Raw genomic sequence first — 44,434 nt, forward strand, 5'->3', positions numbered from 1 at the left:
GCCGAAGCCACCCAGGCCACCGGTGACCAGGTAACTGGCATCGGCTGCCAATTGCACGTTACGCAGCGGTTGTGCGCGGGTGTCGACCGTGCGTTCGATCGGGTTGGCGTAGGTGATAACGACCTTGCCGATCTGCCGCGCCTGCTGCATGTAGCGGTAGGCTTCGACCACCTGGTTGGCGTCGAACTCGCGGAATGGCAGCGGGTGCAGGATGCCTTGGGCAAACAGCGCCATCATTTCGGCGAACAGGCGACGGGTCAGTTGCGGGCGTTCGCTCATCAGCTGGTCGGCGTCGATGCCGAAGTAGCTGATGTTGTTGCGGAACGGGCGCAAGCCGATACGGGTGTTCTGGTAGAAGTCGCGCTTGCCCAGTTCGAGGAAACGGCCAAACGGCTTCAGCACACGCAGGTTGCGGTTGATCGCCTCGCCCGCCAGCGAGTTGAGCACCACATCGACGCCACGCCCGCCGGTTGCGGCCAGTACCTGGTCGGCATAGGCCAGCGAACGCGAGTCGTAGACGTTGTCCACGCCCAGCAGGCGCAGGAAGTCGCGCTTCTCGTCGCTGCCGGCGGTGGCGTGGATCTCGGCACCCAGCCACTTGGCGATCTGGATCGCGGCGATGCCCACGCCGCCAGCCGCGCCGTGGATCAGCACTTTCTCGCCCGGCTCTACGCGTGCCAGGTGGTGCAGCGCGTAGTACACGGTGAAGAAGGTGCTCGGAATGGTCGCTGCCGCTTCGAACGACATCCCCTCTGGGATGCGTGCCACGGCGTTGGCGTTGGTCACCAGGCGGTTGGCGAAGCTGCACGGGCCAAAGCCCACCACGCGGTCGCCCGGGGCGAAGTCGCCAAGCACGTCAGCGCCCTTGCCTTGCACCACACCGGCAAACTCGAAGCCCAGGGTTGGGCCAGAGAAGCCGTTCTCGATCGCCTCATCAGACAGCAGGCCGAGGGCGAACATCACGTCGCGGAAGTTCAGGCCGGTGGCCCGTACGGCGATGTCCAGCTCGTCCGCCGCCGGTTGGCGCGGCTCGCGCAGCTCCCAACGCAGGTTACGAAGCTGGCCAGGCAGGTCGAAGCCCAGGCACACCCACTGCGCTGCGCTGTCGGCGCTGGCGGGCTGGTCTGCCAATACACGCAGGCGCGGCACATAGCGGCGGCCTTCGGCGTCCAGCGCCAACTCGGTTTCGCTGTCGGCGTGCAGCAATGAGGGCAGCACGTGGTCGATCGGTGCCGCGTGGGCCAGGTCCAGCAGGCGAATGCGGCAGTTGACCGATTCGTTGGCCAGGGTGCGGCCAAAGCCCCAGAACGCCGCGTCAGCGATGGCCGCGACGTCGGCGGCGGTGTCGGTGCCGTACAGGTGTTCGGCAGCGCCACGGGTCAGCAGCCAGCATTGCGGCGCCAGCGCCAAGGCCTCGCAGGCCTGCACCAGTGCGGCTGCCTGCAGGCAGCGCTCAGCCTGGTTGTCTAGGCCGGCGGCGCTGTCGAAGCCTGCCAGGTGCAGCACATGCGCTGGCGCCTGGTCCAACGCGCTGAGCTGGGCAGCCAGCGCCTGCGCATCGCCAGGCAGCAGCAGGCTCACGAGCTGGCCTTTGGCACGCAGTTGTGCGGCCAAGCACTCGGCAGCGCCCTGCCCGGCTTCGGCAAGCAACGCCCAGTGTTGCACAGGCACCTCTGCCGAGGCATGCACAGCGCCCGCAGGCTTGTCGGCCAGCAGCACGTAGCTACCGCACGCGCTGCCAGGCAAGGCATCGACGGTGTGCAGCGGGCCAAGGCCGTGGCGTTGCAGTTCATGGCTCCAGAAGGCCGGGGCCTGCTGACGCGAAAGCGCGTGCTGCGGGCCAGCCAGCCACCAGTCAGGCTCGCCACCGAAGACAAAGTCAGCCCAACGCGCCGGGTATTGCCCCAGCAGCGCCAGTTGGCCATGGGGGTTAAGCTGCGCGCTGGCCTGGCGCAAGGCATCGCCCACTGCGCCAAGTGCGGCGAGGTCGGTCGGCACCAGTGCCCAGTCAAAGCGGCCGGCGTCGGCCAGTTGCTCCAGGCTCAGCACGCTCAGCGCAGGGCAATCGTCATGCAGGCGTTGCTGCAGCTCGGGCTCGGCCACAGCGTAGACATAATCGATGCGGTCGAAGTCGAGCCCTGCGTACAGCAGCTCGGCAAACGATGCGCCGCCAAAGCCGATTTCCAGCACACGCAGGCGCTGCCCGGCCGGCAATTGCTCAAGGCGCACGGCCAAGGTTTGGCTGATACCGGTGAGCAGGCGCTGCTGGCCGGCCGCACCGAGCACCAGGCGCGCCAGGCTGCTGCCGCTGGTTTCGCGCGGCAACAGGCTTTCGAGCGTTTGCTCGCCCGTCAGCAAGGTCGGCAGGTGACGGCCAATACGCCCCACCGAATGAATGATCTGGAAGTACTCGGGGTAGCTCTGGAACAGTTCCTGCCAGATGGCCTCCGACGACGGGCGCTCGTCGCTGTCGACCAACTGCCAGCTGCCATCGGCGTTGCGCAGCACATTGCCGTCCTGCTCGGCGTGGCGCAGCAGGGTCGCCAGGTAATCGCCCTGGCCCTGGGACCACAGCGCGACCTGTTCGGCGCTCAGCTGGCCACCGGCCTGCTCAACCAGGTCGAGCACAAAGCTGGCACACAGCACATCCAGCAGCGGTTCGACTTCATTGAGGTAACGCAACTGCGCCGGCTCGTCGGCCAGGCTGTGCAGCGCGTCAGCCACCGGCGTACCGGCCACGGCGTGGCGTTGCACGGCAACGGCATTGCCCGGTGCGGCCAGGCCGACGTGGCCGAGGCGCTTGATATCGCCACTGCGGTCGTACTGCAGGCGCACGGCGCGCATGCGCGCATCCTTGATCGCCAGCACGGCAGCGCCGCTGGCATCGAACAGGGTGAAATCAACCAACAGCGAATGCGCGGTGCGCTTGCGCTGGCGTACCTCAGCCAGCACCGGCACAGCACCTGCCGTGCTGAAGGCGATACGCCCCAGCTTGACGGGGATGAAGGCCAGCCCGTTGTTGCGGCCCGGGCGGCTGGCCAGCAGTTCGGTAATCAGCTGGAAGGCACCGTCCAGCAGCGCCGGGTGCAGGTGCAGCGCGTCCAGTTCGTGCTCGATGGCGGCAGGTACGGCCAGTTGCGCCAGCACCCGCTCTTCTTCGACCCAAGCCGCGGCGACGGTCTGGTAGGCCGGGCCGTAGTTCAAGCCGACCGCACAGGTCAGAGCCAGGTGCTGCTCGCCGCTGAAGTCCGCCGGGCGCTGTGGCAGCGCCGGCGCACGGGTGTCCAGCATGACCCCACGGGCTTCGCCCGGCAGGCGCGCGACCACGTGCTGCACCCAGTCTTCATGCTGCGCCAGGTTGCGCGAAATGATGCGCAGCGTGCCGTCGGCCTCTTCGATGTGCACGCGGACTTTTTTGCTGCCCTCGCTGCTCAGCAGCAGCGGGTTGTGGATTTCGAGCTCTTCGATGTCAACGAACTCACCTGGCTGGTGCAACTGCGCCGCCGCCAGGGCCAACTCGGTGAAACCAGCACCGGGGAACAGCACCGACTCGCCCACTTTGTGGTCGGCCAGGGTCGGAAACAGTTGCGTGTCCAGGCGGTTTTCCCAGGTCAGCGGTTGGTCGACGACGGGGTAACCCAGCAACGGGTGCACGCGCTTGCGGTTCAAGGGGCTGTGCGACTCGGCACTCACCGGCAAGCTGAAGTGATCACGCTGCCAGGCATAGTTCGGCAGGCGTACCTGGCGCCCGGCAACCGGGAAGCGCGTTGCCCACTGCGGCTCGACGCCGGCAATCAGCAGGCGGGCCACGGTGCGTTCCAGCAGCAACGGGCTGTGGTCGTTGCGCTTGAGCGTGCCGACCACCTGGCCAGGCTGCTCGCACTGGTTCAGCACATCGGTGACGTAGCTGCGCAGAATCGCGTGCGGGCCGATCTCGACGAACAGGTTGTGGCCGTTGCGCACCAGCGCGTCCAAGGCGCCCTGGAACAGCACCGGGAAGCGGATGTTCTGCCACCAGTAGTGGTTGCCCAGGCGCTCGCCATCCAGCTCGCCGCCGACCACCGTGGAGTAGAACGGGATCTGCGTGGCGCGCGGGCGGATGTGCGCGAGGTCGTCGATGACGGCCTGTTCAATCGGGTTCATTGCTGGCGAGTGGAAGGCGTAGTCCAGGTCCAGGCGGCGGGCGAACACCTGGCGCTCGGCAAGGGTTTCTTCCAGCAGCGTCAGGGCGTCGACCTCACCTGCCAGGGTGGCGCCACGGGCACTGTTTTCACCGGCAACGACCAGGCGGCCGTCCAGCTTCAGTTCAGTGATCAGCTCGCCAGCGGCTTCACCCGACAGGCCCACGGCGGTCATCTGCCCGGTACCGCGGGTCAGCCCTTGCAGGCGGCTGCGGTGGTAGATCACTTGGGTGGCGTCTTCCAGGCTCAGGGCACCACTGGCCCAGGCCGCGGCCACTTCGCCGACGCTATGGCCGATCACCGCGACAGGGTGGATGCCTTCGGCGGCCAGCACACGGGTCACCGCCACTTGCAAGGCAAACAGCGCCGGCTGGGCGATTTCGGTGCGGGCATAACGGCCTTCGCCGTTGTCACCCAGCAGCTCGGAGCGCAACGAATAGCCCGCCAGTGGCTGGAACAACGCATCCACTTCATCCACCGCAGCAGCAAACAGCGGTTGACCGAGCATCGCCCGGCCCATGCCTTGCCACTGCGAGCCGTTACCGGAGTAGACGAACACCGGCGCCGAGGCGGCTTCCAGTGCCTGGCCGGCTTCGAGCACCGCGCTCAGTTCACTGAGGGTTGGGTCCTGGGCATAGTCGTCCAGGGCCTGGGCGGCTTCGGCGGCATTGTCGCTGACCAGCAGCAGGCGATGGCTGTGCGCGTCCCGGCGGTACATGGCCTGATAGGCCACGTCGTAATAATCCAGCTCTGGGTGGGCGGCCAAGTACGCGGCAAAGCGCTCGGCGGTGGCGCGCAGGCCTTGTTCGGTCTTGCCGCTGAGCAGCAACGGTACGCGTCGCGCCTCGGCAGCTTTAGCCGGCGCAGCCTGCGGCTCGGGGCTCTGCAGGATGACATGCGCGTTGGCGCCGCCAAAGCCGAACGAGTTGACGCCGACCGTCAGTTGGCCTTCAGGCTTGAGCGGCAGCGGCTCGGTGACCACCTGCAGGTTCAGGTCGCCGAACGCGATATTCGGGTTAAGCGCCTTGACCCCGATGGTGGCCGGCACGGTGCGTTCGGTCAGGCAGTTGAGCGCCTTCATCAGGCCCGCCACACCGGACGCGGCTTCCAGGTGGCCAAGGTTGCTTTTGACCGAGCCGATCGGCAACGGGTTGCCATTGCCACGCGCCTGGGCCAGTGCTTCGCCGATGGCACGGGTTTCGATCGGGTCACCGACCGAGGTACCGGTACCATGGGCTTCCAGGTAATCGAGCTGGTCGGGGCTGATGCCCGCCTTGGCGTAGGTCTGCTTGAGCAGCGCGGCCTGGGCTTCGGCGTTGGGCAGGGTCAGGCTGGACTTGCGCCCGTCGGTGTTCACCGCACTGGCCGCGACCACGGCCAAAATCGTATTGCCATCGGCCACGGCCTGGTCGTAGTCCTTGAGCAGGAACAACCCACCGCCTTCCGAACGCGCATAGCCATCGCCATTCTCATCGAACGACTGGCAGCGCCCGGTGCGCGACAACATGGTTGCCTTGGCAAAGATCATGAAGCCGAACGGGTGCATGTGCAGGCTGATGCCGCCGGTCAGCGCCTGGTCGACATCACCGCTGAGGATGGCCTGGCACGCCTGGTGGAAGGCCACCAGCGAAGAGGAACAGGCGGTGTCGATGGCCATGCTCGGCCCACGCAGGTCGTAGAAGAACGACAGGCGGTTGGCGGCAATGCTCATGGTGTTGCCGGTGGCGGTTGCACCATCAATCGACGCCAGGTCTTCGACCAGCCGGTAGGACTGCTCGACACCGGCGATGCCCAGGTACACGCCACAGTTGCTGCCGCGCAGGCTCGACGGCTTGACCCCGGCGTTTTCGAAGGTTTCCCAGCACATTTCCAGCAGCATGCGCTGCTGTGGGTCCATCATCCCCGCTTCACGCGGCGAAATATTGAAGAACCCCGCGTCGAACGCGCTGATGTCGCCCAAAGTGCCCGCGGCGAAGGTGTAGCTGGTCGCAGGGTTGGCCTTGTCCGGGTGCAGAAACTCAGATTTCTCCCACCGAGAAGGGTCGACCTGGGTGACCAGGTCGCGCCCCTCCATCAGGTTTTGCCAAAAGCTGGCATTGGAAGATCCAGGGAAGCGGTACGAACAGCCAACGATTGCAACCTTTCTACGCTTAATCAAAACCTATTCCTTCAAATCTCATCGGGCACCGTCCCATCCGTCGGACAGCCGGCATGCCTGGCCTGGCCATGAATCTGGCAGGTCGTTTTATGACACTGATGATCGTCTGGTTATCTGAAGCTGCTATGCACGCTGGGAACGCAAGACCTTTGGTCTGAAGCAGGCGTGGGGATATTCAGATTTGTGTGAGGGGATGATACGCGGGTTGGGGGGGTGGGGAAAACCCTGGGGTGCTGCGGGTTTCACATAAACGCTGGGCGGTTGTGCTGCCCCGCTCTAATGAGGGCCATTGCGGCCCTCATGGCTGGCACTGCTTATCGTGTAGAACAGGCCGCTGCTATAAGGAGCGGCCTTGTGTCACAGAGGATGCTTACCGATCCAAGCGCCGCTGCTGATAAATCCAGTCGACGATCTCCCCTTCCGGGGCATAGCCGATAACGGTCTCACGCAGCAACTGACGCACGCGAACAAAATCATCTGCAGCTGCTGCGCCCAGCAACTGGCTCAGCGCGTCCTTGAGTTCTTCCCAGGTCAGGAAATCTTCACTGGCACTCATGATCATTGGATGGCGGGTCGCTATCACGTTGTCACCGATCAACAGCTCTTCGTAAAGCTTCTCGCCCGGCCGCAACCCGGTGAACTCGATAGCGATGTCACCCATGGGGTTGCGTTCGGAGCGGACGCTGAAACCGGACAGGTGGATCATCTTCTCGGCCAACTCGACAATCCGCACCGGCTCGCCCATGTCGAGCACGAACACATCCCCGCCCTTGCCCATCGAGCCCGCCTGGATCACCAACTGCGCGGCTTCGGGAATGGTCATGAAGTAGCGGGTGATTTTCGGATGGGTAACGGTCAGCGGGCCGCCGGCCTTGATCTGCTTATGGAACAGCGGGATTACCGAGCCCGATGAGCCCAGCACGTTGCCGAAACGGACCATGGTGAAGCGGGTTTTGTTGACCTGCGAAACATTGCTCCCATCGCCAAACAGTACGGGCGCCAACTCGCGGCTCAGGGCCTGCAGGGTCATCTCGGCAAGGCGCTTGGTACTGCCCATCACGTTGGTCGGGCGTACCGCCTTGTCGGTCGAAATCAGCACAAAGTTGGCGACCCCTGCCTGCAATGCTGCTTGCGCGGTGTGCAAGGTACCAATGACGTTGTTCAGCAGGCCTTCGCTGATATTGTGCTCGACCATCGGTACATGCTTGTAGGCCGCAGCATGGTAAACCGTATCGACCCGCCAGGTTTTCATGATGTCGAGCATCTGCGCCTGGTTACGTACCGAACCCAGGATCGGCAGCAGGCAAACAGACAGCGACTCACGGGCAATGCGCTGTTCCAGTTCAGAAAGAATGCTGTAGAGGTTGAATTCGCTGTGATCGAACAGCAGCAGCGTTTTCGGGGACTGGGAAAGAATTTGCCTGCACAGCTCGGAGCCGATCGAGCCACCGGCACCGGTGACCAACACGGTTTGCTCAGCAATGCAACGCTCAAGCAGGTCGCTTTGCGCGGGCACCGGGTCACGGCCCAACAGGTCGGCAATGTCCACTTCCTGAATATCATCCACCTTGACCTTACCGCTCGCCAAGTCGATGAAGCTGGGCACACTGCGCACATGCAGCGGGAAGTCTTCGAGGAAGTTAAGGATCTCCCGACGGCGGGTGCGGGTCGATGACGGCAGTGCCAGCAGGATTTCCTGGGCGCCGGTATCGTCGATCAACTGCTGCAGTTGCTCTGGGCGATACACTTGCAAACCAGCGATCACACGGTCGGTAATGCTCGGGTCATCGTCGATGAATGCCACCGGCCGCATGGCTTTGTCCATGCGCAGCGCCGTTGCCAATTGGTTACCGGCGGCGCCGGCCCCGTAGATTGCCACCCGTGGCAAGCCATCGTCTCGTTGAGCGAACGGTACGTGCTGGACGGCGGCAGCAAACCAGTCACCCAGGAAGTACTGGCGCATGGCGAGCCGCAGGCCACCGACCATGATCAGGCTCAACCACCAGTAGTTGAAGGTGATGGAACGCGGCACTACGTTCTGATGGTTGCTGGACCAATAGATGATGAAGCCGAGGATCAGCGCAGACAGCGTGACCGCCTTGATGATCGCGATCAGTGCGTCGTTACCAAAATAACGCATCACCGCGCGATACAGCCCGAAGCGAATGAAAAGCGGGATCGACACTACCGGTGCACACAGGAACAGCCACATGTGGTCGACGATCGGATTGGCCAGGTCGTCGATGCCAAGACGAACGACAAAGGCAAGCCACAAGGCGAGCCAGATCATCACTACGTCAGTAGAGAGCTGCAGCAGCCGCTTCTGGCGCCGCGTTAGCTGTAAAAGCCAGCTGCGCATCTTATCGTATCCTTGAACCATAGCTAGTCAGGCCTCTTTCAATCCGGCATTGAACCTTAACGCCAAACACACCAAGGGAATATAGGCCAGCACAAGACCGGCTATACCGTCGAGGTGGGCGGAGCCCACCAACAACGCGATGGGCAACAGCCACCCTATATTGATCAGCAGCACAGCGAGGGTCACGGTACGGTGGCTCCCATAATGCCTTGAAGCATACTGGTAAGCATGGCTGCGATGGGCTTCATGGACTTTGTCACCGCGCAACAGCCGGCGGATCAACGTCCACGTGGCATCAACGATGAATACCCCTAGCAGTATCATCCAGCTCCAGAAAAACGCAGGCGAAATCCACGCTGCCTGGAGCGCGAACAGGCCCAGCATGATCCCCAGGAAGCCACTACCGGCATCCCCCATGAAAATCTTCGCAGGCGGGAAGTTCCAGACCAGAAAGCCCGCCACTGCCATCAGCATCAACCCTGACAGCCACAGTTGCGATACGTGCCCCCCCAGCAAACAAAGCAGGCCTCCCCCCAGGCATGCGGTAACCGCCTGCACACTCGCCAGCCCGTCGATCCCATCCATGAAGTTGTAAAGGTTCAACAACCACACAAGGTAAACGGCCGCCAGCAAGTGGCCTATCACCCCTAAATCAACAACCACGCCGAAAAACTCGAGCGGTGGCGCACCGTTGAGCCAGAAAAGGCCCCAGGCAGCGGCCGCAAAATGCCCGAGCAACCGCCATCCGGCAGGGACGTGCCCGTGGTCATCCAGAAACCCGACAAGGGCGGCAATCAGGCCGGCACCGAACAGGCCCACAGCAACAGCCCAGTCGATCGCATCCACATAGCCCAGCCATGCCAGCGCAATGAGAAAACTGACTACGATCGCCACACCGCCGCCGCGGGGCGTGGGTATCGTGTGCGAACTACGGGCATTGGGCACATCGATCATGCTCGTCGCCAGTGCGTAACGACGCAGTGCTGCAGTCAATACAAGCGACACAATCACAGTCAGGGGTAAAAGTAACCAAAGGCTCATCTAGGTTCCTGCTCACGGTAAGCTTTAACAGTGCGCTTCAACTCTTCGGCAACCGATGATCGAGGCGTCCAGCCCAGCACGCGGCTGTTTTTTTCAATGTCGACTCTCAACGAGCCGCACAGCCGGTCCACAACGGCCCGCTTACCCAGCAGTTCAGCGAAGCCGCGGAGTAACGTGACGGGGAACGGCAGCAGACGAGAGGGTTTCCCAAGTGCCTGCGCAACGTTGCGCAACAACGCGGGGGTAGAAAGATCCTCGCCATCTGAAATCAGGAACACCTGGTTCGCTGCACCCGGATGGTCGATGCAATGGATCAGGAAGTTGGTCAGGTTTTCCAGGCCGACCAAACTCCTGCAGTTATCAACCAAGGCCAACGGAAGCGGCACGCCCCGATCGACCCACTGGATCATCTTCAGGAAGTTGGCCTTTACACCCGGCCCATAAATCAGCGGTGGCCGGACGATGACGACGTCCATCGCCGAGCGTTGAGCCAGCTCCATGAGCCCTTTTTCAGCCTCCCATTTCGACAGGCCGTAGGGGTCGGTTGGGCCGCAGTCGTCTTCGGCAGTGAAGGCTTTTCCGTCCGTACCCTCGCCGTTGACCTTGATCGAGCTGAGATAAATGAAGCGTCGAACGCCTGAGCGAGCGGCCTCACGCGCCAGCTTCAACGTGCCTTCCACGTTGACCTCGCGGAATGCAGCCAGCGGATCTGCGGTAGTTTCGTTCATGACATGAACGCGCGCCGCGCAATGCACGACCGCATTCACCCCAGCCAACGCCGACGACCAGTCGGTCTCACTGTTGATAGCTGGGGTAACAACGGTATTTCCCTGGCTCTTCTGCGCAGAGGCGCTGGAGCGAAACTGCGCGACGACCTCAAAGTCATTGCTTGCCAGCAATCGCGTCACCAGCGCACGCCCAACAAAACCGCTAGCGCCCGTAACGAGGACGCGCTGAGAAGAAGATAACGGCTGACTGCCACTCATGAGCTGAATCCTTCGTACTTTTCAATCAACAAGGCTGAGCACCGTGCTGAATCAAAATCCCTTATAGCCCGCTCCCTGGCGTGCATGGCCATTTCCTTCAGACGCTCAGGCTCAGCCAAAAGCGATCGAATCGCCTCGGCCAAGGCGTCGGCATTCTGCACAGGGACCAGTAACCCTGTCTCACCGTCCACAATGGCATCGGTCAAACCGTAGATGGCGGTGCCTACCGTCGGCACGCCCATCGCCGCCGCCTCTATCACCACGGTGCCAAAACCTTCTCGATAACTCGGCAAGCACAACAGATCGGCGATCGCCATGTATTGCTCAGGCGCAGCTTGCAAGCCCAGCACTTTCACCCGCTCAACACATGCAGGCGTCAAATGCGACTCGACCACGGCGCGGCCGTCCGCTTCATAGGGCCCAACCAGCACCAGATAAAGCTCAGGGTAGTGCGCTTGCAGCTTCAAAAAAGCCTGCATCAATTCACCGACGCCTTTCTCAGGCGTCACCCTGCCAACGAACAGCAAGACTTTAGCGTCCGCTGGAATACCCAACTGTTGACGCATTGCGTCGTTGGCAGACGTCGAAAACCGTGCGGCGTCAAAACGACGAATATCAACGCCGGCGAGTGACCCGGAACCGATCACTGAAATTCTCGAAGCAGCGACAACCCCTTCCCTTACCAGGAAGTCGCGCTGGCTGACGCTGTCGGTGAAGGTATGTGAATTGAGCCTGGCGATGAGCATATCGCAGAGCTTGAGCAGCTTCTTCTTGGCCCCACTCATGGTCACCCAAGGCTGCCCGGTAAAGGTGTGCAGGCGCACCTTGACCCCGGCAATCTTCGCGGCTATTGCCGTAAGCAACCCAGCTTTGGGCGTGGTGGAATGCACGATGTCATAACGCTGTTTGCGGAACAAGACGACCAGCCGAATCAGGCTGACCAAGTCTTTGAAAGGGCTGATTTCACGAGCGATCTCGACCGGAATGAAACGTATGTCCTCACGGGCTTGAAGCGCCCCTACCAGCTCGTCGTTGCTGGCTATCACGTGCACTTGCGCGCCCGCCTCACCCAGGGCTTGCAGTTGCGCACTGAGCTGGGTCACTACAAAAAACGGAACCGTTGAGATTCGCGCCACCCTTAGGCCTTTGATCGACATCGCTTGAGGTTCCAATATGCATGTTCATTATTTTCTATCGCCTGCTGGGCCCTCTGGGCTGGCCACTGGCGCACCGCTATTTTATTTCAACACTTCGCTGATATGCGCTGGGACGCTGTAACGCGGCACAAAATTCAGTTCGTCGCGTATTTTGCCTATCGGGTAAGCGGTTTTATTGACCAAGGCATCAACTCGCCCCTGTGTCAGAGGCAAGCGGGTGACTTTCCCAGCCACCCACACGGCAAGCCTCACCACCCCCTCCGGCACCCTCAAACGCGGCGATGACACCCCCTGGGCAGCGGCCAGGGCGTTGACCACCTCGCTGAACGGGCAATCATTCGACAGGTTGTAGAGTTGCCGTGAGGCACGCGGATCTACTGCGCAGCGCACGAGGGCCGCAGCAACATCGTCGGCATGAATGTACGTGGCAATCGCCTCTTTATAGCCGACGTAAAAAAACAATTTCTTGCGAATCATCGCACCCAGCTGCCGGATCGAAGCGTTCGGCATATCGTCTGCAAAAACGTTGGAGGGCCGAAGAATAGCCCAATCAGCGAAATCGCCCTGCAGCGCAGGGTGAGACATGATCAATTCATCAGCCTGGGTCTTGGTGACTTCATAGGTCCCCTGCGGGTTGGCTGGCGTCTGCTCGGTGACGATACGTTCACGGCCAGCCGCCGGGCCATATGCCCCGACGCTACTCAACTGCACCCAGCGCAAGCGTCCTGTGCGGCTGCGTGCACGGCCCACGGCACTGAGTAAACGCTCGACCGCGTCAACATGCAGCGCAGGCATCAGTTGTTCATTTCTGATCTCGCCCGCGCAGTTGATGACGACATCGCAGCCGCTGAGCACGTCATCCACATTCAACTGCGGGTCAGTCAGGTCCCCGGCGAATACCTCTAGCTGCGTGGCATCAAAAAGCGCTGGCTTGCGGGTCAGAACACGAATCGAGAGCGCCTGCTCCTTAAGAAGACGTACCAACCGCGACCCAATAAAGCCGTTTGCGCCCAACACTAAAATCTTCAATTACGCCCCCCCGTTTTCCACCTGTGCGCCCGCAGCCTAGACACCACCAAGCAAGTCCAAAAAATGATAAGGCAGGAATGGGCTAGGCCCCTGCCCCGACTCTTGCAAATAGTTCCTGTAACTGGCCACTACCGAGATAAGCCCAACCAGCGAAAGCCCCAACTTTATCGCCCAGTCGAAATCAAGCTCGTTGTCGTTATAAATAACCATGACCGCCAATGGCAGTGAAAACGACAGCAAATCAAGGAAGCGCAAACCCGCGTAGCTTACGGTCGCCAAGCCAAACGAAGCCGCCGTCAACAGGACCGCCAGAACCAACAATTTAAACTTGTCCGGTCGCGGCATACGTGAGGCGATTACCGCCAACAGCATCACCGCAATCAGCACGACCTTGCTCAACCCAGAAAACCTCCCGGGCGACGCGACCTGCTGATAAGCGTTCAGCTTCATCAAGAAGTAGTCGTTATTCAAGAGCACGACCAACAACGCACAGACGACGAAAACGGCGAACCCCAGCATGCTGGCCCAGCGTGTCCAGCGCATACGCAGTGCCAACAAAAAACCCAGATTGAAAAGGGACGAGTAATGAAACGCCAAGGCAACTATCGATAACGCTGCGCGTTGTGAATAACGGTACCGACGAATGTACTGAAACACCAACAGAAGTACGGCGCTGGCCAAGCCTAAGCGCAAGGTATTCATGCTGTACTGATAGATAAATGACGGCAGGAAAAACGACAACAGGAAGAAGCGTTCATTTCTATTCGAGTGCAACAGAAAATAGAAAAGCACGCCAAATAACACAAGCGCAAACAGCCTGACCGCCCCTACTGCAGAACCCGTGACCGTCTTGAAAAGCCAGCCGGACACCATGAACAGAGGCTCTACACCTCCGCTGAACGCCGCAGGGTCCACGGACTCCAGCAAGAATTCGTAGGTGTTTGTGTCCGTACCAACCGCACCTCGGAAAATAGCCAATATCGCCACGAAAGCGATCACCACCGCAGCAGGGATACGGCTTCGGTTTCTGACCACCTCCGAAACCATAAGCCCGAGCAGCATGATCCCCCAGCCGACGATGTAAATCATAGAGTCCTTCGAACCGATGAGTTGATGACGCGACGAACAAACTTCCCGAGTGACCATGAAACGGCGAGCAAGCACGCAGGAAGGCCTATGTACCTGCGCTTGAGCAGCGACAGGTGCACCGCCAACTCGCCTCTCTCCATGCGCCAGAGTTGACCACTCAGGCCTGAGTCGCCGTACACGGGCTTGAAGGTGTTGACGAGTGGGTAATCCACGTTAAAGCATGCCCCACCGCCGAAACAGATATCACACCACAACTGGTAATCTTCGCAGTAACGCATGCCCTGCTTGAATCTATACTTCACGTCTTGCCGAATCATGACAGAAGAGGTGGAAAAGCGATTGGACAGCAGCAGCTGACGCCCCGTCACGGGGATGAAACGTACATCGTCAATCGACGGCTCGCTGCGCTGACCTGCCGCAAAGTGCTGGCCAAGCAAGTCGACCTCGGGATGCTGCTCAAGCCACTGGTATTGCAGCTCGGTTTTCTTGATATGCCAGCTGTCATCAGAATCAAGAAACGCCACGTACTTCCCAGTGGCTTCTGCCCAGCCAGCATTCCGCGCATTGCCTGGGCCGCCATTTTTCTTCAGCGCAATGACCTTTACCCAGCCCGGCGGGTACCTCTTCGCTTCGGCGTGCAGCTGTTCAAGCGTGTCATCTGGGCTGCAGTCGTCAACCAGGATAACCTCAGCAGGCCTCAGTGTTTGAGCAAACACAGACTCAACCGCGCGCGCTATCGAACCCTTGCAGCGATAACAAGGGATAACAACACTGACACTGACGACAGCACTGAGCTCGGCCAAACGACTTCTCCAACACACCGACAAATAATAAAGCACCAACAACCGGGCACACGACGTTGATCAGGCTTTCAGCTCTTGCTGTATATAGTCCAGCTTGAGCAAGGTCTCCTTGATCTCTTCGATCGACAACAACACGGTATTGTGTGAGGTGTAGTCATCGAGATGGGAAACTTCTTCCTCGCCATTGGAGGAATATTTTTCGTAGTTGAGATCTCGGTTATCAGCAGGCACCCGATAATAACGGCCCATGTCTTCAGCCTTGGCCATTTCTTCACGCGATATCAGCGACTCGTAGAGCTTCTCGCCATGCCGCGTGCCGATGACCTTGATCTCATTCTTAAGCTTGAACAGTTGTTGCAAGGCGGTCGCCAGGTCACCCACCGTTGAAGCAGGCGCCTTCTGCACAAAAATATCCCCTTGCTGGGAATGCTCGAATGCGTGCAGCACCAAATCGACGGAGTCCTCAAGCGACATGAGGAAACGCGTCATGTTGGGGTCGGTAATAGTAAGCGGCTGGCCACTTTTCAGCTGGTTGACAAACAAGGGAATGACCGAGCCCCTGGACGCCATCACGTTGCCATAGCGGGTAGCACAAATGACAGTTTGTGAACTCGCAGGAATCATACGGGACTTGGCAATGACCAGTTTTTCCGCCAACGCCTTGGAGATACCCATCGCGTTGATCGGGTACACCGCTTTGTCGGTGCTCAATACCACCACGCGCTTGACCTTGCACTCGACTGCCGCGTTGAGCACATTCTCAGTACCCATCACGTTGGTCTTCACCGCCTCCATGGGGAAGAACTCGCAAGACGGCACCTGCTTGAGCGCTGCAGCATGGAAGATGTAATCCACGCCGACCATCGCTTGCAACAGGCTGGAATAATCACGCACATCGCCAATGTAGAACTTGACCTTGTCATTACCCAAGGCAATGCGCATGTCTTCCTGCTTTTTCTCGTCCCGACTGAAGATTCGAATTTCTTTCACATCGGTATCGAGAAACCGCTTAAGCACTGTATTGCCGAACGACCCAGTACCACCCGTAATCATCAATACTTTATTTTTAAACATTTCCAAACCCTGAAATATCTTATTTAAAGTCGCGCATCTTAACGATCAGATCAGCCCAGCTCGGAGGCAGGTAACCTGTCGCCTGACGAAACCGGCTCGAGTCAAGGGAGCGATCAATAGCAACCGCGTCATCCGCCACGATATCGATCGTCTTACCGTATTTCTCAGCGACCAACTTCAACAATGAGTATTTATCAATCGCCTCCGCCGACACATGGTAGAGGCCATTCAGCGCTGCATTGGGCAGCACGTAGTCCGCAATGACCCGCGCCATTTCAACCGTTGGCAGGCCTGAAAATATTGCCTTCTGGTAACCCTTGACACTGCCGGACTGAGAAAGGAACCAGTCCACCAGTGACTTGCTCCCTGACAGCTCGTGACCAATGATCGAGGTTCGCAACGTGATCGCGTTCGCTGAATCATGTACTTCACCGATGTACTTCGACTTGCCGTACAGGTCTTCAGCATCAGAAACATCAGCCTCTACGTACTGCCCCTGGGTGCCGGCATAAACACAATCGGTACTAATATGAACCAGCCGCGCACCAATCAGTTGCGCGAGCTTCTGCAGACGGTGAGGCAGCAGCGCATTGATCGGCAATACCGCGAGCGGGTCATTTGCAGTTGAAAGTTGCTTTATCAGCCCGGTGCAATTGATAACGACATCCGGCCGATACTGCATAAAGAATTCAAGCAGGTCGTCTTGGCTAAGCACATCAAGCCCTACCACCAAACGTTCACGTTCACTGGCAGAAAAATACTTGAGCGACGCGGAACTACGTACCGTGCCCCATACTGTGTAGCGCTGATCAGACACCAAGTACCTGAACACCGCATTACCCAGCATTCCGGAAGCACCCAGCACAACTATCTTCATTATAATTCTCCGTAATCAAGACAGACTATACGCTCATGTCACCTGAGTCCAGCCAACTGCTTGCGAAAGATAAATGCCCCCAATGCAGCCAGCAACGCCGAAGCCAGGCATGCACCCACCACGCCCGCCACCGCGCCAGACAACCATTGGAAACAAAGGAAGAATAAGCCATTCGCCATCACGGCAGTCACCAACGCAGCGTATAGACACGCGCGATAAGCAGGCAGCAACCAAGGAAATCGGCGACACGTAAAATATACCGTACAGCCAAACGAAAAGGCGTTGTAAAGCAGCCAATTGTAAGCACCGCCAACAGCCCCAAAGCTTGCCACCAGCACTGGCAGGCCGAACAAGATAATCGGCACCGCAACCAGGTTCAAGCGGAACGCAAGCGACGTCCACCCCGCAGCCATCTGCAACGAGAAAGGAACGATCAACAAGGACTGCAGTGCTGTGCCCACCAGCAGCCAAGGCACTACCGTGTCGATACCCTCTGCCAAAAACGGCTCGAACATCATGTGCAAGGCAGCGCCGGCATACCAGAATACCGCACTGCACATAATGGTCATGATCAGCGCAAACAGTACCAGTGCAGCTCGAAATACTTTTTCGATACGCGCCAGTTCACCAACACGCAGGTCCCGCGAGAACCGCGGGAACAACACCGTATTAAAAGCCGTCGAAAAAATATAAGGAAAACCTGCAATCGTACTGGCAAGGCTGTAGTACGCATAGTCTTGCAAGCCGAGCGCACCGCTCATGAACAACTTGTCATACTGCACGGTTATCACCGAAGTCAAGGAGATCAGAAAAACCCCTCGACTAAATGCCAAGCCACTAAGAACGTACTTTTTGTGAACCCTACCCGCCCCCAGCAAGTCACGACGATACAGCACATACATCAATGTCGCGACATACATCAGCTGGATGAAAACCTGGAGTGTAAAATAACCCGTCACACCACCGAATGCGGGAACGCTATGAACCAACCCTAATACGCCAAGGGTACGCATCAACGAGTAGACGATATACACTTTGTTCAGCGGGTATTGCAGTTCGTTGCCCACAAATACGCCCTGCAGCAACATCACTGGCAAATTAAGACCAATGAATATTGCCATGCAGTAAAGGGCGTACAGTGCTTGATCCTGGCTGATATCAGTGAGCTTCAGCCAATGGCTCACGAGTGCCGGCGACGCCAGCGATATCGCGGACGCCGCAATCAAGCCCACTGCAGAAAAGACCAACAGGTAGGTATTCACCAGCGCCCTGACAGAGCGCATTGAACGGTCAGCGCTCGCAACGCCTCTGATCCTGGCCAAACGCTGGATGACGTTACTGGTCAGCCCGCCCTCCAGCACCATCAGCACCATCAGCAGTGTAGTAAAAAACCCTACCAGGCCTACCGCTTCTGCGCCGAGCACATAAGCGGCCAGCGGCAATGAAATGACACTTGCCAACGCATAGATGAGCTTTCCGGAAAAACTGGCCAGCAGCAGTGACGAGAGATTAGCTATCTTCATTGCCTCCCACCAATCACTCTGTCACGCTGCGCGTTCTCGTCGATGAAGTGCAGATGCCCGCCCCCGCCAACCTTGCTTCCAGCTTACTGTCCAGGGCCTGCCGTGCGAGGTACACATCTTCTACCACGCCAACCACTTCGCGCCCGTTACTGGCATTAGGCTTCATCACCCTTTTCAGGCGGGAGAAGGTATATTTTGTCAGCACGGATACAAACTCAGAAACCAGCCGGACCATGCCCACCTGGCCATTGCCACCAGCCTGAGCCGCCCGACGCGCTGCAAAAATTTCTTTTGCGTAGTCTCGGTGATAAAAAAGGCACAAGGCATAAAGGCGCGCCAAGTTGAACTGCGACTGCCGCTTCTCGTCTTTCATACCCTCCAGCGTTGCCCAGGCAGCGTGAGCCCAAACAGTTTCAACACTGAAGAACATGGGCAACTCAGCAGGCCACTGCAAGTCCGTGAAGGGCTTCATATGAGGGTCATCTTTCAAGTTGCCCTTGTGCTTGCCCATGGCGCTACGCCCGCTGTTACTTCCACCCCCACCGCCTGGCATGGTGAAGGGGAAATCGAGCAAGCAATAAGTCTTGCCGATCATCGCAAGCGAAACGGACGCTGACATGTCGGGGCTAGTCCCGAAGAAAATCTTTCCACTGCGGCGACGCAGTTCGTCCAGCAAGCTACGCCTTACCAGGCCATGGTAAAGCTTCGGCAGCGCATCGGTACCCTGGCATGCCTCATGAAGTGCTTTGTCTAATTGCTTGCTAGCCTGCAGCGTCTCAGCACCCCGCCCAAACGTTTCCAGGTAAATGCGCCCGGCATGCGCAGCACCGTAAAACTTGGTGCGAAAGTCTGGCCAGTAATAGAAGGCTTTAACCCGCGGCGTCAGCATGTCGACGTTTTCAGCCTTTGCGTATTCGGCCGCCTCGAGAATCCGTTGCGAAACAGTATCATCATCACCAATCAGGCAGACGTACTCGCCCTCTGCCAACTGCATGGCTCGCTCATGGTTCTCGGTCATGGAAAGACGGCTTTTCCAATGGACGTAAACCAATCTCGAGTCCGCCTGATCAGCCGCCCAGGCAGCCAACTGGCAATCATCGTTACTGGTATCGTGCACCACGACCTGAAGCCGCTCGGACTTTATTTCGAGCAAGCTCTTCACACAGGGAATCGCGTACTTCGAACGGTTATGAGTTGGCACTACAATGGAAACTAGATATTGCTCACTCATCCTCAACCACTGCCTTATGTCTTTTGAGTTTTCGGCACTGTTAGCCGACGCTTCACAGGCCAGCAGTGTTCGACAGTTTATTCATTGCCGCACACCACCAGCACCTCTGCTGACCACTAATTCTGGCGCGCTTGCCTGAACCGCCACGCCTCACGAATGAGCGCGATGAATGTGCCGATGAACAAGCCAACCAACACGCCGAGCCCCACAATCAAAGCCTTGCGAGGCTTGACTGGAGCTTCGGGTGGCTCCACTACGCCATCCTGCCGATACACTTCAAACTGATCAGGCGTCAGCGTTACCGAACGATAGAACGACACCTTTTGTTCTCGCTCACGCAAGTTACTCACGAACGGGTCATCAGACACGCGCGCCTGCAAATTCTTGATTTCCGACTCCAGCGCTTTGCTTCCGCGCATGTACATCAGCGAGCCATTCATCCCCGCAGAGACTTCCGCTGACAACCCGGTGGTAATGATCGGCGGTTTTTCAAGACCGATGGAGCGCGCAGTGTGCAACGCCTCCGTCAACTGGATAATCCGGTCCTCACGCTCACGCGAGGCATTGGCTCGCGCGGCATCGATAGCTCGCTGTAGGTTGTCGGCTTCTACCTTGAACTCGGCAGTGACCTTTTTTATCAGTTCACTTTTGGTTCGCTCACCCGCCATCTCCGCATACTTCACAACCCAATCAGCCGCCTGATGGGGATCCTCGGCACGTGCAGAAACAGAAGAACGGCCCTCCTCCTCATTAGCATTGAGCACCTGTAGCTGCCCATAGAATTTGGCGTAAAGACCAGCCGAACCTGCACCAAGGCCCTCACCAAGACTGGGTAGGTAAACTTGCTCGAAAAACGCTTGCCGCAACGAATCTGACTGCAGATTGCGCCGGTAGATCTGGCCAACCTCCCGCTCACGAATGGGAGCGAGCAAATCATCCCCCCCCACCCGTCCGACATTCAACTGACTGATATCACTGCTCAGTGGCGGCTGCAGAAGAACCTTGGCCTCATACACCGGCGTCGCCAGCATTGCGTAGACAACTGCCAGCGCCGCAACCAATACAGTGACCACCAGCACCAGCAAGCGTTGCCGCCAAAGCCCCTCGGTCAAATCGAAAATATCATACTCACGCGCTTCACCGAGGCGCTCACGATCATTGCGCATTTCTTTTAGTTATCCTTGAATCCGACGATCTGCACGATTCCCTGGCAAACCAGGGAAAGCCACTTTCAGCAACCCACCCAAATCGGTGGATCAAGACATAGCTCAGCGGCGATGTGTCACCCAGCCGCCCGCATTCGAGCCTGCCCCACTATGAATCAGAGTACAGCATTCGCTCTAATTCGACCGAGGAAAGCACAATCTATCAGTTTCTTGGCACAGCGGATAACACGCAGATCATCTTGCTGCTTTCAGGGAATACTCACCTCCACTTCATGCTTGGCTCCCGGTGCGCGACTGAGCAGTGCTCGGCTCAAGGCCGCCTTTGCGGCTGGCTCCCCATGCACCAAAACCACTTTGGCTGGCGGCTTGGCGCCGTTCACGGCAAATTCGAGCAGGCCATGCTGATCCGCATGCCCCGAATACCCACTCAACGTCATCACCTTCGCCCGAATCTCATAAGCCTCTCCATCCAGATCAATCTGCACAAACCCTTCCGCCCCCTCACTGGCCTGAATCACTGCCCCCGGCGTGCCCTTGGCTTGATACCCGACGAACAGCACCTCATGCCTCGGATCCCCAAGCATGGCCTTGAGGTAGTTGACGATCCGCCCACCCGAGCACATGCCGTTGCCTGCAATGACAATCGCCGGGCGCCCGGTGCTTTTGAGGTAATTCACCACCTGCTGATGCCTGGCATGGGTATCCACACTGATCAGCTGACCAAAGCCCAGCGGGTCACGCCCCTCAGCCAACCGCGCCCGGGCTTCTTCATTCCAGTATTCATGCAGGTCGCGGTAAACGCTGGTGATGCGTTGAGCCAAGGGTGAATCAAGAATGATGGGTAATTGCGACCAATCAAGAGGACTATCACCCGGCGCTTGACCCGCGCTCAGCAGGGCCTTGCGATGAAGGATGTCTTCGAGCTCGTACAACAATTCCTGGGTACGCCCCAGGCTGAAGGCTGGGATGAGGATCGTGCCGTTATCGGCCAATGCCCGATCGATGACTGCTTCCAGTTTTTCGCGACGGTCGTCGGTACTGGGGTGCAGGCGATCACCATAGGTGCTTTCGAGCACCAGCACGTCAGCGCGCTCTGGCGGCTGCACTGGCCGCAGCAAGGGATTAGTGGAGGGCCCTAGGTCGCCGGAGAACACGTAGCGGGTGTTGGCCTCCCCGCGCTCCACGTCACACTCGACATAGGCTGAACCCAGTAGGTGCCCGGCGCGCTGCAAGCGAATGCGGCAGCCAAGACCAGGACGATCGATGAGAGCATGCCATTGCTCGAAAGGCAGCGGGACGATCAGTTCATCGAGCATCGCGAGATAGCGCTGCACGTGCTGCGGCTCACGGCTGATGCTCAGCCTGTAGGCATCCTCCAGCACCAGTGGAAGCAGCTTGGCAGAGGGTTCGCTGCACAGGATGGGGCCTCGGTACCCCGCCGCCAGCAGCGCGGGGATGCGGCCGACGTGGTCGAGATGCACGTGCGTGACGATCAGCGCCTGAACACTGCTCACCTCGAAGCTCGCACCAAAACCCAGGGACGCGGGTTCCGCGCCAGGCGATGCATCATCACCTTGCTCCAGGCCGCAATCGACCAGCAGGCTGGTAGCGGGGTCAAGGTGAAGCTGGTGGCAAGAGCCAGTTACGCCTCGGGTGGCGCCGTGATGAGAAAGAACGGGGAAATCCATGCTGCTGCACACTCGCCTGGGCCGAAAATGAAGTGTGCTATTACTTCATGACAGCCGATGCGGGCATAGGTGAGACTTTCCTCAATAGAAGTAGGAAACCGCCTCAATTACCGCTTAATGCCGCTTGGCGGGCAGAAGCGCGAATCTTGCGCTTGCTGCGCTGCACGCCGTAGGCGCCGAGCAGTGGGCCGATAGCCAACCCGATGACCAGCGCGGCCAGTACCAGTACCGCAACCGGCACCTCAGGGGCAGACCAACCAAACAGGACCAGCGAGACCGCCTGCTGGTTCTCGAGTACGAAGAACAGCACCACAGCCGCCAACAGCAGCACGAACAACGCCGCCAGGGCGCGCTTGAGGTTACGCATCAGACTGCTCCTTTTTTATCAGGCCTCGGCCTCATCTTCTTCGTTGACCCGGTCACGCAATTCCTTGCCCGGTTTGAAGTGCGGCACGAACTTGCCTTCCAAGCTGACCGACTGGCCAGTCTTGGGGTTACGACCGACGCGGGGTGCGCGATAGTGCAGCGAGAAGCTGCCAAAACCGCGAATCTCGATGCGATCGCCCGTCGCCAGGCACTGCGACATCTGCTCAAGCATGGTCTTGATGGCCAACTCCACATCTTTCGAGGAGAGCAGCCCCTGATGGGTGACAATACGTTCGATCAGCTCCGACTTCGTCATATTTTTCCCTTCGTTATCAAGCAGCTAGATCATTGCTTAACCAGTTTGTAGCACGCTGGGAGGGATTTGAACAGGGCGGTTCTTGACTTAATAAAAAAATTCAAGATTGAAGTGAAAAGAAATTTGTCGCGGATTGGCTGGGATGCGCGTGGTTGAAGGGGTACGTCGTGAGTTTTGGGGTGACGCGTAGATCGAGCGCCGCCCGCGTGGCGCATCGCGAGCAACGCTCGCTCCTACGTTTGTTTCGGGCCGCTCGATTTAGGCACCACCACAAAAATCACAGATAAAAAAAGGGCGACCCGAGGGTCGCCCTTTTTCTTACCGATCCAACAGAACTTAGTTCTGTTTGGCCATTGCTTCGCGCAGCAGCGCAGCCATGGTGGTGTCGGCAGCAGCTTCCGGAGCGTTTTTCAGGCTCTGGATAGCTTCGCGCTCTTCAGCGTCGTCTTTCGATTTGATCGACAGGCTGATAACGCGGGACTTACGGTCAACGCTGATGATCTTGGCTTCGATCTCTTCGCCTTCCTTCAGAACGTTACGCGCGTCTTCAACGCGGTCACGGCTGATTTCGGAAGCTTTCAGAGTGGCTTCGATGTCGTCGGCCAGGGTGACGATGGCGCCTTTGGCGTCAACTTCTTTCACGATGCCCTTGACGATAGCGCCCTTGTCATTGACAGCAACGAAGTTGGAGAACGGATCGTCTTCCAGCTGCTTGATGCCCAGGGAGATGCGCTCGCGCTCTGGGTCGACCGACAGGATGACGGTTTCCAGCTCGTCGCCCTTCTTGAAACGACGTACGGCTTCTTCGCCGGTTTCGTTCCAGGAGATGTCGGACAGGTGAACCAGGCCGTCGATGCCGCCGTCCAGACCAATGAAGATACCGAAGTCGGTGATCGACTTGATGGTACCGGTGATCTTGTCACCCTTGTTGAACTGGCCGGAGAAGTCTTCCCATGGGTTGGACTTGCACTGCTTGATGCCCAGGGAGATACGACGACGCTCTTCGTCGATGTCCAGAACCATGACTTCCACTTCGTCGCCAACCTGAACGACTTTCGACGGGTGGATGTTCTTGTTGGTCCAGTCCATTTCGGAAACGTGTACCAGACCTTCAACGCCTTCTTCCAGCTCAGCGAAGCAGCCGTAGTCGGTCAGGTTGGTAACGCGAGCTTGTACGCGAGTACCTTCTGGGTAGCGGGCAGTGATAGCAACCCACGGATCTTCGCCCATCTGCTTCAGACCCAGCGAAACGCGGTTGCGCTCACGGTCGAACTTCAGAACGCGAACGTCGACTTCGTCGCCAACGTTAACGATTTCGGAAGGATGCTTGATGCGCTTCCAGGCCATGTCGGTGATGTGCAGCAGGCCGTCGATACCGCCCAAGTCCACGAATGCGCCGTAGTCGGTGAGGTTCTTGACGATACCTTTGACTTGCTGGCCTTCCTGCAGGGTTTCCAGCAGGGCTTCGCGCTCGGCGGAGTTCTCGGCTTCCAGCACGCTGCGACGGGAAACGACAACGTTGTTGCGCTTCTGGTCGAGCTTGATGACCTTGAATTCCAGCTCTTTGCCTTCCAGGTGGGTGGTGTCGCGCACTGGGCGGACATCAACCAGGGAGCCCGGCAGGAACGCACGGATGCCGTTAACGTCGACAGTGAAGCCGCCCTTAACCTTACCGTTGATAACGCCCTTGACCACTTCTTCGGCGGCGAAAGCTGCTTCCAGAACAATCCAGCACTCGGCGCGCTTGGCTTTTTCACGGGACAGTTTGGTTTCGCCAAAGCCGTCTTCGACCGCGTCCAGCGCAACGTGAACTTCGTCACCGACCTTGATGGTCAGCTCGCCAGCTTCGTTGTAGAACTGCTCGAGCGGGATGACGCCCTCGGACTTCAGGCCAGCGTGTACGGTAACCCAGTCGCCGTCGATGTCGACAACGATACCGGTGATGATCGCACCCGGCTGAAGATTGAGGGTTTTCAGGCTTTCTTCAAAGAGTTCTGCAAAGCTTTCGCTCATTTTAATTCCTGTAGATTCGGGCGAAACAGACGCCCATCGCCACATTCCAGACAATGTGGGTTTCGTTATTTAAAGGAAAGCCGACAGGACGTTGACTGGTGCACCTGCCTGCTCTCCTGGCTATCAGTGAAGGTCGCGAAGCGCGATCTCACTCCTGATACGTTGCAACACCTGCTCGATGGACAACTCGGTAGAGTCCAACTGAATGGCATCGGCCGCTGGTTTCAGCGGGGCCACTGCACGTTGGGTGTCACGCTCATCACGTGCACGAATCTCATCCAGCAGACTCGACAGACTAACATCTTCGCCTTTGCCCTTCAACTGCAGGTAACGACGACGTGCCCGTTCCTCCGCGCTGGCGGTCAGGAAAATCTTCAAGGGCGCGTCCGGGAACACCACGGTACCCATGTCGCGACCATCGGCGATCAGGCCCGGAGCCTCGCGGAATGCACGCTGACGCAACAGCAACGCGTCCCGCACGGCAGGCAGCGAGGCTACCATCGAGGCACCTGCGCCGACGGTTTCGGTGCGGATGACACTGCTGACGTCCTCACCCTCGAGGATGATCTGTTGCAGCTTACCGGGCTCGGCCGCGATGAACTGCACATCCAGATGGGCGGCAAGCTGCTTGAGCAGCTCTTCGTTGGTCAGGTCGACGCCGTGATTGTTGGCATTGAACGCCAGCAAACGGTACAGCGCGCCGGAGTCCAGCAGACGCCAGCCCAGCTCGCGAGCCAGCAGACCGGCGACCGTGCCCTTGCCCGAGCCGCTTGGCCCGTCGATGGTGATGACTGTTGCTTGCGAATTCACGACTTGCCCTCTTCAGCCACGCGGATACCGACTTCGGCACACAGCGCCAGGAAGTTAGGGAACGAGGTGGCGACGTTGGCGCAGTCATGGATGCGAATCGGCGCAGTGGCACGCAGCGAGGCAACGCTGAAGGCCATGGCGATACGGTGGTCACCGTGGCCGTGCACTTCGCCGCCGCCGATCTGGCCGCCGTCGATGATGATGCCGTCCGGGGTCGGTTCGCACTTCACGCCCAGGCTGATCAGGCCATCGGCCATGACCTGGATGCGGTCGGATTCCTTGACCCGCAGCTCTTCGGCGCCACGCAGCACGGTGCGCCCTTCGGCACAGGCCGCGGCAACGAACAGCACCGGGAACTCGTCGATGGCCAGCGGCACCAGGTTTTCGGGGATGTCGATACCCTTGAGTTGAGCACCGCGCACACGCAGGTCGGCCACCGGCTCGCCACCCACTTCACGCTGGTTTTCCAGGGTGATGTCGCCGCCCATCAGGCGCAGGATGTCGATCACACCAGTACGGGTCGGGTTGATGCCGACATGCTCGAGCACCAGCTCCGAGCCTTGAGCGATCGAGGCTGCCACCAGGAAGAACGCCGCCGACGAAATATCGGCAGGCACTTCGATGCGGGTAGCCGTCAGCTTGCCGCCAGACTGCAGCGAAGCCACCGGGCCATTGGACTCGACTGCGTAACCAAAGCCGCGCAGCATGCGCTCGGTGTGGTCACGGGTCGGTGCAGGTTCGGTGACAGTGGTCTTGCCTTCGGCATACAGACCGGCGAGCAGCAGGCACGATTTGACCTGGGCACTGGCCATCGGCAGCGTGTAGGTCAGCGCCTTGAGCTTGTTGCCACCACGGATGGTCAGTGGCGGACGGCCTTCAGGGCCAGTCTCGACCACTGCGCCCATTTCGCGCAGCGGGTTGGCCACACGGTTCATCGGGCGCTTGGACAGCGAGGCATCACCGGTCATGGTCACGTCGAACGGCTGACCGGCCAACAGGCCAGAAAGCAGGCGCATCGAGGTGCCGGAGTTACCCACGTAGATCGGCCCAGGTGGCGGCTTGAGGCCGTGCAGGCCGACCCCATGGATGGTTACGCGACCCTGGTTCGGGCCTTCGATGACCACCCCCATGTCACGGAAGGCTTGCAAGGTCGCCAGCGCATCCTCACCTTCGAGGAACCCTTCGACCTCGGTCGTGCCTTCGGCCAGCGAGCCGAGCATGATCGAGCGGTGAGAAATCGACTTGTCGCCCGGTACGCGGATTCGCCCGGTCAGGCGGCCACCCGGTTGGGCCAGGAAAATCAGATCGTTGGCGTTCATAGCGTCCACATAGGCCCGGCGGGCCAGGATTTTACTGAAATGCTCGCGGGCAACGCGTGCGCGGGTGAATACACCCAGCAGCTGGTGCCCGTCCCCTGCATCGATCGCGTCGCGCAAGGCGTCGAGATCGCTGCGATATGTATCAAGCGTGCGCAGGACGGCTTCGCGGTTGGCGAGAAAGATGTCGTGCCACATGGTCGGGTCGCTGCCGGCGATTCTCGTGAAATCGCGGAAGCCTCCCGCAGCGTACCGGAAGATCTCGAGGTTTTCATTGCGCTTGGCCAGCGAATCGACCAGGCCGAAGGCCAGCAAGTGCGGCAGATGGCTGGTGGCGGCCAGGACTTCGTCATGGCGCTCGACCGGCATGTGCTCGACATCGGCATCCAATGCGCGCCACAGGCGGTCTACCGTGGCCAGGGCGGCGGGGTCGGTGTCCGGCAGCGGCGTGAGGATGACCTTGTGGCGACGGAACAGGGCGGCGTTGGAGGCCTCTACCCCGCTCTGCTCGGAACCGGCAATCGGGTGGCCGGGGACGAAGCGCGACAGGCGCTCACCCAGGACTTCACGGGCGGCGCGCACCACATTGCCCTTGGCGCTGCCGACATCGGTGATCACGGCATCGCCCAGGTCGAGCTGTGCCAGGCGTGCCAGCAGCTTTTCCATGGCCAGGATCGGCACAGCCAGCTGGATGACATCGGCACCGACACAGGCGGCGGCGAGGTCTTCTTCACAGCGGTCGACCACACCCAGGGCCACGGCCTGCTTGCGCGAGGGGGCATCCAGGTCGACGCCGACCACTTCGCGGCACAGGCCGCTTTCGCGCAAGCCCTTGGCGAAGGAGCCGCCGATCAGGCCCAGGCCTACGACGACGAGGCGACCGATGAGCGGTGCGGGTTTGATTGTTACTGCATTTACCACGAGTGCGAACCCTGTTCAGAAATCAAGACAGTCTGTGAGACCGCAGGGGGCCGCTTCGCAGCCCATCGCGACACAAGGCCGCTCCCACAGGTATCACGCAGGCCCTGTAGGAGCGGCCTTGCGTCGCGACGGGGCGCAAAGCGGCCCCGACAAGCTCATTTACAGCACCGCCTTCGGATAAGACCCCAGCACCTTCAGCCCCACAGCCTCTTGGCTGATCGCCTCCAGCACTGCCTTGATCAACGGGTCGCGGTGGTGGCCGACGAAGTCGATGAAGAACACGTACGTCCACTTGCCGCTGCGCGACGGGCGGGTCTCGATGCGGGTCAGGTCGATACCGTTCTCGTGGAACGGCACCAGCAGCTCGTGCAAGGCCCCCGGCTTATTGCTCATCGAAACGATGATCGAGGTCTTGTCGTCGCCGGTCGGCGGTACTTCCTGGTTACCGATCATCAGGAAGCGCGTCGAGTTGTCCGGACGGTCTTCGATCTTTTCAGCCAGACGGGTCAGGCCGTACAGGTTCGCTGCCATATCACCGGCGATCGCTGCCGAATTCCACTCACCCTTGACCCGCTTGGCCGCTTCGGCATTGCTCGAAACCGCCACGCGCTCCACGTTCGGGTAGTGCGCATCCAGCCACTTGCGGCACTGGGCCAGCGACTGGGCGTGGGAGTAGATGCGGGTGATGCTGTCGGTCTTGGTGCTCTCGCCCACCAGCAGGTGGTGGTGGATGCGCAGCTCGACTTCACCGCAGATCACCATGTCGTGCTCAAGGAAGCTGTCCAGCGTGTGGCTGACCGCGCCCTCGGTGGAGTTTTCCACCGGCACCACGCCGAAGTTGACGGCACCGGCCGCCACTTCGCGGAACACTTCGTCGATGGCCGCCATCGGGCGGCTGATCACGGCATGGCCGAAGTGCTTCATCGCCGCTGCCTGGGTGAAGGTACCTTCAGGGCCCAGGTAGGCGATTTTCAGCGGCTCTTCCAGGGCCAGGCAGGACGACATGATTTCGCGGAACAGCCGCGCCATCTCTTCGTTGCCCAGCGGCCCCTTGTTGCGCTCCATGACCCGCTTCAGTACCGCAGCCTCACGCTCGGGGCGGTAGAACACCGGCTTTTCACCTTCGGCGAGCGAGGCGGTCTTGACCCGCGCCACTTCCTGGGCGCAACGGGCGCGCTCGCTGATCAGCTCGAGGATCTTCTCGTCGAGGCTGTCGATGCGCACGCGCAGCGCCTTGAGCTCGTGTTCGGACATCAGCCGTGCTCCTTCTCGAATTCAGCCATGTAGCCAACCAGCGCTTCAACCGCTTCCAGGCCCAGGGCGTTGTAGATCGAGGCACGCATGCCGCCGACCGAGCGATGGCCCTTGAGGTTGAGCAGGCCACGGGCGTCGGCGCCGGCCAGGAAGGCCTTGTCCAGGCGCTCGTCGGCCAGGCGGAACGGCACGTTCATCCACGAACGGGCGTTGACGCTGATCGGGTTGGTGTAGAAGTCGCTGGCGTCGATGAAGCCGTACAGGCGGTCTTTCTTGGCGCGGTTGCGCTGCTCCATGGCCTCGACGCCACCCTGCTCCTTGAGCCACTCGAACACCAGGCCCGAGAGGTACCAGGAATAGGTGGCCGGGGTGTTGTACATCGAGCCGTTGTCGGCCGACACCTTGTAGTCGAGCATGGTCGGGCAGCTGCTGCGGGCGTGGCCCAGCAGGTCTTCGCGCACGATCACCACCACCAGGCCGCTCGGGCCGATGTTTTTCTGCGCACCGGCGTAGATCAGGCCGTACTGCGAGACGTCGATCGGGCGAGAGAGGATATCGGACGACATGTCGACCACCAGCGGAACGTCACCGGTCTCTGGCACCCAGTCGAACTGCAGGCCACCGATGGTCTCGTTGGACGCATAGTGGACATAGGCAGCGTTCTTGGTCAGGTTCCAGTCGTTCTGGCCTGGGATGGCGAGGTAGTCGTAAGGCTTGGCGCTGGCGGCGACATTGATGTTGCCGAAACGGCGCCCTTCCTCGATGGCCTTCTTCGACCAGATACCGGTTTCGACGTAGTCGGCAGTACCGTTTTCCGGCAGCAGGTTCAGCGGGATCTCGGCGAACTGCTGGCTGGCACCGCCCTGCAGGAACAGGACCTTGTAGTTCGAGGGGACGGACAGCAGGTCACGCAGGTCCTGCTCGGCCTTCTCGGCGATGGCGACGTAATCGTCGCTGCGATGGCTCATTTCCATCACCGACAAGCCCTTGCCGCGCCAGTCCAGCATTTCGGCCTGGGCGCGCTGCAGGACAGCGTCAGGAAGCGCAGCAGGGCCTGCGCAGAAGTTAAAGGCTCGTTTGCTCACATCCACTCTCGCTCTGCCAAATAGAACAAAATCGTTTCTCGCACGCCGCGCACCGCTCTTTGTAGGAGCGGCCTTGCGTCGCGAAAGGGCCGCAAAGCGGCCCCCAGCTTTTTGCAGCGTCGCTGAAATCCTGGGGGCTGCCTCGCAGCCCTTTCGCGACACAAGGCCGCTCCTACAAAAAACGCCCCCACCAATGGGAGGATCCAGCGTTGCCTGCTGTAATCAGTCAAACGGGGCGACCTTGGTCGCCCCGCTCGGGTTGTTGCGCTTGCTTACTCTTGCGGTGCCTCTTCGGCGCCCGCGCTGTCGTCATCGACAGCCTCCGGCGCTTCGCCTTGCGCATCCGCCTCGACCAGTTCGTCGAGTTCTTCTTCGGAAGGCTCCTGGATCCGCTCCAGGCCCACCAGCGTTTCGTCAGCCGCCAGCTTGATCAGCGTCACACCTTGGGTGTTACGGCTCAGGCTGGACACTTCACCAACCCGTGTGCGCACCAAGGTGCCCTGGTCGGAGATGAGCATGATCTCTTCGCCTTCCTGAACCTGGATAGCGCCGATCAACAGACCGTTGCGCCCCTTGGTACCCATGGCGATCACGCCCTGGCCACCACGGCCGCGACGCGGGAACTTGGACAGCGGCGTACGCTTGCCGTAGCCACGCTCGGACGCGGTGAGGATCTGCGCACCGGACTCAGGGATCAGCATCGAAATGATCTGCTGCCCTTTGCCCAGCTTCATGCCGCGCACACCACGGGCGGTACGGCCCATTTCGCGCACCACGCTCTCAGCGAAGCGGATCACCTTGCCAGCGTCGGAGAACATCATGACTTCCTTGGCACCGTCGGTGATGGCCGCGGCAATCAAGGTGTCGCCTTCTTTCAGCTTCAGGGCGATCAGGCCGCTGGTGCGTGGGCGGGCAAACTGGGCCAGCGGGGTCTTCTTGACGGTACCGGAAGCGGTGGCCATGAAGATATAGGCACCGGTCGGCTCAGCAGACCATTCCGGGGTGTCGCCGTCTTCTTCGTCGACTTCCTCGGCCTCTACCAGCTCACCTTCGAGCACGGTGTCATCGGCCTCGTCCAGTTCTTCGTCCAGGTCGGCGCTTTGCTGCAGGGCCTCGAGGTCGATCTGCAGCATCGCAGTGATGCGCTCACCCTCTTCCAGCGGCAGCAGGTTGACCAGCGGACGGCCACGGGCAGCACGGGACGCTTCGGGGATTTCGTAGGTTTTCTTCCAGTACACCTTGCCCTTGCTGGAGAACAGCAACAGGGTGGCGTGGCTGTTGGCGACCAACAGGTGCTCGATGTAGTCCTCGTCCTTCACGCCGGTCGCCGACTTGCCCTTGCCGCCACGGCGCTGGGCCTGGTAGGCGGACAGTGGCTGGGTCTTGGCATAGCCACCGTGGGAGATGGTCACCACGCGCTCTTCTTCCGGGATCATGTCGCCGTAATTGAGGTCGTGGCTGGCGTTGAGAATCTCGGTGCGGCGCGCATCGCCGTATTCGGCGCGGATGGCTTCGAGCTCTTCACGGATCACTTCCATCAGGCGCTCGGCGCTGCTGAGGATGCGGATCAGTTCGCCGATCTGCTCGAGGATTTCCTGGTACTCGGCCAGCAGCTTCTCGTGCTCCAGGCCGGTCAGGCGGTGCAGACGCAGGTCAAGAATCGCCTGGGCCTGCTCCGGCGACAGGTAGTACTTGCCCTCGCGCAGGCCGAACTGCTCCGGGAGGTCTTCAGGGCGGCAGGAATCGGCGCCGGCGCGCTCGACCATCACCTGCACGGCGCTGGATTCCCAGGCAGTGGAAATCAACGCTTCCTTGGCTTCCGACGGCGTCGGCGAGGCCTTGATCAGGGCGATGACCGGGTCGATGTTGGACAGCGCGACCGCCTGGCCTTCAAGGATGTGGCCACGCTCACGGGCCTTGCGCAGCTCGAACACGGTACGGCGCGTCACCACTTCACGGCGGTGGCGGACGAACGCTTCGAGCAGGTCCTTGAGGTTGAGCAGACGCGGGCGGCCATCGATCAGGGCCACGACGTTGATGCCGAACACGCTCTGCAGCTGGGTCTGCTGGTAGAGGTTGTTGAGCACCACCTCCGGCACCTCGCCGCGACGCAGCTCGATGACGATGCGCATGCCGTCCTTGTCGGACTCGTCACGCAGCTCGGTAATGCCTTCGATCTTCTTCTCTTTGACCAGCTCGGCGATCTTCTCGATCAGACGCGCCTTGTTCAGCTGGTACGGCAGCTCGGTGACGACGATCTGCTGGCGGCCACCGACCTTGTCGATGTCTTCGACTTCGGAACGGGCACGCATGTAGATGCGGCCACGGCCGGTGCGGTAGGCCTCGATGATGCCCTGGCGGCCGTTGATGATGCCGGCAGTCGGGAAGTCTGGGCCAGGGATGAACTGCATCAGCTCATCGATGGTGACATCCGGGTTGTCGATCAGCGCCAGGCAGCCGTCGATGACCTCGCCGAGGTTGTGCGGCGGGATGTTGGTCGCCATGCCCACGGCGATACCGCTGGAACCGTTGACCAGCAGGTTGGGAATACGGGTCGGCATGACTGCCGGGATCTGCTCGGTGCCGTCGTAGTTGGGCACCCAGTCGACGGTTTCTTTGTGCAGGTCGGCCAGCAGCTCGTGCGCCAGCTTGGCCATGCGCACTTCGGTGTATCGCATGGCCGCGGCGTTGTCGCCGTCGACCGAACCGAAGTTGCCCTGGCCGTCGACCAGCAGGTAACGCAGCGAGAACGGCTGGGCCATACGCACGATGGTGTCGTAGACCGCAGTGTCGCCGTGCGGGTGGTACTTACCGATCACGTCACCGACCACACGGGCGGACTTCTTGTACGGTTTGTTCCAGTCGTTGCCCAGTTCGCTCATCGCAAAGAGAACGCGACGATGCACGGGCTTCAAGCCGTCACGCGCATCGGGCAGCGCTCGCCCGACAATCACGCTCATCGCGTAGTCGAGGTAAGACTGTCTCAGTTCGTCTTCGATATTGACCGGGAGGATTTCTTTGGCCAGTTCGCCCATGAGAAGCCTGATTCCTTTTTCTGGTGAAACTTCGCAGCGCCATCAAGGGCCGAACGAAGCTCGCCGTCGCGACGCGCAGTGCTGCGACGACTTACGACAAATCAATGAGTTGTGCCATGGATCTGCGCAAATTTGGCCGCCGTGATGGGCGGTCTTGGAAACTGCCGGATGTTATCACAAAGGCAGTGCGGGTGGGGAGATGTGGCAGGCCCTGACACTACAGGTTGTGCAAGGTCCATGTAGGAGCAGCCTTGCGCTGCGAAGAGGCCGATGCAAGCAGTAGAAATACCCGGCGCCGGTACTGGCCTCTTCGCAGCACAAGGCTGCTCCTACAGAGAAATGTGCAGCCACACCCCTCAGTGCAAACGCTTGCGGCACATTAACTGAGCCAGCTTGGCGGTATCCGGGCGTTCGACGATGCCCTTCTCGGTCACGATCACGTCGATCAGGTCGGCCGGGGTCACGTCGAACACTGGGTTGAACACCTCCACCTGCGGCGCCACGCGGGTGCCGGCGTAATCCAGCAGCTCGTCTGCATCGCGCTCTTCAAGCGGGATGTCCTCGCCAGTGGCCAGGTTCAGGTCGATGCTGGTGCTCGGCGCCACGACCATGAAGCGCACGCCGTGGTGCATGGCACTGACCGCGAGCTGGTAGGTGCCGATCTTGCTGGCCACATCGCCATTGGCCGCGATGCAGTCGGCACCGACCACGACCCAGGTGATGCCCTTGCTCTTCATCAGGTGGGCCAGGGCCGAATCGGCGCACAACGTCACCGGAATGCCCTCGTTGGCCAACTCCCAGGCGGTCAGGCGCGAGCCTTGCAGCCAGGGGCGGGTTTCGCCGGCATACACCCGCTCGACCATGCCCTCCAGGTAACCCGCGCGAATCACCCCCAGCGCGGTGCCAAAACCGCCACTGGCCAGGGCGCCGGCATTGCCGTAGGTGAGCAGGGTCTGGGCGTTGCCCTGATGGCGGCGAATCAGTTCAATGCCGTACTGGGCCATGGTCAGGTTGGCTTCACGGTCGCTTTCATGAATCGCTACCGCCTCAGCTTGCAGCGCGGCCAGCACGTCTTCTTCCGGGCGCAAGCGCTGCAGGCGCTCGCGCATGCGGTTCAGCGCCCAGAACAGGTTAGCGGCGGTGGGGCGCGCCTCGGCCAGGCTGAGGAAGTCTTCTTCCAGGTCCTGCTCCCAGTCGCCGCCCTCGGCCAGGCGCTCTTCCAGGGCGAGGACCAGGCCGTAGGCCGCGGCAATGCCGATGGCCGACGCACCGCGCACAGCCATGTCACGGATCGCGTTCACCACCTGCGCGGCATTGTCGCAGGCCAGCCAGACCTCCTGCGCGGGCAGCTGGCGCTGGTCGAGCAGATGCAGAACGCCGCCTTCCCAGCGGATCGCGGTCACCTTCTCCGCCGCCAAAAGTCGCTCGCGCATCGCCTCTCCCCGTCGTTCGGATGTCAAAAGCCGGCGATTATAGCGACCCTCGGCCTTGAGCGCTCGGGTATACTCCGGCCCAATTTAGCGAAGTTTCAGAGGACTCTTAAATGAGCAACGTCGACCACGCCGAAATTGCCAAGTTCGAAGCCTTGGCCCACCGCTGGTGGGACCGTGAAAGCGAGTTCAAGCCGCTGCATGAAATCAACCCGTTGCGCGTCAACTGGATCGACGAGCGGGTCGGCCTGGCTGGCAAGAAAGTGCTGGACGTGGGCTGCGGCGGCGGCATTCTCAGCGAATCCATGGCCCTGCGTGGCGCCTCGGTAACCGGCATCGACATGGGCGAGGCCCCGCTGGCGGTGGCCCAGTTGCACCAACTGGAGTCCGGCGTCGAGGTTGAATACCGGCAGATCACCGCCGAAGCACTGGCCGAAGAGATGCCTGGGCAGTTCGACGTGGTCACCTGCCTGGAAATGCTCGAGCACGTCCCCGACCCTTCATCGGTGATTCGCGCCTGCTACCGCATGGTCAAGCCTGGCGGCCAGGTGTTCTTCTCCACCATCAACCGCAACCCGAAGGCCTACCTGCTGGCCATCGTCGGCGCCGAGTACATCCTGAAGATGCTGCCGCGCGGCACCCACGACTTCAAGAAGTTCATCCGCCCGTCCGAGCTGGGCGCCTGGAGCCGTGTTGCCGGCCTTGAAGTCAAGGACATCATCGGCCTGACCTACAACCCGTTGACCAAGCACTACAAGCTTTGCAACGACGTGGACGTCAACTACATGATCCAGACCCTGCGCGAGGAATGAGCATGCGTTTGCGAGCAGTACTCTTCGACATGGACGGCACCCTGCTCGACACGGCGCCGGACTTCATCGCCATCTGCCAGGCCATGCTCGCCGAGCGCGGCTTGCCGGCCGTGGACGACAACCTGATTCGCGGGGTGATTTCCGGCGGTGCACGTGCCATGGTCGCCACCACCTTCGCCATGGACCCGGAAGCTGAAGGCTTCGAGGCCCTGCGCCTGGAGTTTCTCGAGCGATACCAGCGCGACTGTGCGGTGCACAGCAAGCTGTTCGACGGCATGGCCGAGCTGCTGGCCGACATCGAGAAAGGCAACCTGCTGTGGGGCGTGGTCACCAACAAGCCGGTACGTTTTGCCGAGCCGATCATGCAACGCCTGGGCCTGGCCGAGCGCTCGGCGCTGCTGATCTGCCCGGACCACGTGAAAAACAGCAAGCCCGACCCCGAGCCGCTGATCCTGGCCTGCAAAACCTTGAACCTGGACCCGGCCAGCGTGCTGTTCGTCGGCGACGACCTGCGCGACATCGAGTCTGGCCGCGACGCCGGCACCCGCACCGCGGCGGTGCGCTACGGCTATATTCATCCAGAGGACAACCCGAACAACTGGGGTGCCGACGTGGTGGTGGACCACCCGCTGGAACTGCGCAAGGTGATCGACAGCGCGCTGTGCGGCTGCTGAGCCTCACTCCAAGCCCCCTACCTTGTCCCTGTGGGAGCGGGTTTACCCGCGAAAGGGCCGGACCAGGCAGCTTGATTGCCTGACCTGACGCATTCGCGGGTAAACCCGCTCCCACAGGGTAAGGTGCCGCGCCAACGAACTCGAAGGACCACACAATGTTCGACTACACCGCCCGCCCCGACCTGCTACAAGGCCGGGTCATCCTGGTCACCGGAGCCGGCCGCGGCATCGGTGCCGCCGCCGCCAAGGCCTACGCCGCGCTCGGTGCCACCGTGCTGCTGCTGGGCAAGACCGAGGCCAACCTCAACGAGGTCTACGACCAGATCGAGGCCGCCGGGCACCCACAACCGGTGGTGATCCCGTTCAACCTGGAAACCGCCCTGCCCCACCAGTACGACGAGCTGGCGGTCATGATCGAAGACCAGTTCGGGCGCCTGGATGGCCTGCTCAACAACGCCTCGATCATCGGCCCGCGCACGCCACTGGAGCAGTTGTCGGGTGACAACTTCATGCGCGTGATGCACATCAACGTCGATGCCACCTTCATGCTCACCAGCACCCTGCTGCCGCTGCTCAAGCTGTCGGAGGACGCCTCGGTGGTGTTCACCTCCAGCAGCGTCGGGCGCAAAGGCCGGGCCTACTGGGGCGCCTACGGGGTGTCGAAGTTCGCCACCGAAGGCCTGATGCAGACCTTGGCCGACGAACTGGAAGGGGTTGCGCCGGTGCGCTCCAACAGCATCAACCCAGGCGCCACGCGCACGGCGATGCGGGCCCAGGCTTACCCGAGCGAAAACCCGCAGAACAACCCGCTGCCTGAAGAGATCATGCCGGTGTACCTGTACCTGATGGGGCCAGACAGCACTGGGGTGAATGGTCAGGCGTTCAACGCCCAGTGATTTTGGGTGGCCTGTACTGGCCCTATCGCCGGCAAGCCGGCTCCCACAGGATTTATACTATGCCAGAAGGCAGTGACTACCCTGTGGGAGCGGGCTTGCCCGCGAAGAGGCCAGCACAGTAGACCATCAACCCGCCGCCAACGCCGGCCGCACCCGCCCCTGCTGACGCCCTTCCAGCTGCATGCAGCGCTCCAGGAACAGGTACATGCAGTCGTAACTCTTGCAGATCGCCCGGCGCAATTCGGTACGCAACCCCAGCGTCGGGTTCTCCCCCGCCAAGGTACAGATGATTTCCAGCGCCTCCCACGGGTGCGCATCGTCGTACTGCGCATGCATCTTCAGCCACTTCATGGCGCGCTTGCGCTGCTCCTCCGGGAAGCCTTGGGCGTAGGTGTCATTGGCACACACCACCGCCGACCATTCCCCCGTCGCGCCTTCGATGGCGTAGTTGGTCGCCGCCATGGAAATCGCCAGGTTTTCGGTAGCACACACCCGCCAGCACCAGTCATTGAGCCCATTCAACTCGGGCGGCACCTCTTGTGCCTGCAGGTCATGCAGGTGAACGCCATGGGCATGGCACCAGTGCACCCAGTAGTCGGCATGGTTGAGCTCGACGCGGATGTTGCGCATCAACCAGCGCCGCGCCATGTCTTCGCCGGGGTGGCGGCCGTAGCGGGTCTTGGTCAGGTTATGGGCCATGTACAGGGAGAACTGCTCGACCACCGGCCAGCCGCCGATCAGGTACTGGCGGATGGTCGAAGGCTTCAACTGGCCATCACGCAGGCGCTGGTAAAACTCATGCTCGACCACCCGGCGCTTGCTTTCGCGGCACTCTTCAATCAGTTGCTGGGCCCATTGAGGGTAACTGGCGGGGTCCATCAATGGCCCGATACGAACGAATGCATCAATCACTTTCAGCTCCTTGTTCCTTGTGATTTTTCGGACGTGTTGTGTCAGCGAAAGCCGCTGTCTAGCTAACGAAACGTGCCAGGTGCCCGCTGCAACAGAGGCCGTGCGGCGATCCGTTGGCGCTGCAGGCTGTCACAGGTGAACACCTGGGGCCGTTCGATCAGGTAGCCCTGGGCGTAATCCACGCCAATTTCCTGCAGGGCCTGTTCGATCAAGGGGGTTTCGACAAACTCGGCGATGGTCCGCTTACCCATGACATGGCCGATGTGGTTGATGACCTCGACCATGGCCCGGTTGACCGGGTCGTCGAGCATATCCTTGACGAAACTGCCGTCGATCTTGAGGAAATCCACAGGCAGATGCTTCAAATAGGCGAACGACGACATGCCGGCACAGAAGTCGTCGAGCGAGAACCTGCACCCCAGCCCTTTGAGTTCGTTGATGAAACGAATGGCACTGCCGAGGTTGGCAATGGCGCTGGTTTCGGTGATCTCGAAGCAGATCATGCGAGGCGGGATGGCGTACTCGACGAACAAGCGCTGCAAGTACTCGAGGAAGTTGTCGTCGCCGATGCTCGACCCCGACAGGTTGATCGCGCACATGGACAGCGGCCCTTCGCGCCCTTCGTCCAGGCACTGGCGAATCACCTGGAACACATTGCGCACCACCCAGCGGTCAAGGGCGGTCATCAGGCCATAGCGCTCGGCGGCGGGGATGAAGCTGCTGGGCAGGATGGTGCGGCCGCTCTCGTCGTGCAGGCGCAGCAGAATCTCGATATGGCCAGGGCCTTCGATGGTCTTCAGCGCGGCGATTTCCTGGGCGTACAGGCAGAAGCGGTTTTCTTCCAGGGCCACATGCAAACGCTGGATCCAGGCCATCTCGCCAAAGCGCATGGACAGCTCGCTGTCGTCGGCATGGTACACCTGCACCCGGTTGCGGCCCTTTTCCTTGGCCATGTAGCAGGCCATGTCGGCGGCACGCAGCGAGGCCTCCAGGGTTCCAGGGGCCTGCGCCATGTTCACCAGGCCAATGCTGACGGTGGTGACGAACGGGCGCCCCTTCCACACAAAGTGCAGGCTCTGGACCATCTGGCGCAGTTGCTCGGCAATACGCTCGGCCTGGTCCGGCGGGCAGTTTTCCAGCAGCACGCCAAACTCATCGCCACCCAGCCTGGCTAGCGTGTCACCTTCGCGCAGCCCCGACTGCAACACGGCGCAGATATGGCGCAGCAACTCGTCGCCCGCCGCATGGCCACAGGTGTCGTTGACCAGCTTGAACTGGTCGAGGTCAAGGAACATCAGTGAATGCCGCCCAGCCTGGCGTGCCAGGCCGTTGAGCGCCTGCTCCAGGCGGTATTCGAACTCGCGGCGGTTGGCCAGGCCGGTCAAGGCGTCATGGGTCGCCTGCCAGGACAGGTTGGCGATGTACTGGCGCTCCTGGGTCATGTCGTGCAGCACCAGCACGATGCCGCTGACCTGCCCATCATTGACGATGGGCGAGCCCACCAGGTTGATCGACACGGTGCTGCCGTCCAGGCGCTGGATCAGCCGGGCATGCTCGGCGCCGCCCTTCAGGCTGCCACTGAGCACCTGCTCGACCAGGCTGCGGCCGTCCTCTTCGGCCTGCTCGTCCACCAGGCTGAACAGCGCCGAAAGTGGCAGCCCCTGGGCTTGGCCGGCCTGCCAGTGGGTGAGTTGCTCGGCCGCCGGGTTCATGTAGCCGATATAGCCATCGACGTCGGTGGTGATGACTGCATCGCCAATCGCCTGCAGGGTGATCTGCGCCCGCTCCTTTTCGGCCTGCAGGGCACTGGCGAACGCCTGGCGCTGGGCCAGCAACTTGCTGGAGCGGCGCCAGGCAATGGTAATGAGGAACAAGGCAGTCAGCAGGTTGGTGATCAGCAGCACCTGCAGCAGCATGCGCGAACCCTCGCCCAGCGCATCGCTGAAGGCCCTGGCGGCCGGCGTCACACCTTCGTTGATGGCGACGATGCGGGCCTTCCAGTCGCTGATCGTGCCGGCATCGACCTGGCCACCAGCAAAGCCTGTGCGCATCTCGCCCGCCAGCACATCCAGCTGGCCCAAGTAGCGGTCACCGATGTCCCAGTAGTCGATGGCCGTCTGCATGTAGCTGATGCTGCGGAAGTTGCGATAGAACCAGATGATGCGTTCGACGTCGTTGGGGTGGTTGCCACCCTGCAATACGGCATCGCGCGCGGCGTTCAAGTCCGGATTGGGCTGGTCGAGCACTTCACGCAACTGGTGATCGCCGTGGGGCACGGTGATGGCCTGGCGGTAGCGCTGGTAAGTGCCTTCGTCGCGGTTATCGGCGTACAGGTTGAGGTAATAGATGGCGTCTTTCTGAGCCTTGGACCACAAGCTCTCGCCCGCGACATAGGCGCGTACCGCCGATAGCGTATAGAGGCTGAGACCGGCCAATGCCGCCTGGAAGATCACGACGGCAATGAAGGGCCAGATGATACCCAGCAGCTTCGGCGCTTCTAGAGTGCGATGTCCCTTCATGGAGTCCCTGTCACAGAGCAGATAAGGCTCGAATCAACCCAGACAAGCACAGCGTAGGCCATTTGCCATCTGCGTGGAGGGGTTTTTTATGACAAGGAATGGGGCGATTCGCACCGCCCTTAACTAGAGGCTCAGGTCTGCTGCAGATGCCCGTACAGCTTGGCGTACAAACCACCCTCGGCAATCAGCTGCTGATGGTCACCATCTTCAGCCACATGCCCGCCGTCGAACACCAGCACCCGATCGGCCTGTTTCACGGCCGACAGGCGGTGGGCGATGATCAGCGTGGTACGGCCACTGAGGAAGCGTGCCAGGGCCTGGTGCAGGTTGTACTCGGTGGCGGCATCCAGCGCCGAGGTCGCTTCATCGAGAATCACCACCTTAGGTTCGGCCAAGACCATCCGGGCAATCGCCAGCCGTTGCCGCTGGCCCCCGGACAGGCGCACGCCGGAACGCCCGACCACGCTGTCCAGGCCTTGCGGCAAGGCGGCGATGGTGGCGTCCAGCTGGGCAATGCGCAGCGCCTGCCAGCAGGCTTCGTCGCTGCACTCGCGGCCCATGGTCAGGTTGGCGCGCACGCTGTCGTTGAACAACGAAGGGTGCTGCAGTACCACCGCGACGTTTTCACGAAGGGTTTCAAGGCCGATTTCCTGCAGGCTGGCACCGCCAAAGCGGATGGTCCCCGCCTGGGCGCTGTACAGGCCAAGCAGCAGTTGCACCAAGGTGCTCTTGCCGCCACCGCTGGCCCCCACGATAGCCACCTTCTCGCCCGGGGCGATGGACAGGTCGAGGTGCTCGAGCACCGGCTCGTCGGCATAGGCAAAGCGCAGGTCGCGCACCTCGATGCCCACTGTTTCGCGGCCCACGAACGGGTCACTGGCCGCGGGGTACTGCGGCTCGTCGGCACGCGCCAGCAGCTCGTTGAGCCGGCTCAGGGCGCCACCGGCAGCGTAGTAGGCGTACTGCAGGTTGAGCAGTTGCTCCACCGGGCCGATCATGAACCACAGGTAGCTGAACACCGCCAGCATCTGGCCGATCGACAGGTCGGAAAACAGCACAGTGAGCATCGCCGCGGCGCGGAAGATGTCGATGCCGAACTGGAACAACAAACCACTGGCGCGGCCGCTGGCATCGCTCTTCCATTGCGAGTCCACGGCGTAGTCACGCACTTCCCGGGCGCGCACGCCCAGGCGCCCCAGGAAATAGCCCTGGCGGTTGCCGGCGCGGATCTCCTGGATGGCGTCGAGGGTTTCCGACAGCGCCTGGGTAAAGCGCGCGGTGCTGTCGTTTTCGAGCTTTTTCAGGTGTTTGACGCGCTTGCCCAACTGCACGGTGAAGTAGATCACCAGCGGGTTGAACAGCAAAATCAGCAACGCCAGTTGCCAGTGCATCCAGATCAGGATGGCCGCCGTGCCGGTCAGGGTCAGCATGGCGACCAGGAAACGGCTGAGGGTCTCGCCGACGAATTTGTCGAGGGTGTCCAGGTCGGTGACCAGGTGAGTGGTCACCGTGCCGCTGCCCAGGCTTTCGTATTCCTTGAGGGAAATCCGCTTGAGCCGTTCGATCAGCCGAATACGCAGGCGGTAGACGATGTCCTTGGCCAGCCCGGCAAACAGCTTGGCCTGCACCACGTTGAAGGCCAGGGCGGCCAGGCGCAGGCACAACGTCAGCGCCAGCATCAGGCCGATATAGCCGGCCGCGACCTGCCAGTTGGCCGGCAGCAGCTGGTTCATCCACTTCAGCGCGGCGTCGCCGTGGCCCAGCAGCACTTCATCCACCAGCAGCGGCAGCAGCAAAGGGATCGGCACGCTGCAGCACGCCGCGAGCACGGCAATCAGGTTGGCGGACCAGAGGTTTTTCTTGTGGTGCAGGGCCAGGCGGCGGATTTCCGCCCAGCTCAGTCGATCGGCCGCACTGTGGGGTTTCCCTGGCACAGGGTCGGGCGACCCGGGCACATCAAGCACAGGCAGCCTGCTGCAGCCAGCGGCCGAGCAAGGGTTGCAGGCGCTCCAGCGGCTGGTAGCCGTTGGTCAGCAGCGCCAGCTGGCCGTTACGCTCGGCCAGCAGGGTGGGGAAACCGGCGATGCCCAAGTCTTGCGCCCACGCAATATCGGCTGCGGTGGCCACGCGCGTGTCGGCGCGGGCAAAGGCCTCGGCAAACACCGCACGGTCGAAGCCTGCCTGTTCGGCCAGCTCAACCAGGTGCGGCGCGGTAGTCACGTCGACACCGGCCTCGTAGAACGCGCGCTGGATCAACGCCAGCAGTGGCCAGACGCGCTCGGCGTCCAGCTCACGGGCGGTGACCAGGGCGCGGCAGGCAGGTTCGGTGTCGTAGACAAAACCGTCAGGCATGGCGCCCTCGAAACGAAACGGCTGGCCAGTGGCGTCGGCCACCGCCTGCCAATGCTCGAGGATGTACTTGCGGGTCGACGCATCCAGGGCGCTGCCGCCGGTGCGCAGGCCGCCTGGCACCAGGTGGGTCGGCACGCCGGCTTCACGCGCCTGGGCGATCAGGGCCGCGGCCACCGGCGCAAAACCCCAGCACCAGGAGCACATAGGGTCCATCACATACAGCAGGCGTGCAGACATGCATCAGGCCTCGGCTTTGTAGTTGTAACCGATCGGGTGCGGCAGGTTGCGGGCCTTGGCCAGCTCGATCTGCTTCTGCCGGTCGATGGCGCTGCGGCGAGTTTTTTCGCTCAGGCTGTCCCAGCAGTGCGGGCAGCTGACACCTGGCGAATAGTGCTCGGACGCACGCTCCTCTGCGTTGATCGGGTGGCGGCAGGCATGGCACTGGTCGTACTCGCCTTCGCTCAGGTCATGGCGCACCGTGACGCGGTTGTCGAAGACGAAGCAGTCGCCATCCCACAGGCTTTCTTCCTGAGGCACTTCTTCGAAGTACTTCAGGACGCCACCTTTAAGATGATAGACCGCCTCGAAGCCTTCACCGAGCATGTAGCTGGAGGCTTTTTCGCAACGGATACCGCCGGTGCAGAACATCGCCACTTTCTTGTGCTTGCTCGGGTCGAAGTTGGCCTTGATGTACTCGGGGAACTCGCGGAAGGTCTCGGTCTTGGGGTCGACGGCGCCCTTGAACGTGCCGATGGCCACTTCGTAGTCGTTGCGGGTATCGATCAGCAGCACTTCAGGGTCGCTGATCAGGGCGTTCCAGTCCTTGGGCTCGACGTAGGTGCCCACCTGCTGGTTGGGGTCCACGCCCGGCACACCAAGGGTGACGATCTCTTTCTTCAGCTTGACCTTGGTGCGGTAGAACGGCTGTTCGTCGCAGTAGGATTCCTTGTGGTCGACATCCACCAGGCGCGGGTCGTTGCGCAGCCAGGCCAGCAGGCCGTCGATGCCTTCGCGGGTGGCCGACACGGTGCCGTTGATGCCTTCGTTGGCCAGCAGCAGGGTGCCTTTCACGTCATTGTCGAGCATGGCTTTGAGCAGCGGCTCGCGCAGCTCGATGTAGTCTTGCAGGGTGACGAATTTGTACAGCGCCGCGACGACGATCGGTTGTGACATGAACGTGAATCTCCAGGTGGTTGCCCTCGTAAGGGGCGGACCGGGTTGTTAAAAAAGCAGGTAAATGTGTTGTGGCGAGCACCTATCAGCCCTGATGCATTCTCAAAGCTTGCCCCCGCGACCTACAACAACTCCAGCCTCTTGCTACGCATCTGCGCAGGAGCCATGGCCAAGGCGTTGCTGGATGA

At 60.8% G+C, this 44,434-nt stretch carries 31 protein-coding genes (1 of these 31 running past the window's edge); 3 read left to right on the forward strand and 28 right to left on the reverse strand.

The genetic code is table 11. The annotated features are described in order from the left end of the window. The 23 genes from OO306_RS12165 to mtnA all read right to left on the reverse strand — a co-directional run. Positions 1-6,339 carry the 5' portion of a type I polyketide synthase gene (locus OO306_RS12165; protein WP_265968851.1) on the reverse strand. Its footprint begins 1,164 nt before the window's first position, so only the first 6,339 of its 7,503 coding nucleotides appear in the window; the start codon lies at positions 6,337-6,339; the stop codon falls past the left edge of the window. A 370-nt stretch (positions 6,340-6,709) separates the two neighbouring features. Beyond that, on the reverse strand, positions 6,710-8,698 hold the full coding sequence (locus tag OO306_RS12170) for a nucleoside-diphosphate sugar epimerase/dehydratase (protein ID WP_238215143.1): 1,989 nt from the start codon (positions 8,696-8,698) through the stop codon (positions 6,710-6,712). A gap of 27 nt (positions 8,699-8,725) precedes the next feature. After that, positions 8,726-9,739, reverse strand: coding sequence for a glycosyltransferase family 4 protein (locus tag OO306_RS12175; RefSeq protein ID WP_186682321.1), 1,014 nt, complete (start codon positions 9,737-9,739; stop codon positions 8,726-8,728). Next, on the reverse strand, positions 9,736-10,725 hold the full coding sequence (locus OO306_RS12180) for an SDR family oxidoreductase (protein WP_265968853.1): 990 nt from the start codon (positions 10,723-10,725) through the stop codon (positions 9,736-9,738). Before OO306_RS12180 ends, OO306_RS12175 begins: the two co-directional genes overlap by 4 nt. Next, positions 10,722-11,882 (reverse strand): glycosyltransferase family 4 protein, encoded by a 1,161-nt coding sequence (locus OO306_RS12185; protein ID WP_265968855.1) that lies wholly within the window; start codon positions 11,880-11,882, stop codon positions 10,722-10,724. Before OO306_RS12185 ends, OO306_RS12180 begins: the two co-directional genes overlap by 4 nt. An 81-nt stretch (positions 11,883-11,963) precedes the next feature. Continuing rightward, on the reverse strand, positions 11,964-12,911 hold the full coding sequence (locus OO306_RS12190) for an NAD(P)-dependent oxidoreductase (RefSeq protein ID WP_265968857.1): 948 nt from the start codon (positions 12,909-12,911) through the stop codon (positions 11,964-11,966). A gap of 36 nt (positions 12,912-12,947) precedes the next feature. After that, positions 12,948-14,000 carry an EpsG family protein gene (locus tag OO306_RS12195; RefSeq protein WP_265968859.1) on the reverse strand — a complete coding sequence of 351 codons (1,053 nt, stop codon included), beginning with the start codon at positions 13,998-14,000 and terminating at the stop codon, positions 12,948-12,950. Further along, positions 13,997-14,803 carry a glycosyltransferase family 2 protein gene (locus OO306_RS12200; protein ID WP_265968861.1) on the reverse strand — a complete coding sequence of 269 codons (807 nt, stop codon included), beginning with the start codon at positions 14,801-14,803 and terminating at the stop codon, positions 13,997-13,999. The genes OO306_RS12195 and OO306_RS12200 overlap by 4 nt, the downstream gene beginning before the upstream one ends. A gap of 60 nt (positions 14,804-14,863) precedes the next feature. Beyond that, a complete protein-coding gene (locus tag OO306_RS12205) occupies positions 14,864-15,877 on the reverse strand; it encodes a polysaccharide biosynthesis protein (protein WP_186682309.1) in 1,014 nt (337 codons plus the stop codon). Between the two features lie 19 nt (positions 15,878-15,896). Continuing rightward, positions 15,897-16,754 (reverse strand): SDR family oxidoreductase, encoded by an 858-nt coding sequence (locus OO306_RS12210; RefSeq protein WP_238215156.1) that lies wholly within the window; start codon positions 16,752-16,754, stop codon positions 15,897-15,899. A 38-nt stretch (positions 16,755-16,792) separates the two neighbouring features. Beyond that, the gene (locus OO306_RS12215) at positions 16,793-18,277 is read right to left on the reverse strand and encodes an oligosaccharide flippase family protein (RefSeq protein ID WP_265968863.1); all 1,485 of its coding nucleotides are present in this window, start codon (positions 18,275-18,277) and stop codon (positions 16,793-16,795) included. 13 nt (positions 18,278-18,290) lie between these two features. Next, positions 18,291-19,508 (reverse strand): glycosyltransferase family 2 protein, encoded by a 1,218-nt coding sequence (locus tag OO306_RS12220; RefSeq protein WP_238215158.1) that lies wholly within the window; start codon positions 19,506-19,508, stop codon positions 18,291-18,293. A gap of 116 nt (positions 19,509-19,624) precedes the next feature. Next, entirely contained in the window at positions 19,625-20,674 is a 1,050-nt protein-coding gene (locus OO306_RS12225) for an LPS O-antigen chain length determinant protein WzzB (protein ID WP_238215159.1), read from the reverse strand. Between the two features lie 248 nt (positions 20,675-20,922). Continuing rightward, a complete protein-coding gene (locus OO306_RS12230) occupies positions 20,923-22,362 on the reverse strand; it encodes an MBL fold metallo-hydrolase RNA specificity domain-containing protein (protein ID WP_265968864.1) in 1,440 nt (479 codons plus the stop codon). A gap of 103 nt (positions 22,363-22,465) precedes the next feature. Then, the gene (locus tag OO306_RS12235; protein WP_027595953.1) at positions 22,466-22,729 is read right to left on the reverse strand and encodes a lipopolysaccharide assembly protein LapA domain-containing protein; all 264 of its coding nucleotides are present in this window, start codon (positions 22,727-22,729) and stop codon (positions 22,466-22,468) included. 18 nt (positions 22,730-22,747) lie between these two features. Continuing rightward, positions 22,748-23,044 carry an integration host factor subunit beta gene (gene ihfB / locus OO306_RS12240; protein ID WP_003252675.1) on the reverse strand — a complete coding sequence of 99 codons (297 nt, stop codon included), beginning with the start codon at positions 23,042-23,044 and terminating at the stop codon, positions 22,748-22,750. 336 nt (positions 23,045-23,380) lie between these two features. Then, a complete protein-coding gene (rpsA, locus tag OO306_RS12245) occupies positions 23,381-25,057 on the reverse strand; it encodes a 30S ribosomal protein S1 (RefSeq protein ID WP_003252673.1) in 1,677 nt (558 codons plus the stop codon). A 123-nt stretch (positions 25,058-25,180) separates the two neighbouring features. Beyond that, positions 25,181-25,867 carry a (d)CMP kinase gene (gene cmk / locus OO306_RS12250; RefSeq protein ID WP_027595952.1) on the reverse strand — a complete coding sequence of 229 codons (687 nt, stop codon included), beginning with the start codon at positions 25,865-25,867 and terminating at the stop codon, positions 25,181-25,183. Further along, positions 25,864-28,104: a bifunctional prephenate dehydrogenase/3-phosphoshikimate 1-carboxyvinyltransferase gene (locus OO306_RS12255; RefSeq protein ID WP_265968867.1), complete on the reverse strand. Its 2,241-nt coding sequence runs from the start codon at positions 28,102-28,104 to the stop codon at positions 25,864-25,866. The genes cmk and OO306_RS12255 overlap by 4 nt, the downstream gene beginning before the upstream one ends. 159 nt (positions 28,105-28,263) lie before the next feature. Beyond that, on the reverse strand, positions 28,264-29,358 hold the full coding sequence (gene pheA, locus OO306_RS12260; RefSeq protein WP_027595950.1) for a prephenate dehydratase: 1,095 nt from the start codon (positions 29,356-29,358) through the stop codon (positions 28,264-28,266). Then, entirely contained in the window at positions 29,358-30,443 is a 1,086-nt protein-coding gene (gene serC, locus OO306_RS12265; RefSeq protein WP_027595949.1) for a 3-phosphoserine/phosphohydroxythreonine transaminase, read from the reverse strand. The genes pheA and serC overlap by 1 nt, the downstream gene beginning before the upstream one ends. Positions 30,444-30,715: 272 nt before the next feature. Next, positions 30,716-33,478: a DNA gyrase subunit A gene (gene gyrA, locus OO306_RS12270; RefSeq protein WP_027595948.1), complete on the reverse strand. Its 2,763-nt coding sequence runs from the start codon at positions 33,476-33,478 to the stop codon at positions 30,716-30,718. A gap of 356 nt (positions 33,479-33,834) precedes the next feature. Next, positions 33,835-34,911, reverse strand: a complete 1,077-nt coding sequence (gene mtnA / locus OO306_RS12275) for an S-methyl-5-thioribose-1-phosphate isomerase (protein ID WP_265968869.1) — start codon at positions 34,909-34,911, stop codon at positions 33,835-33,837. A gap of 110 nt (positions 34,912-35,021) precedes the next feature. Between mtnA and ubiG the strand changes: the two genes are divergently transcribed. From ubiG to OO306_RS12290, 3 genes are all read left to right on the forward strand, one after another. After that, positions 35,022-35,720, forward strand: a complete 699-nt coding sequence (ubiG, locus tag OO306_RS12280) for a bifunctional 2-polyprenyl-6-hydroxyphenol methylase/3-demethylubiquinol 3-O-methyltransferase UbiG (RefSeq protein WP_027595946.1) — start codon at positions 35,022-35,024, stop codon at positions 35,718-35,720. Positions 35,721-35,722: 2 nt separating this feature from the next. Beyond that, positions 35,723-36,394 (forward strand): N-acetylmuramic acid 6-phosphate phosphatase MupP, encoded by a 672-nt coding sequence (gene mupP / locus OO306_RS12285; protein ID WP_027595945.1) that lies wholly within the window; start codon positions 35,723-35,725, stop codon positions 36,392-36,394. 155 nt (positions 36,395-36,549) lie between these two features. Then, positions 36,550-37,290, forward strand: a complete 741-nt coding sequence (locus OO306_RS12290) for a YciK family oxidoreductase (RefSeq protein WP_027595944.1) — start codon at positions 36,550-36,552, stop codon at positions 37,288-37,290. A gap of 126 nt (positions 37,291-37,416) precedes the next feature. On the opposite strand, the gene OO306_RS12295 is transcribed toward OO306_RS12290, so the two are convergent. The 5 genes from OO306_RS12295 to OO306_RS12315 form a co-directional block, all read right to left on the reverse strand. After that, positions 37,417-38,202, reverse strand: a complete 786-nt coding sequence (locus OO306_RS12295; RefSeq protein WP_027595943.1) for a TenA family transcriptional regulator — start codon at positions 38,200-38,202, stop codon at positions 37,417-37,419. A 62-nt stretch (positions 38,203-38,264) separates the two neighbouring features. Further along, the gene (locus OO306_RS12300; protein WP_252827011.1) at positions 38,265-40,721 is read right to left on the reverse strand and encodes an EAL domain-containing protein; all 2,457 of its coding nucleotides are present in this window, start codon (positions 40,719-40,721) and stop codon (positions 38,265-38,267) included. 131 nt (positions 40,722-40,852) lie between these two features. After that, positions 40,853-42,685 (reverse strand): ABC transporter ATP-binding protein, encoded by a 1,833-nt coding sequence (locus tag OO306_RS12305; protein ID WP_085272799.1) that lies wholly within the window; start codon positions 42,683-42,685, stop codon positions 40,853-40,855. Further along, positions 42,678-43,310 carry a DsbA family protein gene (locus tag OO306_RS12310; protein WP_099428551.1) on the reverse strand — a complete coding sequence of 211 codons (633 nt, stop codon included), beginning with the start codon at positions 43,308-43,310 and terminating at the stop codon, positions 42,678-42,680. The genes OO306_RS12305 and OO306_RS12310 overlap by 8 nt, the downstream gene beginning before the upstream one ends. 3 nt (positions 43,311-43,313) lie before the next feature. Further along, positions 43,314-44,246 (reverse strand): rhodanese-related sulfurtransferase, encoded by a 933-nt coding sequence (locus OO306_RS12315; protein WP_265968873.1) that lies wholly within the window; start codon positions 44,244-44,246, stop codon positions 43,314-43,316. Positions 44,247-44,434: the final 188 nt, after the last annotated feature.

Origin of the sequence: Pseudomonas sp. DCB_AW (assembly GCF_026240895.1) — a bacterium.
GTDB classification, from domain to species: Bacteria; Pseudomonadota; Gammaproteobacteria; order Pseudomonadales; family Pseudomonadaceae; genus Aquipseudomonas; species Aquipseudomonas kermanshahensis.

Excerpts from the sequence above, each read along its gene's own strand:
- OO306_RS12215 (WP_265968863.1), bottom strand. The coding sequence starts at position 18,277 with ATGAAGATAGCTAATCTCTCGTCACTGCTGCTGGCCAGTTTTTCCGGA.
- OO306_RS12185 (WP_265968855.1), bottom strand. The coding sequence starts at position 11,882 with ATGTCGATCAAAGGCCTAAGGGTGGCGCGAATCTCAACGGTTCCGTTT.
- ubiG (WP_027595946.1), top strand. The coding sequence starts at position 35,022 with ATGAGCAACGTCGACCACGCCGAAATTGCCAAGTTCGAAGCCTTGGCC.
- OO306_RS12225 (WP_238215159.1), bottom strand. The coding sequence starts at position 20,674 with ATGCGCAATGATCGTGAGCGCCTCGGTGAAGCGCGTGAGTATGATATT.
- gyrA (WP_027595948.1), bottom strand. The coding sequence starts at position 33,478 with ATGGGCGAACTGGCCAAAGAAATCCTCCCGGTCAATATCGAAGACGAA.
- OO306_RS12180 (WP_265968853.1), bottom strand. The coding sequence starts at position 10,725 with ATGAGTGGCAGTCAGCCGTTATCTTCTTCTCAGCGCGTCCTCGTTACG.
- OO306_RS12170 (WP_238215143.1), bottom strand. The coding sequence starts at position 8,698 with ATGCGCAGCTGGCTTTTACAGCTAACGCGGCGCCAGAAGCGGCTGCTG.
- rpsA (WP_003252673.1), bottom strand. The coding sequence starts at position 25,057 with ATGAGCGAAAGCTTTGCAGAACTCTTTGAAGAAAGCCTGAAAACCCTC.
- OO306_RS12290 (WP_027595944.1), top strand. The coding sequence starts at position 36,550 with ATGTTCGACTACACCGCCCGCCCCGACCTGCTACAAGGCCGGGTCATC.
- OO306_RS12300 (WP_252827011.1), bottom strand. The coding sequence starts at position 40,721 with ATGAAGGGACATCGCACTCTAGAAGCGCCGAAGCTGCTGGGTATCATC.
- OO306_RS12210 (WP_238215156.1), bottom strand. The coding sequence starts at position 16,754 with ATGAAGATAGTTGTGCTGGGTGCTTCCGGAATGCTGGGTAATGCGGTG.
- pheA (WP_027595950.1), bottom strand. The coding sequence starts at position 29,358 with ATGTCCGAACACGAGCTCAAGGCGCTGCGCGTGCGCATCGACAGCCTC.
- OO306_RS12315 (WP_265968873.1), bottom strand. The coding sequence starts at position 44,246 with ATGTCACAACCGATCGTCGTCGCGGCGCTGTACAAATTCGTCACCCTG.
- mtnA (WP_265968869.1), bottom strand. The coding sequence starts at position 34,911 with ATGCGCGAGCGACTTTTGGCGGCGGAGAAGGTGACCGCGATCCGCTGG.
- OO306_RS12230 (WP_265968864.1), bottom strand. The coding sequence starts at position 22,362 with ATGGATTTCCCCGTTCTTTCTCATCACGGCGCCACCCGAGGCGTAACT.
- OO306_RS12220 (WP_238215158.1), bottom strand. The coding sequence starts at position 19,508 with ATGAGTGAGCAATATCTAGTTTCCATTGTAGTGCCAACTCATAACCGT.
- mupP (WP_027595945.1), top strand. The coding sequence starts at position 35,723 with ATGCGTTTGCGAGCAGTACTCTTCGACATGGACGGCACCCTGCTCGAC.
- OO306_RS12310 (WP_099428551.1), bottom strand. The coding sequence starts at position 43,310 with ATGTCTGCACGCCTGCTGTATGTGATGGACCCTATGTGCTCCTGGTGC.
- OO306_RS12195 (WP_265968859.1), bottom strand. The coding sequence starts at position 14,000 with ATGATTTACATCGTCGGCTGGGGGATCATGCTGCTCGGGCTTATGGTT.
- ihfB (WP_003252675.1), bottom strand. The coding sequence starts at position 23,044 with ATGACGAAGTCGGAGCTGATCGAACGTATTGTCACCCATCAGGGGCTG.
- OO306_RS12235 (WP_027595953.1), bottom strand. The coding sequence starts at position 22,729 with ATGCGTAACCTCAAGCGCGCCCTGGCGGCGTTGTTCGTGCTGCTGTTG.
- OO306_RS12175 (WP_186682321.1), bottom strand. The coding sequence starts at position 9,739 with ATGAGCCTTTGGTTACTTTTACCCCTGACTGTGATTGTGTCGCTTGTA.
- OO306_RS12205 (WP_186682309.1), bottom strand. The coding sequence starts at position 15,877 with ATGTTTAAAAATAAAGTATTGATGATTACGGGTGGTACTGGGTCGTTC.